Source organism: Vibrio parahaemolyticus (assembly GCF_900460535.1).
GTDB lineage: Bacteria > Pseudomonadota > Gammaproteobacteria > Enterobacterales > Vibrionaceae > Vibrio > Vibrio parahaemolyticus.
On record NZ_UHIL01000001.1, the window covers coordinates 1499456 to 1557126 of the forward strand.

The following is a 57671-nucleotide window of genomic DNA, read 5'->3' on the forward strand; positions in this document are numbered from 1 at the left end:
CCTTTAGAGGGAAGAATGCAAAGTGAATCCGCCAATACGAGGTAAGAAAGAATAAAAAAAGGTGGCCAACTGGCCACCAAGAGGGAAACTGCTGAACACCACTTTAGGGGAAGTTTGGGCTATCAATTCGATCACCGTGAACAGCAGTGTAGTGCTAATCGAGTCAGTGTTTCTTTACCAGAACAACCAAGCGAACAGTGTCAGTGCACCGATACAAGCAATGTTTAATACGAAGCCGATTCTCATCATTTCTTTTTGCTTGATGTGACCCGTACCGAACACAATTGCATTTGGTGGCGTTGCAACTGGCAACATGAAGGCACAAGATGCGGCTACCGCGATAAGCGCTGACAGAATCACTGGTGATAGACCAAGTGCTTCGGCAATGGTCGCGAACACTGGTACCAGTAGCGCAGCACTTGCTGTGTTACTTGCAAACTCAGTCAAGAAGACGACAAAGGCAACCACAGAAAGGATAGTGAGTAATACACCTGCTTGCTCAAGGAAGCCAGTTAGGCTGTGCGCTAGGAAAACGCTGGTGCCTGTCGCTTTTAGAACGTTACTCAAGCAGATACCGCCGCCGAACAGGATCAGAACACCCCAGTCTGTTGTCTTTTCAATGTCCTTCCATTCTACTGCTCGAGATGCGCCTAGCAGCAAGATGGCACCAATCGCGACCAAGGTGTCGAATTTTGCAAATCCGCCAAGCATGGTGTTGATCGGCTTGCTGAAAATCCACAAAGTGACGGTAAGTAAGAAGATTGCCAGTGTGACCATTTTGCCGTTTGTCCACTCAACAGGTTTGTGGTCAAGTTCAAACTTGTGGCTCAAATCTGGCTTGGTCATGGTGTACAGAACCAAAATCGCAATTGGCATCAAAATCAAAGAGATTGGCAGACCTAGCTTCATCCATTCCGTGAAGTTCAAACCTACTTCGGCAGCAGCAATCGCGTTTGGTGGGCTACCAACTAGCGTAGCGATACCGCCGATAGAGGCGCTGTAAGCAATACCGAGAAGAACGAACAAGAAAGTGTTGTGGTTTTTCTTCGCGTCCAGTTTCGTCATGACACCTAATACCAAAGGAAGCATCATTGCGGCTGTTGCTGTGTTGGAAATCCACATTGAAAGACCTGCGCTCACACCGAACAGCATAAATACCGCGACAGACATTCGACCACGAGCAATCAGCAACACTTTGTCAGCGAGTGCTTGGTCAAGTTTCTGCTTGTGCAACGCAGCGGCGAGAGCAAAGCCACCCAAGAACAAGAAGATGATTGAGTTCGAGAAGTTATTCAGTGCTGTTTGGGTGTTAAACACGCCCAAGAAGACGGCAAGCATCGGGATCAGCAAAGCAGTAATGCTGACGTGAATCGCTTCTGTTAACCAAAGAATCGCAACAAACACTAAGATGCTGATGCCGGTTACGACTTGTGGTTCAAAGGGTAGGGTATTAAACAAGATAATGAACAGCAGAATGTTGGCATTCAAAATCATGCTGTTGCGAGTGAAGAACCAATTCTTCAGTGTCACAGCGAGTGCGGTCATGGGTGTGCTCCTTTTGCATTGCCTTTTTGTCGGTTTTTTATGGCAAGGTAACTGACTTGTAGTTATTTATTGATTAAATGTTACTGCGAATGCGAAGGGCAATTTGGCCTGAATCGTAGGCGAAATAAGAAAATGTGAGGTTGAGATTTGGAAATGGGTAGAACTCTACCCATTTGTTTTTAACGAATTGTTATTCATGTGTGACGTGATGCACGAAAATGGTGCCAGCCGATTATTCTATAGGAATGTTGCGCTCAGCATTTGATGCTTCTGTTGGGTCTTCTACCGCAAGAATTGGCTCTTGAGGGCCAAGGAAGCGTGGCTGCGTATTCATTACGTAGAGATCCAAAAATGCTTTCACACGAGCAAGCAGTTCACGAATTCGCATCGAAGTTTTTTGTTTGTTCGCCGTTGGGCCTGCGACTGCAAGGCACTGTGCATCAATGTTATACGCATCGGCAATGAACAACGCGCGCTCACAGTGAAAGCGTTGAGTCACTATCAAAAAACGCTCTGAGGCGAAGATCTTTTTTGCTCGCACGATGGAATCCAAAGTCCGAAATCCAGCGTAATCGAGATGAATGACTTCTTCTGGAACGCCGGCTTTAAGCAGATCTCGTTTCATGGTCCATGGCTCATTGTAAGAGCGATGTGCGTTGTCTCCGCTAAGCAAAAACTGTTTCACTTTGCCTTGTTTATAAAGCTCGATCGCTGCATTGATGCGATGAGTGTAATAGGTGTTGAGTGTCTTTCCGATGTATTTACTCGTACCAAGCACCACCGCGACTTCGTGCTGGGGTATTTGGTCGTAATCGATAAAGATATTGTCTTTGGCCTGCAATGCGACCCAGCGGTCGATGGCAACGACAGACAGGAGGAGTCCAAATAAAGAGATCGACAAAATCAAAGCAATTCGCTTCCACGAACACTTAAGCTTCCACTTTGACCTTATACGAGAAAACAGCAAAACGTCTTATACCCTTTAATAAATGTGTATTCCTCATCATATCTGATAGAAACAAAAAGAGAGAAGCCCATTTATGCCAAAATCTGGTTAGGATGATAAAAAACAGCTTAAAAAACAAAAGCCCCTACAGAGTAGGGGCTAATAATTATACAAGTTGTCTCAAGCTTAGAATGCTGTGCGTTTGTAGCGGCGGTAAACTGGCTGCCAGAACGCTTGGTCAATAGCATCGTTTAGCGCTTCGTCTGTGATTTCCAGTGCCACACCTTGCTCGATTGCTTTCTTCGCAACGGCAAAAGCGATCTTCTTCGATACTAGGTGGATTTCTTCCAAAGGTGGTAGAAGTGCACCACGACCATTAATCGCAAGTGGAGAACATGTAGCCAGCGCTCGGCTTGATTCCATTAGCATTTCGTCAGTCACGCGTTTTGCGTTAACCGCTAAAACGCCAAGACCGATACCTGGGAAGATGTAGCTGTTGTTACATTGTGCGATAGGGTAAGTGCGACCTTCGTGAACCACAGGATCAAACGGACTACCCGTTGCCACTAGCGCTTCACCGTTTGTCCAACGGATGATGTCGTTTGGTGTTGCTTCAACACGGCTGGTTGGGTTTGATAGCGGGAAGACAATCGGACGCTTGCAGTGTTTGTGCATCTCTTCGATTACTTCTTGGCTAAATAGGCCAGGAGCACCTGATACACCAATCAGTACCGTTGGTTTCGCGTTACGCATTACATCCAGTAGTGAGAAGCCATTTTCTTCATTTTCCCACTCTTTTGTGTTGCTGTGTTTTTGGACCAAACGCTGTTGGAAATCAAGCAGGTTAGGCATACCTTCTTGTAACAGACCCCAGCGATCGACCATGTAAACTTGAGAGCGTGCTTTCTCGTCAGAAATCCCTTCCGATACCATTTGCGCAATGATCGCTTCTGCGATACCACAACCCGCAGAACCCGCACCTAAGAAAGTGATGCGCTGTTTAGAAAGTTGAGTACCCGCCGCTTTACATGCTGCCAGTAGAGAGCCTACGGTTACTGCTGCCGTACCTTGGATGTCATCGTTGAAACAACAAATACGGTCTTTGTAGCGCTCTAGTAGAGGCATCGCATTTTTCTGCGCGAAGTCTTCAAACTGGATAAGTGCATCCGGCCAACGGCGTTGTACTGCTTGGATGAATTCTTCTACAAATGCATCGTAGTCAGGGCCCGTAATACGAGGATGACGCCAGCCCATGTACATTGGATCAGCAAGACGTTGAGGGTTGTTTGTACCCACATCCAGAACGATAGGCAATGTGTAAGCAGGGCTGATACCACCACATGCGGTGTACAGAGAAAGCTTACCGATAGGAATACCCATACCGCCGATACCTTGGTCACCCAAACCTAGGATTCGTTCGCCATCAGTCACAACAATCACTTTTACGTTGTGGTTGGCTGCGTTGTTTAGCAGGTCATCGATACGATCACGGTTCGGGTAAGAGATAAATAGACCACGACCACGACGGTAAATGTTCGAGAAGTTCTCACACGCAGCACCAACGGTTGGCGTGTAGATGATCGGCATCATCTCAGAAATATGGTTTTGTACTAAACGGTAGAATAGGGTTTCGTTGGTATCTTGGATATTGCGCAGGTAAATGTGCTTATCCATGTCGCTTTCGAAACTCTTGTATTGTTGGTAGGCACGTTCTACCTGTTCTTGAATTGTTTCTGTTGTCTCTGGAAGCAGACCTTCTAAGTTGAATGAACTACGTTCTTCAGCAGAAAAAGCACTGCCTTTGTTCAATAGAGGGGTTGCCATAAGAGCCGGACCCGCATATGGAATATATAGTGGGCGTTTATCGTTGTTCATTGGGTGCCTTAATGTAGGGTTGAAGGATGCGCACGAAATTTTAACGGGTTCACCATTTAGTTGTAAACATGCGTTGACGCACATCAATGTAATGTCGCAAAAAAACTCGTTTACCGACGAAAATATCGTCAATATTTGTTGTAAGAGATACCTAAAGCAGGATTTTTTCACTTGGGTATAATGCTCAGCATTATCACAACAAAATCCATTCTTTATGTTTCAACTGCCTATCGATAGCTTACAAGCTGAATTTGACCAACACGTGAAGCACCACCACCTCGTTGTGGAAGCCGAAACGGGTTCGGGTAAGTCAACACGCCTTCCTCTTTGGGCGGCAAAGCACGGACGTGTTTTGGTCATCGAGCCACGTCGAATTGCTTGTACCTCATTAGCTGAGTTTCTTGCGGAGCAATCTGGTGAGCCGATAGGTAACAAAATTGGTTACGCGATCAAGCTGCATGCGTATTTCGATGAGAACACGGAAGTTGTGTTTGTGACGCCGGGTGTAGCGTTGCGTTGGTTTGCGGAAGACAAACTTGCAAGCTTCGACATCGTGATAGTGGACGAATTTCACGAACGTCGCTGGGACATTGATCTACTAACCGCAATTTTGAAGCAAGAAAATCAGCATCGATTGATAGTGACATCTGCCACATTAGAGGGCGAAAAACTCGCACATTATCTTAATGCTCATCGTCTTCGCTCAGAAGGGCGCTGTTTTCCTGTCTCGGTGACTCATCGAGTAATAGACAGTCGTCATCTGCCCAATAAAAAAGGGTGTGAAAATGACGTGGTGAAAACAGTAAAAGAAGCCCTTGAAGATGAGGAAGGCGATATCTTGGTGTTCTTACCAGGTCGAAAAGAGATCGCTCAGTGCGCGCAGATGTTACAGCACTTGGATGATGTGCTGTTGGTGAAACTTCATGCCTCGGTCAGTGATGAAGAGCGACATCGAGCTTTAACTGTTCAAGCGCAGCGCAAAGTGGTGCTGGCAACCAATGTCGCGGAAACGTCGCTTACCATTCCTAACATCCGCGTTGTGATTGATAGCGGTTTGGAGCGAAGAACGGTTCAGCGCAACGGACGTACTGCTCTCACATTAACCAACATTTCAAAAGCCAGTGCAGCACAGCGAATGGGGCGTGCAGGGCGTGTAGCAGAAGGCACTTGTATCCGTTTATTTGGCGAACATGCTCCATTAGAGTTGGTCACGCCACCGGAGTTGCATCGTGAAGAGCTGGTAGAGCCCATGCTTGCGGCGGCGTGTTGTGGCTATCGTTTATCTGAGCTGCACTTTCTTGATGCGGTTCCAGAAAAGTCATTGAACGCAGCACTTCTGTGTTTGCAAGCGATGGGTGCATTAGACGATAACGGTGACGTAACTGAGCACGGCAAAAAAGTCTATCCACTGCCAATTGATGCGCTATTCGCCGATCTGGTGACTCGCATTCCGACCAAAGCCGAAAAAGAAGCCATGATCGATTTAGCGGCAGCGCTCTCCGTGCCTGCACAGCTGTATCAACTGCAAGGGGGAGAGGCAACAGAGGCACTAGAGCAAGAAGAACCTTTGGGGTGTGACGCGTCGCTAATGATTCGGTTGGTGCGTGGAGAACAGCTTCCTGTTGTGATTGTTGATACCAGTGTGCTGGAAGAAGCGCAAGGCTTAGCAAAGCAGATGCGGGACGTATTTGAATTGCCTCAATTGGAAGTGGCTTCGCGTTATCGACGAGATCAACTGACTCAAGCGATAGCGGCTTTGCATCCTGAATTGGTGTTTGTGCGCAGAGAGCGTCGCCGAGATGCACTTGGCAATGGTTCGATGGAAATGGTCGTTGGTCGAAACAGTCGTTTTCCGGATAAAAGTGAAGCGGCTTTGGTGCTAGATAGCCACAGCGTACCGGGTAGGGGAGTTAAACAAACGCTCAACCTTGCATCTGTCATGATGCCGATTTCGCTCGACCTCATTAAAACGCTCGAACTGGGAGAATGGCACCAAGGTGATACTCAATACGAAGATGATACTCCGCTAGCAACTATGCACTTAGTGTACGCTGGTCGGACAATATTCACCGAGCATCAAGCGTTACAAGGTGAAGTGGCGATTCAATCTATCGTCGACATGATCGAACAAGAAATGTTGTTGCAAGGATTTGCTCCATTGCGAAAACAACAAATTCAACACTGGAAAATCTACAATTCCCTAGGTCTGAATACTGAACTGGTGGATAAGAAAGTCCTTGATGAACTTTGTTTTTCTGTTTGGCTGACTGAACAACTGGCAACGCTCGGCGTTGAAAGTGTTGATGACATCGAATTGTTCGAGGCTGATGACCTTCCATTTGAAGGCATTCCCGAGTGGGAATACAACGACTTCGCAGAGCAGTACCCTCTGAAGCTCGTGTTAGCTGAGCTCAAGCTTGATGTGGAATATTTTGTGTCTCGCAAGTTGGTTCATGTCATCTACACAGAAGGAAATCGCAAAGGTGACCCTAAACGCTGGGAACTTCCAAGATGGGCTGGGTGGAAAGTTCAGTACAAAAAAGCCAGCCGTGTGGTAGATGTAAAATAAGCTTTTTATCAACGAGCTGATAACAATAGAGCTGTGTATCTGCGGCTTATTGTAAAATCTTCAGCTAATTATAAAATCCGGAATGAAAATTGCTTTAACCGCTTTTCCCTTGCTGTTTATTGTCGAAGTTATCGATGATAAGGAATGATATTGCCGCTTTATGGTTTGGCGGCAAAAGGATAACGATGAAGTATAAAGTAATTCCGCTCTTGTTGTGCCCCGTACTTGCTTACGGAAAAGACATTACCCATATCTCTACCTACGAAGACAACTACGTTCTAGGTACATACACCACAGACATCAACCAAAGCGCCTACAGTGAAATGGGCTCAGAGATGGATTCACTGCAAGATTTTGAAGTGAAGTTTCAGATCTCAGCATCAATTCCATTTTATCGCTTCAGCTCAGGCACTGCTTTGATGGGGGCTTATACTCAAAAGTCCCTATGGCAACTGGCAAACTCTGATATCTCATCGCCATTTAGAGAAACAAACTACAAGCCGCAAGTGTTCTTAGCGCATCAATCGAACATGTTGTTGTTCAATCATGTTGAAGCCGGTTACAAACATGAATCGAACGGTCAATCCAGCAAACTGTCACGCAGTTGGGATCGTCTATATGTCGCTGCCGAGCGTTTTTCTGGCCCAGTCGAGTATGGCGTACATGCATGGTGGGTGATTACCACAGAAAATGACGACATGGAAAATTACTACGCACCTTACGAGTTGTGGGCGAAAGTTTATACCCGTGCGGGCGTGGTCAATACGCGCGGTTTTTACAACTTTGCTGATGATAAAGGTGGGGTTGAACTAGGTTACACATTCTATTTCAATGACATTCTTGGTGTATATCTTCAAGGTTACCATGGCTACGGTGAAACGCTGATCGACTATGACCATTCTCAAACCCGTGTTGGGCTTGGCATTAAGCTGATGAATCTATAAGCTTTTGATATTGACATCATCGCTTAAGCCCTGTTTTTAGTTTGCTGTTTGAAATATTAATCAATTGAATGCTTATATATGGCGAAGCTGTGCATCACTTGTTACAAAGCTGGTTTTAATATTTCCTTTTGAATGTAATTAAGGGCATAAAAGACTATTCTTTTATATCCCATTGCTATATCAAAATAGTTGAACGATATTTGGTATATCTCATTTTCGAGTGTCGGGGGCAGAGAATGGATCAACAAGGAAAGACATGCATTGAGTTCGACTACACCAGCTTTTTAGGAGCTACAGGAAGTAAGAAATGGACCTTCTTAGAGGCGTTCGCGACCATTGCGCCCATTTTTGGTTTGATGTGGAAGCAGAACATTGCAGAGTTGAGCCGACCGGAAGATCGACTCTGGGATGCGGCATTAAAATCGATGTCTTCACGCCAAAGTGACGAATCGAACTTAGTTCGTTTAACTCAGCTCGCAAAGCATGAAGGGATAAATGAATTACGTGTTGTCATGCCATATTCACTCGACTCAAAGCAGATTGAATATATTGAATCTCGCAGTAAGTTAAAGGTCGATGCGTCGGAGCAAGATGTTCTTAATATCAAGTTTTAAGCGTGGCCTTCTAATCTCACTTGTACGCTTAAATAGAATCACCACAAAAGCGACCTCTCTGGGTCGCTTTTTTCGTATCTCAAGCGCCATGCATTCCACCTGCTCTGTCTAGCTCATATTATTGATTGGCTTAGTCCAATGCCACTTTTGTTGGAAGTGTGATGAATATAGAGTATTTACACTTAATTTAACAAAAATGTAACCTTTGGAAATGCAATTGTCATAACTAGCTTCTAACTTAGTGTTTTTAGGACAAATTACCGACCCAAATCATCGGCGCTGTGAGCTCGAATCAATACTCTTTTGTCTGCGGATAGGGAGATTTTTATTCGTTGCGTTATTTGGGCAAAAACAAAAACACAATAAGAAAGGAAGTCAGTATGTCTTTGTCTCGTCGAGACTTTATGAAAGTTGTCTCTTCAACCGCCGTTGCTACCGGTCTAATCGGTTGTGGCAGCGACGATAATGAATCCGTTGCCGTTAGTTTTGAACATGGTGTCGCCAGTGGCGATCCGACTCAAGCACAAGTGATTATTTGGACTCGGGTGACTACAGCCGCGAGTTACGTGGATGTGAGCTGGCAAGTCGCATCCGACATGGAGTTTTCAAATGTCGTGCAAAGTGGCGTATTCACTACCGATACAGGACGTGATTTCACGGTAAAAGTGGACGTACAAAACCTCAACGCCAATTCTCAGTACTACTACCGATTTATGGTCGGCGAGATGATGAGTGAGGTAGGGCAAACTCAAACTCTACCTGAAGATGGTGTCGAAAAAGCATCGATGGCGGTGGTGTCTTGCGCCAACTATCCAGCGGGTTATTTCCACGTTTATCGCGAGATCTTAAATCAACATGAACAATCGCCATTCGACGTTGTGTTACATCTTGGTGACTACATTTATGAATATGGGGCTGGAGGCTATGCCAGTGAAGATGCCGCTGCATTAGGGCGCGAACCGAGCAAAGGCACAGAATGTATCACGCTGGACGATTACCGAAAAAGATACGCCCAATATCGTCAAGATGCCGATCTGCAAGCATTACATGCCAAACTGCCCATGATTGCAGTTTGGGATGATCACGAGTTAGCTAATGACACATGGAAAAATGGCGCAGAGAACCATCAAGACGATGAAGGTAGCTTTATCGACCGTCGAGCCGCCGCTGCGGCTGCATGGACTGAGTGGTTGCCAGTTCGTGAGAATACATTCTCAAACATGTTGATTTATCGTCAGTTCTCATTTGGCAACTTAGTGAATCTCATGATGCTCGATACGCGCCTTGTCGGTCGTGATAAGCCATTGGATTACTTCTCACTCAGTGCACCAACAATGGAAGCTATCGGTGGGTTAGTTGCTCAATCACGCAGTGCAGACAGAGAACTGCTAGGCACTGAACAACTTGCTTGGTTGATGAAAGAGTTCAACACGCACGATGCAAAATGGAACGTTTTAGGCCAACAAGTTTTGATGTCGCGAATGGAGCTACCAAGTTCAGTGATGACGGCGATGTTCCAACTGTTTACGTCTACAGAAGAGAAGAAAACAGAAGCTTTGTTGGCGGTCAATACAGCGATTACCGGTTATCTTGCCGATCCAAGTGCAGATCCCATTTCTCTGCCTTACAACCTCGATGCTTGGGATGGTTACTATGTCGAGCGTGAAAAAGTCTACCAACTGGCCAAAGCAAGTAGTGGCAATTTTGTGTGTTTAGCGGGCGATACTCACAACGCGTGGGCAAGTGAGTTAAAAGATGTGTCAAACAATCCGATAGGGGTCGAGTTTGCGACGAGCTCGGTGAGCTCTCCGGGGTTGGAAGAGTATTTGGCGTTGGACCCGGTGGCGATTGCTCAAATGGAATACACCTTGCCGCATTTAGTCTCCGAGCTGCAATGGGCTGACATTAAACAACGTGGCTTTATGCGAGTGACCTTTACTGCTGATGCCGCTCAATCAACGTGGTACTTGGTGTCGACCATCAAAGATAAAAAGTATCAGGTGACGACGAAGTCGGCGTCTACGACAAATGGCACAACGTTAGACATTATCTAATCTAAACTGGCGAAAAAAGTAAAAGTCCGCTCATCAAGGCGGACTTTTTTGTTGGCAATTTTCAATCAGCTTTCAGATAGCTAGTCGATCAAACCGTACTCTTTGCTGAGAATTTCGATGATTTCAGCTTTTGGATTTTCGCTTAGCGTAATTGGGTTACCTGTAATTTTCTCGGCGATACCAATGTAGGTTCTTGAAATATCCATCAAAGATTCAACAGGAAGATCGTTATCGCGTGCAAGAGCTTCGCGCTCTGGCATACGTTCTTTGTTTAATAAGATATCTGGGTCAGGGAAGTGGTTAAGTAGGAACTGACGGAAACCTTCTTTCGAGTTTTCAACGATGTTACCTGTTTGGTACTCCTTTGCATCCCAAATACGAGAAGAATCTGGCGTGCCAACTTCATCCATGTAGATCAGCTTTTCATTACCTGCGGCGTCATGAACATAACCAAATTCGAATTTGGTATCGACAAAAATTTGATCGATTTCTTCTAACGCTTGGCTGATAACGTTAAAGCCTTCTTTCAACAATTTTTCGTACTGAGCGATATCTTCTGCGCTTGAGAAGTTAAACGCTTCATAGTTGTCCACGATATTTTGGCGAGTGATGTTCACATCGTCTGCTTCTGGTACGCCAGGAATGCCTTTTAGGATGCCTTTGGTTGACGGCGTCATTAGCAAATCCGGTAGCGCTTTATCTTTTTCTAACCCTTCAGGAAGTTGAATACCACAAAACTCGCGCTCACCATTTGCGTATGCACGCCACATGGAACCAGTGATGTATTTACGGCAGATTGCCTCAATTTTTACCGGTTTTGCTTTTTGAACGATCCAAACAAATGGGTGAGGAATATCTAAGATGTGGCTGTCAGCTAAGCCGTTGTCTTTAAAAAGCTTAAACCAATGATTCGAAATGGCATTCAATGCGGCACCTTTACCCGGTACACCTTTAAGCCCACCTTCACCATGCCAAATACAATCGAAAGCAGAAATACGATCGCTGATCACCATGATGGCCAGGGGCGCATCTGGTGCGACATCGTATCCTTTTTCTTTGATCAGTCGGGCACTGTCTTCTTCAGTTAACCAGTAAACTGAACGAACTTTTCCGCTGTGTACGGGTTTGTGGGTGCGAATTGGCAGGTCGTCATTGACGGCAAGTACTTGATTAGCAAGGCTCATTGCGACATTCCTATCATCTTAATCAAACGTCTTAAGGAGAAGATATTCAGCGGAAAATATCAGCTGAATAAATCGAATGAGGGCATCATACCAGAACTATTTTAACTCGCCAGAGAAAAAGCAAACGTTTGCCTCTTTTCTTTAATACAAAAAATGCCCCCTTAAAAGGAGGCGAGATGCAGGATGGATAACGTCGATCTTGTTAGTGATACTGGTTTACTCTGCCTTCGACGAAAAAGACTTCACACTGATAACGCTGAGCGATGTCACGCAACATGGATTGGTTCATAAGAGCAATTTTGTTTGATGCGACAACCGCGCTGGCATTGCCAGACTGAATGGCTTTGATAACGATTTCGACTTCAGAAAGCTGTTGAGACGGCTTCATCTGAATAACGTTTTTGCAGCAAATATTGGAAGCAGTGAGTTGCTCAAAATCAGGACGAGGACACTCAGCGGTAAACAGAATCCATTGTTTTTGCTGTGACAATACTGCCAACTTAGAAAGAAGCTGATCAGACACATCCATTGGTTGAGTGGTTTGTGCCAGTACGTTGTAACGTGAGTATGTACGAGATTGACTTTGTAACTGCATCTTACTGTTCCTTTATACATGCTGTATGTGTATACAGTAGTTTGTTTTGGGTATCTGATCAACCCATTTTTACTGATGAGTACGTGAGATAACGCTCGCTGATAGTTGAGTGATTTTTTAAGATGTTGATTTTTAACGAATTGTTTTTGTTCTTGATATGTTGGGTATGGATTGAAAAGTGTGAAGTTAGCAACATTATCCGAGTGATATATACAGGTGTTTACTACTGTATATACAGTGCTTTTGTTGATGTTATACAGTGGTTTTTGATGGTCGATACAGGTATGAGTCACACAATGAGCGTGTTTACGTCGTGATTATGGGGAAGAGATGTGAATCATAAGCGATCAAAAAAGCGCCCTAAAAGGCGCTTTTGAAAATCAGTTCCATTGATTCTAACCGGATTAGCTCGCTCGTTGTGCCATGCGCTCACGCATTTGCATTTCGCCTTGGTTAAACAGACGAACATCGATCTTCGCCATGTCGTAGCAGGCTTGGCAAGAGTGATGATATTTGCCATCTACATAATCGTGACGAGTAACAAAACTAGGTTTTTTACACCAATCGCAGGTGCCTTCTTCAGTGAACATTGATTTTCTCCCCACCTAGATAAATATGAGTCGTTAGGTGTTATTTTTCGCCGGGCATTATGGCATGAAAAAGAGATTGACGTTAAATGTCTGTTAATTTGTTTGAGAGCGAGATCGATTGCGAACCTTGTTTTACTTAGACTTAAAGCTAGCCATCAAACGCCTTCTAGTTATGCTTTACGATTTTGTAACATTTTGTGAGATGATTTTAAACGCCTGGTTCAAACGTTTCATTTCTTCTTCACTTCCACGAGTATCTGGATGATAGAGTTTTGAAAGTTGTCGATAGCGGAGTTTCACTGCTTGGTTATCAGGAATGGTTTGTGGTGTGTAACCAAACATCGCGCAGGCAACCGCAACTTTATTATGATTGTCGGATTGGCTGCGAGTCTTTTTAAACTCTTTGAATACTTTCTCCAGCTGACGCTTCAATTGTTTATTCGTGAACTCTAACTCTTTTACTTTCGCATCAAGTTGCTGAGTTTGGTTTGCCTCTTGGGAAGACAGTGTGGCCAAGGCTCGTTGTTGTTTTCTTAGAATTGCCCATCCACCGAAGCCTGCTAGAGCGATCACCAATCCACCAATAGCCAACCACATAATCGTGCCATTATCAGACGTTACGGTTGATTGTGGAGCGACAGGCTGCTCTTCTTTTGTCGCTTCTTTATCTAATTCCACAATTTCGGAGACTTGCTTTGCACGCAGTTGATTGAAGCGCTCTTCGAGATAATGATTGTAAGCTTCTTCCGCTTGAGGGTTTGTGTCCGAGGCTAATTGGTACCACGCCTCAACGAGATCGCTGGTGGTGATGTCTTTTTGGTGATGCTGAACAAAGTCCGCTAACAAGAACCCTCGGTCGCGAGGGTCATTCAACGCTACAGAGGTAAACCAATACGTTGCCTGTGAGTAATTAACCGCACCGGTCAATCCTCGGGAATAGTCTTCGGCCAGCTGTTTCTGTGCAGGTAAATAGCCTTGGCTTGCGGATTGCTCTAGCCAATAGCGAACATCCGATGGCGAATCTGATTTTGGAGAAAGAGCCAGTTGCTGCGCCAGTTCAAATTGTTCTGCTGGGGATGTTGGTGCTTGAGAAGCAAATGCAGATACAGAAAGACAGTTGCTTAACGTAAAGGATAGGGCGATGGTTTTGAATGACATTGAATGTGTCAGGCCTAGCGTAAGTTGCTAGGCCTGCTCCGGTAATTTTTGTTATTACCGTTATGGTGCTACCAAATTACTTCAGTGGCAAGATCTGGATTTCAACACGGCGGTTGCAAGCACGACCTTCAGAAGTTTGGTTTGAGCAAATTGGATTGCGCTCACCGTAGCCACGTGCAATTGCACGGCCTGGAGCCACTTTTTGAGACACTAGGAACTGACGAACAGATTCCGCGCGACGCTCAGAAAGCGTTTGGTTGTATGATTCGCTACCAGTGCTGTCTGTGTAGCCATCAATGACTAGGCTTGTATCTGGGTATTCAACCAGAATACGAGCAACACCACGTAGAGTATTGTGGATGCTTGCATCCAGTTGGTATGAGCTTGAAGAGAAGCCAATGCCATTTTCCATGCGAAGTAGAAGTTGGTTTTCACCTACACGCTGTACTTGTACGCCAGAGTTTAGCAACGCACGACGCAGTTCTGCTTCTTGTTGGTCAAAGTAGTAACCGACGCCTGCTCCAGTAGCACCGCCTGCCGCCGCACCAATAAGAGCATGTTTACGACGTTCTTTTGCGTTATCACCAGTTGCCAAACCGATCGCTGCACCAGCAATAGCACCAATTAGCGCGCCTTGCGTGGTAGAGTTCGTTTCGTATTCACCCGTTGTTGCATTTTGGCGTTGAGTAGCTTGACAGCCTGTAAGAGCTAGCACTAGTGCCAGTGCAATAGACATCTTTTTCAAGGGAAAATCTCCGTATAAAACTGAGGCGAAAGAGTGCCTCATAATGGGATGCGAATTATGAATCAGTAGATATTGATATTTGTTATGCGAAAGTAAGATTGATAGAGAGCTGTGTAAGAATTTTCTTATAACGCTCAATATCAACCCACTTTTACGTATCTAGTTGAGTATGTTGCGCTTATTTCGAGGTGTTGCCCAACATTTTTCTGGCTTGTTCTCCACCGACACCACGGTTTACAGAGACTTTTCTGCCTTTCTTTAATCCGACTTCGTAGTCTTCAGTCAGATTCTTCATGGCTTCTCTTAATTGTTTTTTGAACGTTTCACGGTCGATGTTCTGAAACTCTTTATCAATGTAATCATTGATTTTGTTTGCAGACTCTTCATCCGGTGAGATCACTGGCAGCTTTTCAAGTGCGCCTTCTACCCAGCCAGAAACAAAAGAGTTAACACGGCGAGTCACTTCCATTGAAGACGTACCAGAACCTGCAAAGCTATTACGGAACTGGCCGGTGCTTTCATTCAATTCTCGATAGATGATGTCGAAAGCAAAGGCAGCAAAGATAGCGCGATCGGCTTCACCAATAAACTCAACGCGTTTAAGCCCTTTGTGATTCAACAAGACGGCTTCAACACCAAACTTAGTGTTAATGCCACGAATCACGCGCAATAGGGTAGAACTGATGTTGGACGGCAACAAATGGGAAGATTGAGTTTTTCCCATTTTGATAAACTCAATATCGTCTTTGTCCAAACCATATTTGAGCATAAGGCGATGCGCCATCTTGATGGCGTTTGCCGCCTCATTCACGTTGGCGGAGTTACCCAGTTCCAAACACTTGGCGATTTTTTTCAGAGCTTTTTGTTTATCCATCGACAACCAGTAACGAAAGCAGAAAATTTACGAAGTCAGACATATTACCTTTTTTGACATAAAAACGAAATACAAGGCGAGGTGGAAGTGGTTTCTTCCGAGAAAAAATAAGCCCCGCGAGGAGCGAGGCTAGGCGTTTTTAGGTCGTCTTAATCAGGCGAAACGATATTACCTTATCGAGATGACTTCTCTTGGGATGGCGTGTCTGACGGTTACAAACCCAGTTGGCTCAGTAAGTCGTCAGCGTCATCTTTAGAGTTCGAAGATTCCGACTCTTTTTCTGCCATGTTTTTACGCGCGGCTTCTAAGATTTCATCTGGGTTTTCATCTTCTGCAATTTCAAATTCTTCAAGCTGGATGAACTCTGTTTTGTCCATCGCTAGCTCTAAATAGAAAATGTTGTTGTTTGCGGTCGAGAACGTCACACGACGTGCTTGAGGGCGATCCAAATTGGTATCAACTTGCAAAATTACCTGTTTGTTCAACGCCAGCATCTTCGGCTGGTTTTGCGTGATGTTGGTTTGCAGTTCTTTACGGATTTTATTGGTAAAGTCACCGACCAATTGGTTCATGAGTTCACCCAATACGTCTGCAACTTCATCAGAAGTATGGGAGATAGCCAGTTCTTCTTCTGGCATGCCCATGTTACGCATGTAGTTGGTGTAAATCTCTAAAGCGGCTTTTGCAGTAAAGTTAATCACTACAAGTCCGGTAAATCCGCCATCAAATAGGACAAAACAGCCAAAATCTGGTTTGAGGCTGGTCTTGTTGATCTTTTGAACCATTGCGGAGTAATTAACTTGAGAAGAGGTGGCCGAAGTAAGAACGCCAGAAACAGACTGGCAAAGTTTTAGAAGGATATCTTCCGTGGTAACAACTTTATTTTTTTTCATTCTGAAAGCTCATCTAGAAACGCGATTTCTATCCCAATGTAAGGCATCAAGCCTCAAAAAATAAAGCATAAGTTTAATTATTGTATTGAGATTCTGATTTGATCGCCTTTTTAAATGTTGTAAAGTGACGAAATTCAAAGAATATTACTCCTCTCACTTTTTTTGCGGCGTCTTGTTGTGCTGATAGCTGCGCTGTATGAGAAATGAGCAAATAATTAGATAACCCGCAGCTGATGGGATCAGCGTCGTAGGGGCAGGAAGCAAATGTTACCAAGATTACACTCGCAAACTGATGTCGATCCTCTTGTTCTTCGTTTTCTGAAAGAGCTTGAACAAGCCGGATTCACTGGCGACATCGAAAGCCAATATTCAAGTCGTTTAGCTGTCGCTACAGACAACAGCGTTTACCAGCAACTTCCTCAAGCAGTCGTCCATCCTCGAACGACTCAAGATGTTTCTCTCATCGGAAAACTGAGCAATCAAGAAAAGTACGAAAGAATCACGTTCTCCCCTCGTGGTGGCGGTACCGGTACAAATGGCCAGTCGCTGACCAAAGGCATTGTGGTGGATTTGTCTCGCCACATGAACAAAGTATTGGAAGTGAATGAAGATGAAGGGTGGGTTCGCGTTCAAACTGGTGTAGTGAAAGATCAGTTGAACGATGCGGTTCGTCCTTACGGCTACTTTTTCTCTCCAGATTTGTCGACCAGCAACCGCGCAACGATTGGCGGGATGGTGAATACCGACGCCTCTGGTCAAGGCTCTCTTAAATACGGGAAAACGTCTGATCATGTACTGTCGTTGCAAGCGGTGTTTGCTGACGGCTCGATTTTAGAGTCTGATTTGTCTCATGGTTATCCAAAAGAAGGCGAGTTTGCCGCTACGGCGTTACAAGTGACGGAATCAGTTTGTCGAGATAAACGTCAACAGATCTTGGATAAATTTCCTCCTCTTAATCGCTTCCTAACGGGCTACGACTTAAAGAACGCGTTAAATGAAGAAGATGACCGTTTCGATATCACACGAGTGCTGTGTGGAGCAGAAGGCTCATTGGCCTTTATTACGGAAGCGAAGCTAAACCTGACGCCAATTCCGAAAGCGCGTACCTTAGTTAACGTGAAATACAACAGCTTTGACTCTGCACTACGCAATGCGCCATTTATGGTCGAAGCGAAAGCACTTTCTGTTGAAACTGTTGACTCAAAAGTACTTAATCTCGCGAAGCAAGACATTGTCTGGCACACCGTGAGCGATCTGATCACCGACGTGCCAAACAAAGAAATGCTTGGCATCAATATGGTGGAATACGCAGGGCAAGACGAAGAAGAAGTTGCTGCGCAGGTCGCGGCGTTAACCGCCAAACTCGATATCATGTTGGAAACAGAAGAAGCGGGCATTATCGGCTACCAAGTTTGTAACGATGTAGCGAGTATTGGACGTATCTACAACATGCGTAAAAAAGCGGTGGGTTTGTTAGGCGCTGCAAAAGGCCGCGCTAAACCGGTCGCATTCGCTGAAGATACGTGTGTACCACCAGAAAACTTGGCCGATTTCATTGTAGAGTTCCGCGAACTATTAGATAGCAAGTCTCTGAATTACGGTATGTTTGGTCACGTTGATGCAGGGGTGCTGCATGTGCGTCCTGCGTTGGACTTGTGCGACCCGCACCAAGAAGCATTGATGCATGAAGTCTCTGATGAAGTCGTCAAGCTGGTAGCGAAATACGGCGGCCTGATGTGGGGTGAGCACGGTAAAGGTTTCCGCTCGGAATATGGTCCGGAGTTCTTTGGCAAAGAGTTGTTTACTGAGCTTCGACGCGTAAAAGCTGCATTCGACCCACATAATAAAATGAACCCAGGCAAAATCTGTACGCCACTTGATAGCGATGCAGAGTTGGTAAAAGTAACCGACACCAAACGTGGTTACTATGATCGCCAAATTGACGTACAAGTACGTGACAGCTTTAAGCAAGCGATGGAATGTAACGGGAACGGTTTATGCTTTAACTACGATACCAGTTCGCCGATGTGTCCATCGATGAAAGTGACGGCTGATCGTCGTCATTCGCCAAAAGGGCGCGCTGGATTGGTTCGTGAATGGTTGCGTCAGCTTACTGAGCAAGGTATTGATATTCTTGACCTAGAAAAGCAAACGTTAGAAAATAAAACATCGATCAAAACCATGATTGATCGTGTGCGTCATTCCATTAATCGTCGTCACGAATACGATTTCTCTCATGAAGTTTATGAAGCAATGAACGGCTGCTTAGCGTGTAAAGCGTGTGCGAGCCAATGTCCGATCAAAGTGGATGTTCCAAGTTTCCGTTCCCGCTTTTTAAACATTTATCACTCGCGCTATCAGCGTCCGGCAAAAGATTATTTGGTTGCCAACATTGAAACCATGCTACCAATAATGGCAAAAGCACCGGCAGTCGTGAACGGCGTATTGAAACAGTCGTGGGTGAAGAGCTTAACGGCTTCAACTGTAGGGTATGTGGATGCGCCGTTGTTGTCTGTTCCTACGTTGAAACAGCGCGTAGAGTCGCTGACAACGCCGTATGATCTGCAAGTATTGAGTGGTTTGTCTTCGACTGAAAAGAGCAAGCACGTATTAATCGTTCAAGACCCATTTACCAGCTATTACGATGCGGACGTTGTTGAAGACTTCGTCAAGTTGGTTAAAAAGCTAGGTATGCATCCAGTGCTTTTGCCATTTAAGCCAAATGGTAAAGCGCAACACATCAAAGGCTTCCTACGCCAGTTTAAAGAGACCGCGGCTGATACGGCGAAGTTCTTGGCGATGGTGGCGGACTTAGACATTCCGTTGGTCGGCGTTGATCCGGCATTGGTGCTGTGCTATCGAGATGAGTACGCGGAAGTACTCGGTAGCAAGCGAGGCGATTTCGATGTGCTAACGGCACACGAATGGCTGTACCCAAGGTTGGAAGCGTTTGAAGTAGCAAAGCAACGGGAAAATCAGGAACCGTGGTACTTGTTTGCGCACTGCACTGAAAAAACCAAAATGCCGAACGCAGAGAAAGAATGGGGCGCTATTTTTGCTCACTTTGGCGCGGTATTGAACACAGTACCGGTTGGTTGTTGTGGCATGGCGGGTACATTTGGCCACGAGGTTGATAAGCTGTCGATGTCGAAAGACATATACAATTTAAGTTGGAAACCAAACCTAGATAAGTTAGATAACGAAAGATGTTTGATTACTGGTTATTCTTGCCGAAGCCAAGTAAAACGCTTTGAAGGAACAAAGCCTAAGCATCCCGTTCAAGCACTGTTAACTTTGGTATAATGACATCAAGCCCAGTCCAACTGGGCTTTTTGCCCAATGATGAACATTCCATTTCAAAGGATCTGAACCTTGAGAAAACTTGAACTCAAAGTCCCACCTGTTGCGGTGTTTTTGCTGGTCATACTTCTGATGTACGGGCTTAAAGTCTTGACGCCGAGCATGAATATTCGAGTGCCCTTTGTTGAGTTTGTAGTCGGCGCACTAACTTTGTTGTCTGGCTACATGGGGATTGCCGGTGTATATGAATTTCGCAAAGTAAAGACTACCGTGAACCCAGTAAAACCTGATGCAGCATCTTCCGTTGTAAGAACTGGCGTGTTTGCCTTCTCACGTAACCCAATGTACATGGCGTTGTTACTGCTCATCATTGCGGTGGGTTTATGGTGGCAACATTTAAGTGTGGTGCTTTGCGGTGTGTTGTTTGTCAGTTATATGAATCGATTTCAAATCAAACCAGAAGAACATGTATTGGAAAGGTTGTTTGGTGATGAATACTTGGATTATAAAAACCAAGTTCGTCGCTGGATTTGAATACCGAGCTGCCATCGACTCATTTTTTAAGTAAAAAGAAAGCCCAACATCAATCGTTGGGCTTTCTTTTTGGTATCCGATTGTTATCGCTAATTCGGCAGTCTGTTACGCTGCCTTAACGAACTTTGCTAGGAATGCATCCTTACGCTCATTAAAGCGGTGTACAAGGTCCTCAACGGCTTCTTGATCGTATGGCTTCAAACCACTCGCTACCATACGTTTAATGCCTTTACCGACCACTTCACCATCTTCTTTGAATGCGAAGTTCAAAGTCACCACGCCGCGCTTACCATCTACATCAAACGTCGCACCAGTGAAATCCACTTCAGGATGTGTAAGGTCTAAGCGTGAAAATTCCACTTCCATGCTTTCATAAATAACCAGTGGACGCTGACAGTTGATCATCATTTGTTTCTCTTCCATAAGAGGAACCATGATGTGCGGGAAGTTCATGCCAGAAAACTGCACGTAATTTGTTACAACGTGCTCAATAAAAGCTGGGTTGTGGTTGGTTTCGCCTTCACGAGACATGTGCAAGTATTCTTTGCCTGCCTCATCTACGACTGCGCTTTCTTTTTCACACTTATTTTCAATATGCAGCTCAATGCCATCATTTACCATGCCAGAGAAACGAAAGCGCATTTTTTGGCTGATGCCTTCTTTACTTAGTAGAACGGCAAATAGCAGATCGCCAGGCACACAAAAGCGTTTGTTATCTTCATCATGAATAGGGTTGTAATCACCAGCCACACGCTTAGCAAAGTGACTTGCTTGTTCGCGAGTGAATTGAAATTGATGATTATTGTTTGAAAAATAAGGTGTTAGAAACATAATTATTAAGTAGTAACCAAAACTGTAAGGGATTATATGCGAATATCTGAGTAGCAATGGTCCATCCAGTAGAAAGTTCACTGCATTTTGACAATGCGCACCCAAATCAGCAGATAAACGTTTAAAAACACATGCTTGAATGGCTTATCCATTTATGATGCGAATAAGTGCGTCGCGCGACTCTGATATCACTCACGAATTGTTAAGAGTATAGACACAAAAAAGGCTCCACGAAGAGGTGGAGCCTAGACTGAAGTTTGCTTCTACAGATTAATGTACGCTTGGCAGAAGGTTCTCTGGCATCAGTGCGTTATGTAGAGCGAGTTTCAACAATGTGTTTGCTTGCTCGATATCGGGTGCAAAGTAACGGTCTTTATCGTAGAACGACACTTTTTCACGCAGCATCTGTTTTGCAATTTCGATTCGCTCTGACGATTTATTTGGCGCTCTGAAATCCAAACCTTGCGCCGCCGATAGATATTCGACAGCTAGAATGCCGCGAGTGTTTTCACCCATTTCTTTCAGTCTGCGAGCCGCGAATGTCGCCATTGACACGTGGTCTTCTTGGTTTGCTGATGTTGGTAAGCTATCTACTGAGGCTGGGTGAGCAAGGGTCTTGTTTTCACTTGCCAATGCCGCAGAGGTTACTTGAGCAATCATGAAGCCAGAGTTCACGCCACCATTATCGACTAAGAATGGCGGCAGTTTTGATAGCGCGCTGTCGATGAGAAGTGCCATACGACGCTCGGACAAACTGCCGATTTCTGCAATGGCGAGAGCTAAGTTGTCGGCTGCCATCGCAACAGGTTCTGCATGGAAGTTACCGCCAGAGATGATGTCGTTATCTTCTGCAAATACTAATGGGTTATCAGAAACGGAGTTCGCTTCTACTTGCAATACTTCAGCGGAGTTACGGATTTGCTGCAAACACGCGCCCATCACTTGCGGCTGACAACGCAGTGAGTATGGGTCTTGCACTTTTTCACAGTTAGTGTGCGATTCACCAATTTCACTTGATGTATCCAGTAGGTGACGGTATGCGAGTGCTGCATCCATTTGGCTACGATGACCACGTACGCGGTGGATTCGAGGGTCGAACGGACGTCGGCTACCTAGTGCGGCTTCTACAGACATGGCGCCACACACGGTTGCTGACGCAAAAAGGTCTTCAGCAATAAACAGACCTTCTAGCGCGAATGCTGTTGAAGCCTGTGTACCATTGAGTAACGCTAAGCCTTCTTTTGGCGCTAGTGTGATAGGCTCAAGACCAGCAATTTTTAGTGCTTCGTAGCCGGATACGATTTGGCCATTGTGACGTGCTTGACCTTCACCAAGCAGCACCGTACTCATGTGGGCTAGGGGAGCCAAATCGCCTGAAGCTCCGACTGAGCCTTTTTGAGGAACGCATGGATAAACTTGCGCATTGACCAAATCAATCAACATGTTGATGACTTTCAAACGAATGCCAGAAAATCCACGAGCCAAGCTGTTGATTTTTAAAACCATCATGAGGCGAACGGTTTCATCAGACATGAATTTGCCGATACCCGCAGCATGAGATAAAACAATACTTCTTTGCAGCGTTTCTAAATCTTCTGGTGCAATTCGAGTGTTTGCCAAAAGACCGAAACCGGTGTTGATACCATAGACGGTGCGATCTTCTGCGATGACGCGGTCGACGACTTGAGTACTTTCTTCAATGCCCGGAATGGCCTCTGGGTCCAAAGTAAGGTTGACCGGGGAACGGCTCACTTGACGCAGTTCGTTTAAGCTAATATGACCTGGCTTTAGCGTTAAATTTAACATCTCTTTCATCCTTACTTGAGCTTCTTCAGTTCTTCGTTGAGCATTGGTAAATCCAGTCCTTGCTCGGCTGCACATTGTTTGGCGATATCATATCCCGCATCAGCATGACGCATTACACCCGTTGCAGGGTCGTTATGCAGTACGCGAGCAATGCGTTGAGAAGCATCGTCACTACCGTCACAACAAATGACCATACCCGAGTGTTGGGAGAAGCCCATACCTACGCCACCACCGTGATGAAGTGATACCCATGTTGCGCCGCCAGCAGTGTTCAATAATGCGTTTAATAGTGGCCAGTCTGATACTGCGTCAGAGCCGTCCATCATGCCTTCTGTTTCTCGGTTCGGGCTTGCTACAGAGCCTGAATCTAAGTGGTCGCGACCAATAACGATAGGAGCTTTCAGCTCACCATTTTTCACCATTTCGTTGAACGCTTGACCAAGGCGCTCACGATCTTTCAAACCTACCCAACAAATACGAGCCGGAAGACCTTGGAACTGAATACGCTCACGCGCCATATCTAACCAGTTATGCAGATGTGGGTTGTCAGGAATCAACTCTTTTACTTTTTGGTCGGTTTTGTAAATGTCTTCTGGATCACCAGATAGAGCTGCCCAACGGAAAGGCCCAATGCCTTCACAGAATAAAGGACGAATATAAGCAGGAACGAAACCTGGGAAATCAAACGCATTTTCTACGCCTTCTTCCAGTGCCATCTGACGAATGTTGTTACCGTAATCGAGTGTCGCCGAGCCACGGCTTTGCAGATCAAGCATCGCTTGCACTTGTACTGCCATGGATTTCTTTGCTGCTTTTACAACAGCGGCTTCATCTTGCAGACGCATTTCTGCTGCGTGAGACATGCTCCAACCTTGTGGTAGGTAACCATTTAATGGGTCATGCGCAGAGGTTTGGTCAGTAACTACATCTGGTGTGATATTGCGTTCAACAAGCTCTGAGAAAACATCAGCCGCGTTACCTAGAAGGCCAACAGATACTGGCGTGTCTGATTCGGTGATGATTGCGAGTGCTTCGTCTAGAGACGTCGCTTTTTGGTCAACATAACCAGTACGCAGACGGTAATCGATACGTGATTCGTCACACTCAACGGCAATCATTGAAAAACCTGCCATGGTGCCCGCAAGTGGTTGAGCGCCACCCATGCCACCAAGACCACCAGTTAGAACCCAGCGACCTTTTGCATCGCCGTTAAAGTGCTTTTTCGCAACTGACACGAAGGTTTCGTAAGTGCCTTGGACGATGCCTTGTGAACCGATATAAATCCAGCTACCCGCGGTCATTTGGCCGTACATCATCAAACCTTGCTTATCAAGCTCGTTGAAGTGTTCCCAGTTTGCCCAATGCGGAACCAAGTTTGAGTTAGCAATGAGCACACGCGGTGCGTTTTTGTGGGTTGGGAAAACACCCACAGGTTTACCTGATTGCACTAAAAGCGTTTGGTCATCTTCGAGTCTTTCCAGTACTTCTACAATCTTGTCGTAACATTCCCAGTTTCGTGCTGCGCGACCAATGCCGCCGTATACCACTAATGAATGTGGATGTTCTGCCACATCAGGATCTAGGTTGTTCATCAGCATACGAAGTGGGGCTTCTGTAAGCCAAGATTTTGCGCGCAGTTTATTTCCGTGAGGTGCACGAATTGTTCTGCTTGTATCAAGTCGTGGATCTTGTCCCTGGCGCTGTGTCATTTTCAGACTCCTTTAGTTTCTCGTGATGACCAAGTGCTTGCTTGGTCTTTTTATTCAAAATTCACTTAGATTTCAAAGTGATGGTTATTTAATAGGTTGAGGTTTATGTTCTTTCTCCGCCATGGCGTTGGCGATGTCCCAACACAAACGGGCAGCTAAGCGAGCGGTTTGACTATCGACATCGTAATTCGGGTTGTACTCTGCGATATCGGCTAACATAAGCTTGTTTTTGTAGTGAAGAATTCGTTCTAAAAAAGGTGCGATTGTGTCGTAACTTACACCTCTAGCCGCAGGAGCACTTACGCCTGGCGCGGTTGCTGCTGGGAATACATCCAAATCAATGGTGAGATAGAGATAGTCACAATCGTCGATAAAGTGTTGCAGTTGGGTTAGGTGGTAGCTGTGATTCAAGTAATTGAGTTGACTATCTTCTACATACCATACGTTCAGCTCGTCCGCTTTTTGGAATAATGCTTGCGTGTTGCTGCTTCGACTCACCCCCAAACAGGCGTAATGGAAAGCCCAATCGTTACGCTGACAAAAATGATGAATTTGGTTGAATGGTGTACCTGAGCTTGGTTTTACATCCGCTAATGAACTTTCGAACGCGCGCAAATCGAAGTGCGCATCGAAGTTAATGATGCCAATTTTTGGCTTTTTCTCTGGATGATGCGTTTTGAAATATTCCGCTAGACCAGAAAACGATGCCCACGCAATTTCGTGTCCGCCCCCCAAAACGATAGTTGGCGTGTGAGGTAGCGCTTCTGAAATGAGGTTTGCACAGCGTGATTGGCTTTCTTCTAACAAGTCATCATCGCAAACGACAGTCCCAAGATCATAAAGCTGGGCATCTTTATGCCAAGCGAGATTCGCTAGCGCTCTACGAATCAAATCTGGTGCTTTTTTCGCTCCAATTCGGCCTTTGTTTCTCGCAACGCCTGCGTCGGTAGCAAAACCCAGAATGGATACGCCTTGAGAGGCTCTCTCTAGCTCGCTTGTTTTTTGATGTTTAACGACGTGGTGAATGCGTTGACCCAATTTGCCATCTTCAGCATCATGACGGCCTTGCCAGTGAAATTTTTGTTGGTGTAAATCTGACTGAGACATATTAAAAGCCTCCGTGTGAAACATATTCACCATTTACTATACGACCTACGAGACGTTTTGCTCCGACTTGGTAACTTAAATCTGCTGGGTGTTCGATATCCCAGATAGCAAAGTCCGCATCGAAACCTGTTTTTATCACTCCTCGTGAGTTGGTGTAGCCAAGTGCTTGTGCAGCATGTTGCGTTACGCCGCGCAATGCTTCTTGTGGCGTGAGACGAAATAGGGTGCACGCCATATTCATCATCAGAGTCAGGTCTGAAAAGGGTGATGTACCTGGGTTTACATCGGTGGCGATAGCCATTGGCACGTGGTACTTCCTTAGTAGCTCAATCGGTGGTAACTGAGTTTCTCTCAAAAAGTAAAAAGCACCGGGTAGTAGTGTGGCGACGGTATCGGACTTCGAAAGGGCGACCACACCGTCTTCATCGAGATATTCGATATGGTCAGCCGAAAGGCCTCCGTACCGTGCAGTCAATTCAGTGCCACCAAGGTTCGATAGTTGCTCTGTGTGGCCTTTTACGTGTAAGCCATATTGTTTCGCTGTCGCAAATACTTTTTCGGTTTGATCCAAATTAAAACCGATAGACTCACAAAACACATCCACACTGGTAGCCAAGTTTTCCTCTGCGACGATTGGGATGATTTCCTGACAAATATGTTCGATGTAATCGTCTGCGCGACCTTCAAATTCAGGCGGTAAAGCATGAGCGGCAAGAAGGGTAGTTGTGATTTTGACTTTACGCTCTTGTTCTAAGGCTTTTGCAGCACGCAGTATTTTTAGTTCGTCTTTGAGCGTCAAGCCGTAGCCTGATTTTACTTCAACCGACGTAACCCCACTTGCTAACAAGCCATCTAAACGAGGCAACGCGAGCTCAATTAATTGCTCTTCAGTAGCTGCTCGAGTGGCCTTTACGCTGGAAAGGATACCGCCACCTTGCTTCGCTATTTCCTGATAAGGCACGCCGTTTAAGCGCATCTCAAATTCATTCGCGCGATTCCCCGCGTAAATTAAGTGGGTGTGGCAATCAATGAGTCCCGGCGTCAGAAGTTGACCTTGTAGGTCGATAGTTTGCGAATAGTGTTGAGGAGACAGAAGCGCTTCTATTTGAGGGGTGTCTCTTCCAACTGGATGAGCACTGATAGCCGCGATTTTACCAGCTTGAATACCAACACGGGCTGGCGGCGTTGGTAAGTAACCTGCTTCACCACGTTCCATGCTAACTAGTCGGGCATTCTCAATCAGCAAATCCATTCTCTCATTCCTACTTTGATTTGTATCTTTAAATGTATATACAAATAAATAGGTCAAAAAGAATGCGGTGACAAGCGTGATGTTGCTAAAATGTGATCAAAACGTAGTGGGAAAGGCTGTTTATATGCACCTAGAGCAGAACTTTAGAGCTCAGCTTGTACTTATTACCTGGGTGGTAGAGTAGAGCTGTACTGACCAATTTGTCTTGGCTCCATGTTCTACGATTAAGAAGAAGACAAGGTTCATTGGCCTGCATTTTCAAATCCAGTTTGATGCGATTATCGGGAACAATGGCTTCAACCGTGTGTTCAATCGCACTCAACGGACAGTTATTAGATAGGTATTGATTAGGAGTAATTTGGGTGAAGTCTTGGCTAAGATAACTCGGGGCGTATTGGCTGTTTACCCAACGCAGTTCTAACTGAATAGGTGTGCTGTCTTCATAGTGAATGATCTCACTGTAAAACACCGTTGTACCAAGCATTACACCAAGTTTTATTGCGATGCTATCATCCGCTTTTATCGCGACTTGCTGAACTACTTTACTGCTGTATTGGCGTCCTCGGTCACTGACTTCTTCCGCTATATTGCGAATATCTAGTAATGGGGATTCTGATTTCTCACTAGGGTCACAAACGAACGTTCCCAACCTTGGGCGACGTTGTAGTTTCCCTTCATTCACCAGATCTCGTATCGCTTTGTTTACTGTCATTCGGCTTACACCAAACTGTTCAGTCAGCTCGATTTCAGTCGCAATGCGCTGTCCGACCATCCAATCTCCGGAATCAATTTTATCGAGGATAAATTGTTTGATTTGCATGTAGAGTGGCGCAGACATAATGATACCTTTTAAATTGACTATACAAATACTGCTCAATTTAAGTACAAATTGCAAATAGTTATCGACAAATACGACATTTAGAGACAAATAACGGGCATTTGCTTGCTGAATGATTTGGCTGATTTGATATTTTTTGAATCGATAATGGAATCAAGCCGTATTCTTGCGGTCTATTGCTTGCAGCTTATAAGGCAATTGTGTAAACAAAGCACAACTAATAAAAACAGTCGCAAAAAAGGAAAGGCATGTTTAAGAAATTAAAAGCATCGTTGGGTATTGGATCTGCAAAAGTGGATACTATTTTGGATGAAATGAGCGTGTTTCAAGGTGCGACGCTGAAGGGACATGTTCATATCAAAGGTGGGGATGTTGAACAGCAGATCGACGCTATCACCATTAAATTGAACACAGAAATGAAAGTTGAAGTGGACGATAGCGTAAGTTATCAAACCTTCACTATCGACCAGCTCAAGGCGGTTGAACCGTTTGTGATTCAACCGAATGAAGAAAAACAAGTGCCTTTCGAGCTAAAACTGCATGATGAAACACCTATCACTGCGGTTAGCGCATTGAAGAACCAGTGCAATGTTTGGGTAGAAACCACTCTGGATATTGATTTTGCCATCGACCCACGAGATCGCGATTACATTGAAGTGAAACCACTACCAGTGGCATCTCGCGTTATTCGAGCGATTGAACAAGCTGGTTTTACTATGGTGAAAGCAGATGTCGAAAAAGGCTTTTTGCGCGGCGGCTCTTTTGCCTCCCGTTCTGGTATCTATCAAGAGCTTGAGTTTCGCAATAGCGGGTTTGTGTCTTCAAAGGAAATTGAGCTGTCTTTCATTTTGGAAGGGCAGGTGATGCACTGCTTGGCTGAAATTGACCGTTCTTTGAGTTTCTCAGGTGATCAATATCGCTCATTCACATTGCCAATCAATGCCACTGATGCGCAAGTGGCAGCCGCAGTGGCACCAACATTGAGTCTATAAAAACTCGCTTTCCGAGTTAGATGAAAGTAGGTACCGATATCCAATCGTGAATGCGATATCGGTACTGTTATCCATATTTCTCGCATTCTCTATCGCCATGATTTCAAGGGCGGAGTTGCCCATGAGATAGCGATATCCCATCACAATTTCATTTGACGCATCGGCAAATTCTGTTGGCCCCTCAGTGGAACCTTGATACCAGTGGTATTCAACAATAAAGTGGTGGTTTTCCCAAGGTGCATAACGATATCCGCCCGCCATTGCAGCGGTGTTGTGGCGGTAAGGTAAATCGAGAAGAGCACGATCGTCAGAACGAAAAGTCATCCCGAACATTGAATAGAAAGCGTGTGCTCCGTACAGATAAGAGTAATTGAGTTGCACGCCTTGCTCAAAGTTACTGCCTTTAAAGGTACCGTGCGCGACTTTGTTATAATAGAGGCTTCCTCCTAGCGAAAGACCATGACGTTCATTTTGCAATATTTGGTATTGAACGTACGTCGAGAGGTTGTTCGCGATGGTTTGGCCTTCGAAGCCGTCTTCCAACACATCATATTGCGGCATTGAGATGTAAAAGCGGTTTTTATCAACTTTATCTCGCCCGTTTTGTCCAATTCCAAATAGGTCATGAAAGCTTTCTGTTAAGCCATCCAGATGATTATCTGCAGCAAATACCCAGCGATAATTGAGTTCCCATTGCCATTGAGAACTGACTTGCCACTTAGCTCCAATTTCTAATTGGTTGTGGTAATAATCCAAAGCGTATTCGTCGGTATGAGCCCAAACACTCGCTATTGTCGCCGAGCCATAAGCTTCTATGTACTCTGAAGGCAAGCTAAACCCAGAGCGGAGATGGTTGGTATGACTGACCACTTGGATTGGCGATTGAGCGTAAGATCGAAGTGGTCCGTAAAGATCGTTAGAGGCAAAAGTGGAAGCAGGCAACCAAAAAGCAAAAGCCAATATTGTAGGTTGCCATCGATTTTTCTTCATGATGAATACCTAAATATAGATTACTCAATAAATTAACTATAGTGTCACTCATTGTTTCGTGCCGCTAATTATACCAATGGTGTTTTTCGCCGAGTAGCTTATTTAGTAGTGAACTTTCAATGACAAACTGAAATCGCGCTTTGCAATCTAAATGTGAGCTAGGTACAATCGCTCTTCCGATAGCGGTCCGGTATTCGTGTTACTGAGCGACCTCTATCGCTTCTCAACTATTTATCAACAAATAGCTTCTAAATTTGAATAACATGTGTTGCTTGGTATGCAACACCACTGTAAAGGACATAGCATGCCTATTATTACTCTTCCTGACGGCAGTCAGCGTCAATTTGACAACCCAGTATCTACAATGGAAGTTGCGCAATCGATCGGTCCCGGTCTTGCAAAAGCAACGATTGCTGGTCGTGTTAACGGTAACCGCGTTGATGCGTGTGATCTAATTGAAGAAGACGCAAGCCTAGAAATCATCACAGTAAAAGATGAAGTTGACGGTCTAGAAATCGTTCGTCACTCTTGTGCTCACCTTCTTGGTCACGCTCTAAAACAGCTATACCCACAAGCTAAAATGGCGATTGGTCCTACCATCGACAATGGCTTCTACTACGACATCGACCTAGACGAGTCTCTAACGCAAGAAGATCTTGAAAAGATCGAAAAGCGTATGAAAGAACTTGCGAAAACCAAGTACGAAGTTGTTAAGAAAAAAGTAAGCTGGCAGGAAGCACGTGATACATTTGAATCACGTGGTGAACCGTACAAAGTGGAAATCCTAGACGAAAACGTATCTCGCGATGATCGCCCGGGCCTATACCACCATGAAGAATACATTGACATGTGTCGTGGTCCTCACGTTCCTAACATGGGCTTCTGTCAACACTTCACTTTATTGAATGTTGCAGGCGCTTACTGGCGTGGTAACAGCGACAACAAAATGCTTCAACGTATCTACGGTACTGCTTTCCACGATAAGAAAGCACTGAAAGCGCACCTAACTCGTCTAGAAGAAGCGGCGAAGCGTGACCACCGTAAAATCGGTAAGCAATTAGACCTATTCCACATGCAACAAGAAGCACCGGGTATGGTGTTCTGGCATCACAATGGTTGGTCTATCTTCCGTGATCTAGAAGTGTTCGTTCGTGACAAACTAAACGAATACGACTACCAAGAAGTGAAAGGCCCACTAATGATGGACCGCGTTCTTTGGGAACGTTCTGGTCACTGGGATAAATACGCAGACGCGATGTTCACAACTTCTTCTGAAAACCGTGAATACGCAATCAAACCAATGAACTGTCCTGGTCACGTTCAGATCTTTAACCAAGGTCTGAAATCGTACCGTGATCTTCCGCTACGTATGGCTGAGTTCGGCTCATGTCACCGTAACGAACCATCTGGCGCACTACACGGCATCATGCGTGTACGTGGCTTTACTCAGGATGACGCTCACATCTTCTGTACTGAGAGTCAAATCCAAGAGGAAGTAACAAGCTGTATTAAGATGGTTTACGATACGTACCAAACATTTGGTTTTGACAACATCGTAGTGAAACTGTCTACTCGTCCAGAAAAACGTGTAGGTTCAGACGAAATCTGGGATCAATCTGAAGAAGCATTGAAACAGTCTCTAGAATCAATGGAAATTCCATACGAGATTCAAGAAGGCGAGGGTGCATTCTACGGTCCTAAGATCGAGTTTACGCTATATGACTGTCTAGACCGTGCATGGCAATGTGGTACAGTTCAGCTAGACTTCAACCTACCAGGTCGCCTAGGTGCAACTTACGTAGGTGAAAACAACGAACGTCTTGTTCCGGTAATGATTCACCGTGCAATTCTAGGTTCTCTAGAACGTTTCATCGGTATCCTTATCGAAGAATATGCTGGTTTCTTCCCAACTTGGTTGGCGCCAGAACAAGCAGTTCTTATGAACATTACTGATAAACAGTCAGGTTATGTTCAAGAAATCGTACAAAAACTACAAAAAAGTGGAATTAGAGCTAAAGCGGACTTGAGAAATGAGAAGATTGGCTTTAAAATCCGCGAACATACTTTGAAGCGTGTACCGTATATGCTTGTTGTTGGTGACCAAGAAATGGAAGCTGGCGAAATTGCAGTACGTACTCGTAAAGGCAAAGATCTTGGTAAATTTAAAGTGGATGACTTCATCGCATACATCCAAGACGAGATCTCTAGCCGTAAGCTCAATCTGGAGGAATAAGCTATTAAAGGCGGAAGACGTGGCCAACAGCCGGTAAAACAAAACCCGCACCGTATCAACGGTGAAATTCGTGGTATTCGTGAAGTTCGACTAACAGGCGCTGACGGTGAATCAGTTGGTGTTGTATCGATTCAAGAAGCCATTGCAGCTGCTGAAGAAGCTGGTATGGATCTCGTTGAGATCAGCCCTAACGCCGAGCCACCAGTTTGTCGTGTGATGGACTATGGTAAGTTCCTCTTCGAGAAGAGCAAATCTGCTAAAGAGCAGAAGAAGAAGCAAAAGCAGGTCCAGATCAAGGAAGTAAAATTCCGTCCTGGAACTGATATTGGAGACTATCAGGTAAAACTACGCAACCTGACGCGTTTCCTTGAAGAAGGCAACAAAGTGAAGGTAACAATTCGCTTCCGTGGCCGAGAGATGGCACACCAAGACATCGGTGTCGACGTTCTAAACCGCTTGAAAGAAGACACTGCAGAAATTGCTGTAGTAGAAGCTTTCCCTAGCCGTATTGAAGGTCGTCAGATGATCATGGTGCTAGCCCCTAAAAAGAAGTAATTAACGGCTCATAAAGTAATTGAAACCCAGTCGTTTCCCTTTGAATAAAAGGTAACGGATGGGTTTTGTTCGCCCTAATTACATTGTTTATTAAACTACTCAATGCGGAGTTATTCATCATGCCTAAGATGAAAACCAACAAAGGTGCTGCTAAGCGTTTTAAGAAAACTGCTGGTGGTATTAAGTACAAGCACGCTACTAAACGTCACATCCTGACTAAGCGTACTACTAAGAACAAGCGTCAACTACGTCCAAATGCAATCCTTCCACGTTGTGAAGTGGCTGCAGTAATCCGTATGTTGCCATACGCTTAATTCTTTTTAGTTATCAATCGTTTAGTTTAGGAGAAGCATAATGCCTCGCGTAAAACGTGGTGTACAAGCTCGTGCACGTCATAAGAAAGTTCTAAAACAAGCTAAAGGTTACTACGGTGCACGTTCACGTGTTTACCGCGTAGCTTTCCAAGCAGTTACTAAAGCTGGTCAATACGCTTACCGTGACCGTCGCGCTAAGAAACGTCAATTCCGTCAACTATGGATTGCACGTATCAACGCGGCATCTCGTCAAAATGGTCTATCTTACAGCCGTTTCATCAATGGTCTTAAGAAAGCATCTATCGAGATCGACCGTAAGATCCTTGCGGACATCGCAGTATTCGACAAAGCTGCATTTGCAGTTCTAGTTGAAAAAGCGAAAGCTGCTCTTTAATTAGCAGTTTAGGTTTAAGGAAAGGAGAGCATTCGCTCTCCTTTTTTATTATCTGTAATTTCTCTTCTATGTGTTTTCTTACTTGTTTGCATCACTTCTGGTTACACTCCTCTCACATTGAATACTTTCAATAAAGGTACTCACGCACAGCCACTTCTATATAACTTACTAACACTATCCTGATTTCATATTTAAAGGCTTGGTGGTAACGTACTGTACTTACTTCATAGCATTAAGGGCACGACATGATTTACACAACAACAGATACGATTCCAGGCAAGGAAATAGCAGAAGTTAGAGGAGTGGTGACGGGCAACGTTGTTCAATCTAAGCATATCGGCAGAGACCTAATGGCTGGTCTAAAAAGCATTGTTGGTGGAGAGATCCGCGGATACACCGAAATGATGACCGAAGCACGTGACATTGCTATTCAACGTATGGTCGAGCAAGCGAACCAGAAAGGCGCCGATGCGATTGTAGGAATTCGCTTTACTACAAGCTCAATTGTCGATGGTTCATCTGAAATCCTTGCTTTTGGTACCGCTGTAAAGCTCGTGGAATAGAATTGCTTTTGATTGGCGAGGCAACATCGGTTCTTCGCCTTCTTTAGACTCTCCCTTAAGTGGTTTGAGTAAGCCATGGCTTCACTCCAAAATGTTAAAAAACTCAAATTCTAATCCTAGGGTTTTATTGGTATATTTTTTATTAATGTGAGTTTTTATTCATTTTATTGACTGGCTTTAAGTAGGGTAAATGTTCTAAAACTAGTTATGTGATCTGGTGTTATCTTCTTGTTTTAATTATCTAAGCCATACAAATTGCGATCAGGTAAACTGATTTTATTTCTTTTATTATTAAATGACTTAGATATATATAACTAAGTCCAATGTCTTTTGAGTTATGTCATTTGCGTGTTGAATGGTGTTGTTGGTATATTAATTCAAGAATTTATTATAAAAATATGAACTTATAGCTTGCTAATAAGCTCTAAATTGTTACAAATACTATAAAGCTGTAACATTGCCAAAAGGAATAGTAGATGAGAGATCTGACTCCCGAATATTTGCTAGCCGCTCTACGACAAGCGATTAAAACAAAGGGGCTAACATATCGAGAGCTATCTGAAAAAATGGGCATGCCACTGTCCACTTTTAAGAGACATTTAACCAGTACCAACCTCGCGTTAGATAAACTGCTTGAATACTGTCGTGCGATTGACTGTACATTGGATGAATTGCAAAAGTTAGCCAATCAGTTGCAAGGTGAAGATGAAGATTATTTTAGTCGAACACAAGATGAAGTGTTTTTTCAGTTCCCACATCTTTACGATTTTTATCGTGAACTGAGGATGTTGCGCGGAAAAGATGGATACACAATTTTAAAGAAGAAATACGACTTATCAGAGCAAAGCATGTCTGATTATCTGGGTGCACTAGAGTTGCTAGACCTTGTTTACGTAGATGAAAACAAAAGTATTACGTTGCACGGCCCGCTGTACTACAGCTACGCAGAAAACTCGAAGTTAAACGATAAGTACACCGAGATAATCAAAGAGCAAACAACGACACATGATAAATGCGTTCGTGTTGCTTTGGCGCGAATGAAAATTACGGAAGAACAGTTGCTGGAGCTTGAAGATCAAGTAGCGAAAACGGTGATTGATTTTCACTCGAAGAATGTTGTCGCTGAAAACTTTAATGTTTCCGACTTCACAAACGTCGTTCTACTTGCTGGGCCACATCAACCAGTGACATTCTCTGATGGAATTGTAGAAACAGAATCTCGTTTTATTGACGATATTCGCTACGCAATTGCAGCAGCAGGGGATAAACCAAGCCTTTCAATTTAATCCATTCACTTATCTCTCAGAGCCAATGGCTTGCATCTTAGGTATTGGGAAATATCGAGTTTGTAAGCTCTTGGCTTAACGTCTATCTCTCGCCTAAATCTTCAGCACATCAGTTTGTCTAGCCTTTGTTTTTGCATTTTAATGATAAAACTATAGATTTTTGTAATTTTTCGTTATGGATAAATTCATACTTGTAATGTTTGTTTTTTGATCTATTATGACGAAGTGTCAATTATGACGGTTCGTCAAAAATGGTGACGTTCCTGTTTTACATAATCGTGTTACAATTATCAGGAGTGTGTGGGTATACGGATCAAAGGATTATGTTTAACTTTCGCTGTAAAAAGGATGGTAAGCGAGACGGGTGTCGTGTCTCGTCCGGGCTAACCAAAAAGCAACAAGCGATTGCGGATAGAGAAGTTGAGCTTATTCAACTGGCTAAGTCACTCGTCCAAGAGCAGGGGTTTGCGAACCTCACTATGGATAAGCTGACCTCGGCTAGCTCTTATTCTAAGGGCACCATCTACAATCATTTTTGCAGCAAAGAAGACGTAATACTTGCGCTTTGTATCCATTCGTTAAAAAGCGAAGCGATATTTTTCGAGCGCACGGCAAACTTCGATGGCAATACTCGAGAGAAAATTATTGCGATGCATGTAGGCTATCGTATTTACGCTCGAATGGAGCCAGTGCTGTCGACTTGCGCGATTGTAGCTAAAACGCCTTGGGTGTTGGAAAAAGCATCACCTGAACGTTTGAATGAGCTGAATCGGCTAGAAGAAGAAGTGATTTCCGGTGCAGATGCGTTGGTCAATAATGCCGTAGAGTGCGGAGATCTAAAGTTTTCTCCTGCTATAGGTGCGGATGCTATTGTGTTTGCTAACTGGTCTATCGCATTTGGTTCTAACGCGCTTGCGCAAAACGCATCGAATAGTCGCTGTATACAACGAATCCAAGACCCATTTTCTGTGTTGCACAATGCGAATATGTTATTAGACGGCTTAGGTTGGGCGCCACTTTCTACAGAGTGGGACTATCGGAAAACCTGGCGTCGAGTAGAACAGGAACTCTTTAGCGAAGAGATTGCTTACTTAGAAACAGTGAACCGCTAAATCGGTTACAGAAGCCAATCCAAACGATGATTGGCTTTTTTATCACACTAAAGTGACGAATCGTCAATATTTGACTTAAAAGATGATGCTTAAGGTGAAGAACCTAGAGAGGCATTTGAAAAGTTACGTAAAAACTAGAAAACAGCGCTGGCTGATTTTTTAGTTTTTAAATTTGACGAAACGTCACAAAGGAGAGTGTGATGCCACACCATAAAGCTCAGCAACACCAAGGAATTGGTTTGGGGAAGATACCCACCAAATATAGTTTGCTCGTTCTACTAGCAACTATTTTCTTGATTATTGTCGCTACAATAGGAGGTAAAAACCTGTATTTCAGAGGAGATTACGACATTTTCTTTGATGGTACTAACAAGCAACTGCTTGCGTTTGATGAAATCCAAACCACGTTCGCAAAAACGGACAACCTTGCCATCGTCATCGCGCCTGAAGATGGCGACATTTTTACCCCGCAGACCTTATCTCTTATCCAGAAAATAACAGTCGACGCTTGGCAAGTCCCATACTCGAGCCGTGTTGATTCTATCGCTAACTATCAACACACAGAAGCCTTTGACGATGAGCTGTTGGTTGAAGATCTTCTATACAGTGAATACGAACTGACCCCAGAACGAATTTCCAAGGTCAAAAGCATTGCACTCAGTGAACCTGTTTTAAAAAGCGCATTGGTGTCAGAGAAAGGCGATGTCACCGTGGTGAATATTACCGTCCAGTTGCCCGAGATGGATAAGACCGCAGAGGTGGAGGAGGTGGTGTCGAGTATCAATGCCATGATTGACCGCTACCAACGCGCGTATCCTGACGTGACTTTTCATAAAGCGGGCATTATTGCTATGAACCACGCTTTTATGACTGCCGCGCAAGATGACAGCTCGACATTAGTGCCAACCATGCTCGTTGTGATTTTGGTCTTTTTGACTATCATGCTGCGTTCCATTCTAAGTGTGATAGCGACGCTGATTGTCATCATTGGTTCTGTGATGGCGACCATGGGCATTTCCGGTTGGGCTGGAATGTTCTTAAGCACTGCGACGGTAAACGTTCCAACGTTGATCATGACGCTTGCGGTTGCTGACTGTGTTCATGTGATTGCGACCATGCTTCAATCAATGAAAAACGGGTTCACGAAAGCGCAGTCAATCGAGCGCAGTATCGCTTTGAATTTCGTGCCTATTCTGATTACATCCGTAACAACCGCGATTGGCTTCTTGATGATGAACATGTCCGATTCTCCTGTCCTGCGAGACTTCGGTAACTTGTCTGCTTTAGGTGTTATGGTCGCCTGTTTTCTTTCCGTTACCTTGTTGCCGGCGTTGCTCAAGTTGCTGCCTATCCACGTAAAAATGGAAATGTCACAAGACCAAAAACATGTCATGGATCGCTTAGGTGACTTTGTGGTTTCGCAACGAAGAGCCTTGTTGCCACTTTCGGTTGCTGTCATTGTCGTGTGCGCGAGTCTTATCCCACTTAACAAGGTGAATGACGAATCGGTAGAGTACTTTGGTCAACGTAACGAGTTTCGTCAGGCTGCTGATTTTATGGAAGAGCGAATCAGCGGTATGACCAACATCAGCATTGCGATTAAAACTAACGAGTCTCAAGGTATTGCCGCTCCTGATTTTCTTAACACGATAGGTGAGTTTTCTAGTTGGCTACGAGACCAACCTGAAACAGACCATGTGGCGACATTGGCAGATGTTTATAAGCGTCTCAACAAGAACATGCATGGTGATGATGAGGCGTATTACTCGCTCCCTCAAGCGCGAGAGCTCGCAGCGCAATATCTACTGCTTTACGAAATGTCTTTGCCGTACGGCCTTGACCTCAATAATCAAATCAATGTCGATAAATCCTCGATCAAAATGGTGTTGACCGTGGCAAACCTCGGCAGTGTGGAACTGGTCGATTTAGAAAACAGAATCTATCAATGGTTTGCAGAGCATGCCCCTCAGTATCAAGTGGTTGCATCAAGCCCGTCATTAATGTTCGCCCATATTGGAGAGACGAATATGGCGAGCATGCTGTCCACTTTACCGATCACGCTTGTTTTAATTTCTGCCTTGCTGATTTTTGCACTTCGCTCCGTGAGACTAGGGCTAATTAGTTTGATGCCCAATATTGCGCCAGCGGTCATTGGCTTTGGTTTGTGGGCACTGATATCGGGTGAAATCAACCTCGGCTTATCCGTTGTTGTGACATTGACGCTTGGGATTGTGGTCGATGATGCCGTTCACTTCCTTTCCAAATATCAAAGAGCGCGCCGTGAGGGGCAAACTGCAGAGCAAGCCGTTCGTTACGCGTTTCATACCGTTGGACGCGCACTGTGGATCACTACGGTGGTTTTAGTGGCAGGTTTTTCTGTATTGGCAATGTCTAGCTTCAGGCTGAATGCGGATATGGGGCAGCTCAGCGCCATTGTTATCTTCATCGCTTTGGTTGTGGACTTCTTATTCCTCCCAACCTTACTAATGCTATTCGATAAAAAAGCGTACTTACAAGAAAGTCCGTCTGATAACGCGCGCTTGAAAGCGTCGTCCACCATCTCTGCAACTCAGTCATAACTCAGAATTAAAAGGAATTGAACCATGAAAAAAATGAACCACGTATTGCAAGTTTTGATGTTGTCGGCTTCGCTAGTTGCATCGCCATTCACTTATGCGAATGAAGAAAAAGGGCTGGAAATTGCCCAGGAGCGAAAAGCAAGAGATGAAGGTTGGGGCGACTCTATCGCAACCATGGAGATGATTTTAAAGAACGCACAAGGTGAAAGCAGTACGCGTCTTATGCGATTGAAATCTCTCGAAGTTGAAGGGGATGGCGACAAAGGGCTGACCATTTTTGACCAGCCTCGGGATGTCACGGGCACGGCTTTTCTCAACCATTCTCATACCATTGGTGCGGATGACCAATGGTTGTATTTACCTGCTTTAAAGCGAGTAAAGCGAATTTCGTCACGTAATAAGTCGGGGCCGTTTATGGGAAGCGAGTTTGCGTATGAAGACTTGAGTTCATTTGAAATCGAAAAATACCGCTTTAACTACCTCAAGGATGAGAAGTTTAACGGGCAAGACGTATTCGTTCTAGAACAAATCCCAACGGACAAGAACTCCGGTTATACCAAGCAGGTAGTATGGCTTGACAAGGCGCATTATCGCCCTCTCAAAGTCGAGTTTTACGACCGAAAAGGCGCGTTATTGAAAACTCTAACTTTCGCTAATTATAAGCAGTACCTCGATAAATATTGGCGTGCACATACCATGGCAATGACGAATCACCAAACTGGCAAAAGTACAGAATTGAACACTAGCGATTTGCGCTTTCAAACAGGGTTGGAAGAGAACGACTTCAACAAAAACGTGCTCAAGCGAGTTAAATAAGGGAGTGGTATGAATATGGGCAAAGGAGTAAACCAACTTGGCGGAATACTCGCGATGTTGGTAACGCCCTCGCTGTTCGCATTTGAGCTTGCGGGGCAATTGAATGTTGAGCATCGACAATTTCTCTCTCACGGGCTGCAAGGGCAGAGTAAAGGCCAAAGCTCTGTTGTAGTTCAGCCTGAATTTTACTGGGACTTCCAAAGCGGAGATAGTAGCTTCACCTTCACACCGTTTTTTCGAGTCGATAGCCTCGATGATGAAAGAACCCACGGTGACATTAGAGAAGCGCTTTTTCTCACGTATTGGGCTGATTACGAGCTTAGAGTTGGGATCAGTAAAGTGTTTTGGGGCGTCACCGAGTCCGCACATCTGGTTGATGTTGTGAACCAAACAGATGCTGTGGAAGCGGTTGATGGCGAAGATAAACTGGGTCAGCCAATGGTACACTTTACGGCGATTAAAGATTGGGGCGCTTTTCATGCCATGGTACTTCCTTATTTTCGGGAGCGTACTTTTGCTGGTCAAGACGGACGTTTACGTACGGAGCCTGTTGTTTCTGACAACGCTATTTATGAATCGAGTAGGGAAGAGAAATACATTGATGTGGCATTTCGATATTCCAAAATGCTGGGTGATTGGGATATTGGTTTGAGCTATTTGTACGGGACCAATCGAGATCCCTATTTTCGATTCGAGCAAGGTGAACTCAAACCATATTATGCGCTGATGAGTCATGTCGGTATTGATGTTCAAGGCATTGTCGGAGATTGGTTATGGAAGCTTGAAAGTGTATATCGAGATAGTTATGACCATCATGTCGGCGCGGTGACTGGTTTCGAATATACCATCGTCGGCGCTTTTGATACGGTTTGGGATGTCGGCCTTATTGGAGAGTACCTCTATGATAGTCGGGGAAATAACGCACAGAACATCGGTCAAAATGATGTGTTTGCAGGTGTCCGCTTTGCCTTAAATGATGAGGATGGAACTGAAATTCTCACTGGGATTACGCAAGATTTGGATAACTCAGATGTTTATAACGCAAAGTTAGAAGCCTCTAGCAGAATATCGAACCATCTGAAGTGGCAAGTTGATGCGTGGTTATTTAAAAATGATACGCCGACAGACTTACTTTATTTTGCTCGAGACGACGATTTTATTGAGCTCTCTATACAGTATTATTTTTAGATTTGCTGAATTGCTTAGCGAAAATAATCCATCATGGAGATCTTTGTCATTATTTTGACTACTCAGTGAGGCGTTAGAAAACTTTTATCGTTACTATTCCCTGCATTTATTGTGGTATTTCAGGTTGCGGCATGGTGACTTGATATAGACTCGTCGATATTGGGAGTAGTAACGTTGAATTCATTTCGTTGGGACATCTATTTTGAAACAGGAATCGAAGATGTTGACGATCAACACCAGTATCTCGTTGAGTTTATTAATAAGTACGGCAAACTTTTGACGCGAAACACGATTTCGATAGCGGATATTCAGAGCGCGTTATTTGAACTCTCTCGTTACGCCGAATTTCACTTCAAAGAAGAGGAAAATTTAATGAGAGAAGTGGGGATTCATCACGAGCATCTCCAAAAGCATATTCAAGTACATCGCACTTTTATGGGTGATATTGTCAGCATGCAAAGTTTTATTAACGAAGATAATCGGCAATCAGCGGAGCAGTTGTTGGATTTTCTCATTCATTGGTTGGCGTACCACATTCTTGGCATCGGTCAAAATATGGCGAAACAGATCAAAGCCATCGAACGAGGCGTTTCTCCTTTAGAAGCTTATCGCGAACAAGAGCAGCAAGCTAACGCGTCTACCGAGCCATTACTAGAAGCACTCAATGCGCTGTTTTCTCAAGTGTCCGAACGTAATCGTGATCTCTTAAAACTCAATTTGGAATTAGAAGAAAAAGTAGAAGCAAGAACGAACCAGTTGTTAACGGCAAATAAGCAGCTGGAAGCGCTGTCATTAACGGACTCATTAACTCAACTTCCTAATCGACGCAGTGCAATCAAAACATTGAAAAAGCTTTGGGATGGCACGGAGCACAAAACACTGCCTTTGGTTTGTATCATGATTGATGCGGATTATTTTAAACAAGTCAATGATACGTGTGGGCATGAGGCCGGAGACTTGGTGTTAATCGAGCTTGCACAGGCACTTAAATATCATTTTCGTAGCGATGATATTGTGTGCAGATTGGGAGGTGATGAGTTCTTTGTTATTTGTCCAGACACAGGACTGGACGGCGGGTTACATGTTGCGGAAATGGTAAGAAAACAGGTGTCTCAAATGCTCGTTCCAACGTGTTATGAACCGTGGAGAGGTAGCATCAGTGTTGGCGTTGCAGAGCGAACAGAAAACATGAGTACGTACACCGATTTGATTCGCGCAGCCGATGAATCCGTTTATTTAGCGAAGCAAGAAGGTAAAAATAGAGTTCGGGCTGTTCAAAAGTACGTAACGCTAGAGCCGGTTTCTGTCCGACAAAACTAATCAGTTCAGAATGATTTGAATGGTGAGATTCTGCTACCAAGTTAATGCATTTTCCCCTTCTATGTTTGTAAGCTTATTTATGAAACTGGTGCTTGTTACACAGGCGCTTGCACACTGTTAAGTTCGATAACAGTGCTTTTTTTACGTTTTTGTGTTCTTTTTATTCAATAACCTCTTCTTTTCATAATTCAATTTGGCATTGGTGTCTGGTTTGGCTACTATGTACAGCTATCAAAAAACCAATCACTCCCTTATGGACACTACCAGCAGGTAGATGAGGAAACGATGCAACATCTAGAAGAGATCATTGCTAGCGCGAGCACTGCAATTGAAGCTGCCGAATCGCTAGTCGCACTTGATGAAGTGCGTGTTCAGTATCTGGGTAAAAAAGGTGAGCTAACTGCTCAACTTCAAAGCCTAGGTAAACTACCACCAGAAGAGCGCCGTGAAGCTGGTCAAGAGATCAACAAAGCGAAAGGCGTAGTTCAGCAAGCTATCGCAGCTCGTAAAGACGCACTACAACGTGCAGAGCTTGAAGCGAAACTAGCAGCAGAAACAATCGACGTAACACTACCAGGTCGTCGTATTGAAAACGGTGGTTTACACCCAGTAACTCGTACTGTAGAGCGTATCGAGAAGTTCTTTGGCGAACTTGGTTTTAACACCGAAGCAGGCCCAGAGATCGAAGATGCATTCCACAACTTCGATGCGCTAAACATCGCCGCTGATCACCCAGCGCGTACTGACCACGATACTTTCTTCTTCAATCCAGATTTGATGCTTCGTACTCATACGTCAGGCGTACAGATCCGTACGATGGAAAATGGTAAACCACCATTCCGTTTCATCGCACCGGGCCGTGTATACCGTAACGACTACGACCAAACTCATACCCCAATGTTCCACCAAGTGGAAGGTATGCTGGTTGATGAGAACGTAAACTTCGCACAGCTGAAAGGCATTCTGCACGATTTCCTATGTAACTTCTTCGAAGAAGAAGTAGAAGTACGTTTCCGTCCATCTTACTTCCCATTCACTGAGCCTTCAGCAGAAGTAGACGTGAAAGGCAAAAACGGTAAATGGTTAGAAGTACTAGGCTGCGGTATGGTTCACCCGAACGTACTACGTAGCGTAGGCATCGATCCTGAAAAATACTCTGGTTTCGCATTCGGTATGGGTGTTGAGCGTCTAACAATGCTTCGTTACGGCGTGAACGACCTACGTGCGTTCTTCGAGAACGACCTTCGTTTCCTAAAACAGTTCAAGTAATCCAGAGGGTTCATCAACATGAAATTCAGCGAATCATGGCTTCGTGAGTGGGTAAACCCTGCGGTTACTACTGACGAGCTAACTCACCAAATTACAATGGCCGGCCTAGAGGTAGACGACGTTCTTCCTGTTGCTGGTTCTTTTACTGGCGTTAAAGTCGGCCACGTTGTTGAATGTGGTCAACACCCAGATGCAGACAAACTGCGCGTAACTAAAGTTGATGTTGGCGAAGAAGAGCTTCTAGACATCGTTTGTGGCGCGCACAACTGTCGCCAAGGTCTGAAAGTAGCAGTAGCAACAGTTGGTGCTGTTCTTCCTGGTGATTTCAAAATCAAAAAAGCGAAACTACGTGGCCAACCATCTCACGGCATGCTTTGTTCATTCACGGAACTAGGCATCGACGTTGAGTCAGACGGCATCATGGAGCTAGCAGAAGACGCAGTAATCGGTACCGATTTCCGTGAATTCCTAGGTCTAGACGACGTAACTGTAGACGTTGACCTAACAGCAAACCGCGCTGACTGTTTCAGCATTCGTGGCCTAGCTCGTGAAGTCGGCGTACTTAACCGCGCTGACGTGACTGAGCCATCAGTAGAAGCAGTAGCGACTTCAATCGAAGACAAAGTGTCTATCGAAGTGAAAGCACCTACTGCATGTCCACGTTACCTAGGTCGTGTGGTTAAGAACGTAAACGTTCAAGCTGAAACGCCACTATGGATGCAAGAGAAATTGCGTCGCTGTGGTATCCGCTCTATCGATCCTGTAGTAGACATCACTAACTATGTTCTTCTAGAGCAAGGCCAACCAATGCACGCGTTCGATCTAGCGAAGATCGAAGGTGGCATCGTAGTTCGTATGGCTGAGCAAGGTGAGAAGCTAACACTTCTTGATGGCAGCGAAGCAGAACTAAACGCAGATACACTAGTAGTAGCAGACAACAACAAAGCACTTGCAATCGCAGGTATCTTTGGTGGTGAAGAGTCTGGTGTAACAACTGAGACTAAAGACGTTCTACTTGAGTGTGCATTCTTCGCGCCTGACCACATCCGTGGTCGTGCACGTAGCTACGGTCTGCACACTGATTCTTCAATGCGTTTCGAGCGTGGTGTGGATTACGCACTACAAGCGAGCGCAATGGAGCGCGCAACTCAGCTTCTAGTTGAAATTTGTGGTGGTGAAGTTGCACCTGTTGTTGCTGTAGAATCTGAAGCAGACCTACCTAAGCCAAACAAAGTTGCACTACGTCGCACGAAACTAGACAACCTACTAGGTCACCACATCGCTGATGCTGATGTAGTAGAAATCCTAGAGCGCCTAGGTTTGACTGTTGAAGCTTCAGAAGAAGGTTGGGCGGCAGTAGCGCCAACATGGCGTTTCGATATCGCTATCGAGCAAGATCTGATTGAAGAAGTTGGCCGTATCTACGGTTACGACAACATTCCTAACCAAAACCCAGCAGCAGCACTTAAGATGCACAACCACGTTGAAGCGGATCTTCCACTGAAACGCGTTCGTGATCTTCTTGTTGACCGTGGTTACCACGAAGCAATCACATACAGCTTCGTTGAGCCTGAGCAGCAAAAGCTAGTTGTACCTGGTGTTGAGCCTCTAGTACTTCCAAACCCAATTTCTGCAGACATGTCAGCAATGCGTCTTGGTCTTATCCAAGGTCTGCTGAACACGGTTGTTCACAACCAGAAGCGTCAACAGCCACGCGTTCGTCTATTCGAATACGGCCTACGTTTCATCCCATGTGAATCTGCAGAAAACGGCATGCGCCAAGAGCCTATGCTTGCAGGTGTTATTGCTGGTACTCGCGGTGAAGAGCACTGGGATATCGAAACTAACACTGTTGATTTCTTCGACCTTAAAGGCGACCTAGAAGCAATTCTAGAACTGTCTGCTAACGAAAAAGCGTACTCTTTCGCTGCACTGTCACCTGAAAGCAAAAAAGCTAACCCAGCTCTTCACCCAGGTCAATCTGCGGCAATCATCGTAGATGGCAAAGAAGTGGGCGTGATCGGTACTGTTCACCCTGAGCTTGAGCGTAAGTTCGGTCTAAACGGTCGCACAATCGTATTCGAAATCGAATGGTCTGCAATCAACAGCAAAGTGATCCCAGAAGCGGTAGCGCTTTCTAAGTTCCCTTCAAACCGTCGTGATATCGCAGTAGTCGTGGACGAAGCTGTTGCATCTGGTGACATCGTTAACGCTTGTCTAGAGCAAGGTGGCGAGTTCCTTAAAGATGCGAAGCTGTTCGACGTTTACGTAGGTAAAGGCGTTGAAGAAGGTAAGAAGAGCCTAGCTATCGCTCTGACTCTACAGTCACTCGAGCGTACGCTTGAAGATGCAGACATCGCTGGTGCGGTTGATGCTATCGTTACTCACGTATCTGAGAAGTTTGGTGCAGCTCTACGCGACTAATTAACGCAGCGTAACAAACTTTTTAAGAGACTGAAAACCCTGCCAAATTGGCAGGGTTTTTTTATGCCTATTCCACTCATGCAACCATAGATTGTGAAACAAGATTACATAGAAAGATAGTGTCGAAAATCCGAACCTTCAGGTTTGCCTACCAACAGCAACGATGGACTCTCAAGGTTCACTTACGCCAACGACAGCGTGTAACTTAGGAGCAATGGCAACGTCAATACGCTAAAGAAGTTCCCAAACAACACCATGGATGCCACTGTCATCGGTTCGATATTCAGTCGCTCTGCAAATAGATAATTCATGACCGCTGGAGGTAGCATGGTGAACAGCACCATCATTTGTAGTTGCATGGTTGGTAAAGGAATAAACCAATAAATGATTGCAAACGCGATTGCGCCAGTCGTTAACGATTGAACGGTACACAAAACTCCAACTTTTAATCCATCCAGTCTTAGATGGCACATTTGTGAGCCAAGAGAAAGCAGCATTACCGGAACAGCGGCTTGCCCTAGTAGTGCTGTTGCTTCATACAACGGTGTCCACGCGCCAATACCTGATAAGTTCAAACATAATGCGAGTGACGCTGATAAGAAAATTGGCATCTTTATGATTTGTTTCAATGGATTACCGTTACTTAACAACATCACACCTACGCTGATATGTAAGCAAGTTGATACTACAAACAGCAGTACAGCAGAAGAAAGGGCAACTTCGCCAAATGTATAAGTGAACAACGGTATCGCAAGGTTCCCGCTATTTCGAAACATATGAGGTGGAGCCCAAGCTTTAAATGCTAGCCCAGTGATTTTACAAATCGGAATCATGAGTAACCCCGGAATTAAAACCGCAATGATGGCGGCTAAGAGCAGGGGACCTTGTTCAGAGTCGAGCGGCATGCTCACTAATGAGGAAAACACCAGAGCTGGCGTGAATACATCGATATTAATTCGATTTATAGGGCGAAAATCAGGTTTGATATAGCGCCCGACAAGATAGCCCACACCGACAAGAGCGAACACAGGAAAAAGAATATTAATGATCTGATTAATCATGGTCGCCTTAGTGTATATGAGGTAGATGTGCGCTTAGTTGGTTAATCAACTAAGTGGTAATCACAGTATCAAACCTTCATGCATTGCGTCATGGTGAAACAATGAGAACCGTGGATTAAATCAAGCTTTCTCAAAGCACATTAGCTATATGGAGTGGTCGTACCTTTGAACTAATTGTTACGTATCAAGTTACATACAAATCACTGAAATACCGACAAGTTTTATGTCATGTGTCTGTAAAATAGCCAATCTCTGATATTTTTATTAAATAGTGATTAATGTTGTTTTGTTATTGTTGTTTAGTCATATTGACTGGATATTTTTTGTAATTAAGCATTCACTAAACAAAAAATATTGAAATGTCGCTATTTAACAATAATTTATACATCGGCATTCCTTTTATTCGCAAAGAAAAAAGTTGGCGAAAATCATAAGCTTGTCATACACTTCCTGATGTAACCCCGATATGTTGTTGAATTGGTAGGGTAAAACTGCTCTGGCGCTACACTAGGTAGCATTGTTTAACATAGCTTTGAGGAAAGTTTTATGGCGCTCACAAAAGCCGAATTGGCAGAAAACCTGTTTGATAAATTAGGATTTAGTAAACGGGACGCCAAGGAAACGGTGGAAGTGTTCTTTGAAGAGATTCGTAAGGCACTGGAAAGTGGCGAACAGGTAAAACTGTCAGGTTTTGGTAACTTTGATCTTCGTGACAAGAATGAACGACCTGGTCGTAACCCGAAAACCGGTGAAGATATTCCAATTACTGCTCGACGTGTAGTGACGTTTCGCCCGGGCCAGAAGTTAAAAGCTCGTGTAGAAAATCTAAAAAAAGAACAGTAAAACCAATCAAATAGATCACGCTTAGTCGTGGTCTTTTGTTATGTATGAAATTTGATGTTTTCATACAAACGAAAACCACCGCATTGCGGTGGTTTTGTTGTTTCTCAGGCTGCGTTTTTGTTTATGCCGCTTCTAAATGCGTCGTTAAGTAAGGCTGCCATGCTTGTTGGTATAAGTTTTTCGCTTGGCTACGCATATTCTTAATGGAAGCCATTTCAATCTCGCTTAGATTTCGCTTTTCCATTGATGCTTGACGTTCAAGCTTTTGAATTTGCTCATACAGGTCGTGTTCAGGACCATTTTTTACATCCGCAATCGCTTTTAAGTGCAGCTGTACTTCTGCAATCAAATTCGTTTTTGGCAAACGGACTAACAAGTTCAGATCACGGTAGCCAGAAGGGCCAGGTTTCTTAAAGCGGTTTTTGACTTTAACGATAGTTGTTTCGCGCTCTAGCGTTTCGTAAATAGAGACCAAACTTGCCACATCTTCCGCCACAATAGTCGCACGAGCTAAGTCAGTAATGCGTTCTACTTGGCCATCCAGTTCATGTGTGATTTTTTCTTCGGCGCGATGTTTAGATTTTACGCCAGCGAAATATGGCTTAGCATCGTTGAGTAGAGCGGTACTTTTACAAATGGTTTCAAGCTCGAATTGGGCTTGATGCGCTTTGCTGTAAAGAATATCGAAATCTGAATAAGGCTGGGTTGGACGAGAATCGATGGATTGGATTCCATACAAGCCGCTAAGGCTGTGTTTAAATAGTTTAGAACAAACCTCGTTTTGACTAGGGGAACGATTTTGTTCATTACTTGGGGCATTAGGAAGTGCGGCGAATGCTGGCGCACGGCTTAGTACCAAAAGCATCAATGCTGTAGTACGTAGAAATAAGCTCATTCACTCTCCTTAACTTGCTTGCACTTAGAAAATGGGAACGTAAAAGTCGCTAAGACTGGGCAAATTAGGTACTAACTTATTTATGGGGACTTTCCGAAAGATCCCAAGGCTAAAAATTAACCTTTTGGAGGAATCGTGCGTTAGATCACCATTTCTCTTTTCTTTATTCTGCTTAGAGAATAAAGAGTTTGTTCTCCAAGGAACGATGACATCCTATCATCGCCGTATTAACCAAAGATGAACGGCATAGACAAATTTAAAAAAATCATTAGTCTTACCCCACAAAACGAAAATCAGCCAACAAGTAGAAAGTAAGAATGAGAGATCAAGAATTTTGGCACAGTAAGTGGGCCAGTAATCAAATCGGTTTTCATTTGGAAGATGTGAACCCTCTATTGCCAGCGTGCTGGCACCATGCGAATCCGAAACGTGAAGACAAAGTCTTGGTTCCTTTGTGTGGTAAGTCTGAAGATCTCGTTTGGTTAGCAACGAAACATGATTCTGTGGAAGGGGTTGAGCTGAGCCAAATAGCGGTGCGTTCTTTCTTTGCTGAACACTTTTATACACCAACTGTGACCCCAATTAGTGGTATGCATGAGTTGTATCAGTTTGATGAACTGTCGATTTATACTGGTGATTTCTTTACGGCTCCGGTTTCTCAAGCCGATATCGTTTATGATCGCGCTGCGTTGGTGGCTTTGCCGCAAGATATGCGAGAAGAGTACGTAGCGCGCTTGAAGCTGCTTTTGAATCCGGGCGGTCGTATTTTGCTTGTGACATTGAACTATCCGCAAGAGGAAATGGCTGGTCCTCCATTTAGTGTGCCATTGGAAGAAATTCAACAGTTGTTTGCAGGCTACAAGGTAACATGCTTAAACGTCGATCAAGCTGATGAACATCATCCAAAGATCGCGAAGAAGGGTTTAAGCCGCTTCTCTGAAGAAGTGTACTTAATTGAAGCTCAGTAAGACGATTTCCGTACTAGTGAGTTTATGAATAGAACTCGCAAATAAAAGAAAAGCGCAGCGATATAAAGCTGCGCTTTTTTTGATTGTTGAGAACTCAAAGATTAGTAAACGATTTTTACTTTCTTTGCGTTTTCGACCGCGTCTTGAACAGACTCTTCAATAGTTTTACGGCGAGTTAACACGACACCCAAACGACGACGACCATCGATTTCTGGTTTGCCAAATAAGCGCACTTGAGTTTGAGGTTGCGCTAAAGCCTTCGCAAGGTTGTCGAAACGAATGTCCGTTGATGTGCCTTGACCTAGGATCACCGCTGATGCAGAAGGGCCATACTGAACGATTTTGTTAATCGGCATTCCAGTAAATGCGCGAACATGAAGAGCAAACTCGGACATCTCTTGAGAGATCATCGTAACCATGCCAGTGTCATGCGGACGAGGAGACACTTCATTGAAAATAACCTTGTCACCTTTAACAAAGAGCTCTACGCCGAAAATACCGTACCCACCTAAAGCGTTTACGACTTTCTCTGCCGTGTACTCTGCTGCTTTGATTGCATTTTCCGACATTGCTTGTGGCTGCCATGATTCACGGTAATCACCATCTTCTTGACGGTGGCCAATTGGCGCACAGAAGTGAACACCGTCCACTGCTCTAATGGTCAACAAAGTAATCTCGTAATCAAAATCGATAAAGCCTTCAACGATGACTCGACCTGCGCCAGTTCGGCCGCCTTCTTGTGCGTAGTCCCATGCTTTTTCAATATCGTCTTCCGTTTTGATGACACTCTGTCCCTTGCCAGATGAACTCATGACAGGTTTGACCACACATGGGATACCTACGTGCTCTACTGCGGCTTTAAAGTCATCGTAGTTGTCTGCAAATCGGTAAGGGGAGGTGGATAGGTCTAGTTCTTCTGCGGCTAAGCGACGAATACCTTCACGGTTCATTGTGAGCTTGGTCGCTTTCGCAGTTGGCACAACATTCAGGCCTTTCTCTTCAAGGTCGACAAGTTTATCGGTCGCGATAGCTTCTATTTCTGGAACAACGTAAGCTGGCTGCTCTTTGTTTATGATCTCTTCTAGAGCTTTACCATCCAACATATCAAGCACGTAGCTACGATGAGAGACTTGCATCGCAGGTGCGTCTGCATAACGGTCACAAGCAATCACTTCTAGACCTAGTCGTTGGCATTCAATTGCCACTTCTTTACCAAGCTCACCAGAGCCTAATAGTAATACACGGGTAGCATTTGCGCTGGTTGCAGTACCGAACATAGTGTTCCCTTACAAAATAAAGTGATGAGACAGAAATTGCAGGGGATCATACTGATTTTTCATTGTGAAGCAAACGTTTGCTTGTGGTTTTTTGTCAATAAAAAAGCTCTACATGTTGTAGAGCTTTTAATGACATATTAGTGAATTTTATACGTTAACAAAACTGACTGGAATATCTGGGTTTAGCGCTTCTAACGTAGACTGTGTGTCTGCTAGGTGACTGATTTTACCCTCAGAGTTTTCCACTAGAGCGGCAGCCTTAATGCTGTCGAAGGTTTCGCCTGCCAACAACACTTGAATCAGTGCTACTTGTAGCGGTGGAAGGCTTGGGTTAAATGCGGCGTTTTCTGCATAAGCACCTTTAAACACACGACCGTTCGCGAGCTCTAATGCTAAACCACTGAGGTTACTGGTGTACGGCGCATGGCTCATGTTCATCGCTTCGACGGCTTGTTGAATCAATGCGTCTTCATCATCACACACAAATTGGTGTTTTACTTCGGCCATCAAACCAGATTCAATACCAAGGTCTGCTGGACCAAAAGCTTCTGGTAAGTATTCATGTAATGACTTTTCGTCGCGCTCAGGTAGCTGAACTTTCAACTCTTTAGCAGTCGACAGTTCGTTCATGAACTGGCGGCAGTGACCACAAGGGCTAAAGTTGATGGTGATGTCTTTGACACCATGTTCGCCTTTCATCCAAGCGTGGCTAATTGCAGATTGTTCTGCGTGAACAGTTTGGCCTAACTGAACACCAAAGAACTCCATGTTTGCACCAAAGTACAGACGGCCAGACAAGCCGCGAACAATTGCACCAACATAGAACTCAGAAATAGGAGCGTAAGAATATGCAGCGGCAAAAGGAAGTAGAGCAACACGCAGCTCTTTATCTGATAGGCTGGTAGCTGAAAGCAATTGCTCAAACTGCTGCGCTGAAAGAGTAGCATCAAAATCGTCGGCGAGGACGATAGGAGCAAGTTGTTTTGAAAGTGCTTCAGGAGCGCTTGCTAGCGCCTGTTCAATGCGACTTTTCATGTTGAATCCTTGTTATTGCATGGACAGTTATTCTATGCAAAGGAGAGAAATGTTCCGTGCTTTGGATCACGTTAAATAATGCAATTGATATTTCTGTTACATAATTAGAGTGAGCTCACACATGTATTCGATTGCAATCGTGTTGAGCGTTAACTTCGTCTCATAAATAACTATATCAATGGATATTCATATACCCAAGTAATGAAAATATGCTAGCAGCGAAAGATAGTGTTTAGTATGAATCTTGTTAGAGCACGTTAGATGGGAAGTGTGCTTTGTAGCGAAAAGCGTTTTCAACGGCGCACTACGATGAGAAAAGGAAAGTGACGGCCTGTCGGAAGGAGGACAGACCGTCACAATGACTTATTGATATAGCCAGACTGCTAAACCAAAAAAGCTCGGAGCGAGAATGGAGGTGATGATGCCGCATAGCACCAACGCTAACGATGAAAATGCAGCGTCGCCAGGTTGTTTCTCTGCGCAAGTCGCAGTACCAAGCGCGTGCGATACTGTGCCCATCGTCAAACCACGAGCAATTGGATGCTTAATGCCGATTAGGTTGTAGATTGGGTACGCCAAAATAGCGCCAAGAAGACCTACGATCAGTACTAAGATTGCAGCGACTGCCGCTTCGCCACCAAGGTGGCTTGAGATTTCCATTGCAATCGGAGTGGTCACTGACTTACCTACTAGGCTCGCGATTAAACTGATGTCAGCTTTAAATGCAACGGCGATGAGGGTTGTGGTTGCCATTGACATAATACTACCGAGCGTACAAGCAAACGTTATGATTCGCCAGTTGGCTTTGATTTGAGGGAGTTGCTCGTACAAAGGGTAAGCCAACGCTACAACAGCTGGTTGTAGTAAAAAGCTGATGCCTTCGTTGTCGGCGTAGTATGTCTCAAACGGTACATTGAGGTACGTTAATAAAGGAATCAGTACTGCAATACTTATCAACAAAGGGTTTGCAAGTGGGCTGTTGATCTTAATTGCGATTTGGCGAGCAATCAGGAAAACGACAATAGTGACAATTAACCACATATTAATGTTTCTCCTTTAGCAAGTAGTCCAGTAGCCAAGCAAGGCTGACCAAGACAATGAGTGAACCACCGACTGCACTAGCTATGATTGGCAATGCATTCGCAAGTAGCATATCGAAGTGCTGCATGAGTCCCACACTGATTGGGACAAATAGTAAGATCATGTAGCGAATGAATAGCGTTGCGCCCGGTTTGACCCAATCCACTTTGACAAGGCCAAGTGTCATGGAGAAAAACAGTACAAGCATACCGATGACACTTCCGGGAACAGAAACGCCAGTGAATTTTTGAATAGTAATTCCGATTCCAAGTGCTCCCATGATGAGGAAGAGGGAGATGAGCAGTTGGATCAGTTGTAAGAATCGATCTTTTATCATTTTGACAGCATATAAACGACAAGCACACCATAAGGTGCGCTTGGATAAGTAGAAATTAGGAGGCTAGGCTCTCTACATAACGGTAAACGGATTTTAATATTGCAATCTTCTTTTCGTCACTTTCATGTTCGTGAACTAAGTTTTCTAAATTCAGCATATACTCTTCGATTTGGCTTTCAAATACCTCTCGGCAATGAAGTGCCCAGCGTCGTTGCTCTTGCTCATCGAGAGTGCTTGGGAAGTTACGAGCACGGTATCTGAATAGCAGCGGTTTGATGCGTTTATCGTCAAACTCGATATCTAAGGCAGCAAGATTGTTTGGATCGGTTTCGCGGATAATATCCATCGCTGCACGGTCAGCTGGAGAGAAGAACCCATCGTAAAGTTGAGTGTCCACATCATCGCTTTTTTCAAATTGACGTTCGATAGAGAACAAGCCGATTAGTTTTTCTCGAATCTCAGGGTGCTGGCGAAGTAGTGCCAAATTATCGAGACACTTCTGACGATCAATACCGATGTTTTCTGCGTTTTCCGCCGTCAACGTTTTCGCTGGTGCTAAAATAGGGCACTTATTGAGGTGAACCAGTTTCACCGGTACGGGTAGTAGGTCGCCGAGGTCTTCACGCTTGGTGTAGAGACGTTCGTGCAACTCTTCGGTTGAAAGTTCAAGAATTGGCTGCGGATCTTTGGCTAAATCAATCGTAATAACCGCGTTGTTATTCGTTGGATGCCACGCGACAGGCACAATCCAGCTGGTGTATTGGCATTCGCGACCTAACATGCCTGAGACATGCATCAGCGGTGTCATGTTTACAATATCAACCAGTTCATTCAGCTTACGTTTGTGGCGCATAGAGAAGAAGTAATCGAACAGTTTTGGCTGTGCGGCTTTGACTTTCTTTGCCATCTCAATCGTTGCGACAACGTCAGCCATCGCGTCGTGCGCATTACTGTGCTCAATGCCATTTTTAACCGATAAATGTTCTAACTTGAAACTGGTGAAGCCGTCTTCATTCTCGGGCCATTCTACGCCTTCAGGACGCAACGCATGGCATGCACGCAATACATCGAGCAAGTCCCAACGCGAGTTGCCGTTTTGCCAGCTCCACGCGTATGGATCGATAAAGTTGCGGTAACAGGTGTAACGCGTCACTTCGTCATCAAAACGAATGCTGTTGTAGCCTAGGCTGGTGGTTTTGGGTTTCGATAACTCGGCGTGAATCTTAGCAATAAACTCAGGCTCAGATAGGCCTTCTTGCATCGCCTTTTGCGGCGTAATACCCGTAATTAATGCAGCTTCCGGAGAAGGTAGATAATCAGCAGGAAGCTGGCAGTACATCACCAGAGGTTCGCCGATGATATTGAAGTTTTCATCTGTGCGAACACCAGCAAATTGGCTTGGACGATCTTTCGCGGGATTTGTACCCCAAGTCTCGTAGTCAAAGAAGAAAAAAGTGGGCTGATTATCTTGGTGCATTCTGCTTACCGTTTACGGAACCGATAAGAGTATTAGACCATTCAACGCCTTGACTAGCAACGAAAGATGCAAGGTGAAGTTGTGAAAATGAAAAAGCCGATGGCGAACCATCGGCTTGAAGTTTTGCATTTGTCTGCTTAGGCAGCAAATAAGGGTTAGGCTTTCGTTTCTTCAAGAGCCGTTTCAGCTTCTGAGGACTTCAACACTCGGCTTGCAATGGTGCCTGCCGTCATTGAGCCAGAAACGTTCAGCGCAGTACGAGCCATATCAATCAGAGGTTCAATTGAGATCAAAAGTGCAGCGATCGTTACAGGCAAGCCCATTGCTGGAAGAACAATCAATGCCGCAAATGTTGCACCGCCACCAACGCCCGCAATACCAAACGAGCTGATAGTAATGATCGCAATCAGAGAAAGAATGAAGTTTACGTCTAGTGGGTTAATACCCATTGTTGGGGCTACCATCACAGCTAGCATCGCAGGGTAGATACCCGCACAACCATTCTGACCAATTGTTGCACCGAAAGAAGCAGATAGGTTCGCGATCGCTGGTGGCACATTGAGCTTGGTCACTTGCGCCTCAATATTCAATGGGATGGTTGCCGCCGAACTGCGAGATGTGAACGCAAACGTCAATACAGGCCAAATTTTCTTGAAGTATTCAACAGGGCTAACGCCAACGAATGAAACCAAAATGCCGTGCACAACAAACATCAAACCAATAGCGACGTATGACGCGACGATAAAACCAAGTAGGTTTAGGATGTCGGATGCATTTGAGGTTGCAACCACTTTCGCCATCAATGCAGCAATACCGTAAGGTGTAAGCGCCATGATCATTTTTACTAAGCGCATAACGATAGATTGAGCCGCTTCAACAAACGTGCGAATTGGTGATTCCAATTCCTCTTTTTCTATCATTACTTTGCGAGCTGCAATACCAGTTAGTACACCAAAAATGACAACAGCAATGATTGAGGTTGAGCGTGCTCCCGTTAAGTCTGCAAATGGGTTTGTCGGAATAAAGCTTACTAGCATTTGTGGAATGGTTAGATCGCTTACTGTACCCGCTCGGCTTTCAAGAACCGCAATTCGAGCCGTTTCACGAGCGCCTTCAGTTAGCCCTTCCGCTGACAGACCAAACGCAGAAGTAACAAGAATACCGATCAAAGCCGAAATTGCTGTGGTGACTAGCAACACAGAAATCGTCAGACCAGAGATTTTGCCAAGTGAGCCACCTTTCTCCAGTTTTACTACCGCAGAAATCATCGAAACCAACACAAGTGGCATGATCACCATTTTTAGCAAGCCGACATAGCCGCTACCAACAATACCAACCCATTCTAGTGTTTTCGAAATGACGTCGCTGCCTTCACCGTGAATAAGCTGAAGAGCCAAGCCAAAAAGAGAGCCAGTAACAAGACCAATTAAAACGAGACGAGAAAGGGTGTTCTGTTTTTGTTGCTGGGTAAAAAGAAAGAATAATATGCCTATAAACACGGCAAGAGAGGCTATCACTGCAAAATCCATAATCTGACCTTATCAATCTGGCGTGAAACGCCGACTGTTTTTTATACGGGGTTATATACTGATGCCGTAAGATAACGCTCAGGATATAACTTTAAAAATGACAAACAGGTATTAGATAGATCTAAAATGAATATAAAAATGAGAGATAAATCTCGTGAACTTACTGTTTAGCGTGATTTTTAAGCAAAATGACTAGTCATAATGATGCAGTAGGTCGAGCATTTCTTTTCTTTGTAGATAAACAACCGAATTTTCCTGATAACTGTAAACTTGATAAATCATCGCTTTGGCCACTTCTTCGGCTTTAATCGGCAGAAAGTTAGACAATTTCCCTATCATAAGTGGGCGAATGACTTTGAATAAAGCTTGAACAAGCTTTTCATCACTTCGCGGGTGATCGCGTTCACCAACTAAAGGGCCTGGACGCACAAACACCACTTCATCAAATCCCATTTTTTCAATGTTCTGCTCCATTTGTCCTTTGCAAGCAAGATAGTGAGAAGGAGAGGAACGGTTGGCACCTAAACTAGACACCACCGCAAGGCGTTTTACGCCGACCATTTTCATTTGCTGTGCGACCGAAGTGACCAGTTCGACATCGACTTTACGTAGGTTTTCTTTACTGCCTGCTTGCTTGAGAGTCGTGCCCAAACAAATGAAACCTATATCGGGCGTTGTTTGATTTTCATTCCATTGATGAATAGTGAGCTCTGCATCAATGATTGGAATGATCTTGTTTGTTGGGTCATAAATGTCTTTAAGTGGGCGTCTGGAGAGGGAGTACAAATGAGAAATACCTGACTGAGCAATGAGGTTTTCGACCACTTTGCTGCCGACTAACCCAGTTGCGCCAGCGATGATTACGCAAGTGTTAACATCGTTTGTCATTGTATGCTTCCTCTTTAGAGAACAAGTGCTTAGGCATTAGTAGCTTATGCCAACACGCTGAAAGAGCAAGAATAAGCCGCAACTAACCATCAAATTTGTGCAGTGGCGAGCTCGATATCGCATGTTAAAAAAAGACCCGTTATTTACGGGTCTTAGGCTCAGGAGAGTGATAAGGGAATTGAGCGCCGGGTTTTGCGCTGCGGTTTGGGCTTGCTTCTCTTAGCAGGGCGACGACTTTGATTGGCAAACATAATTCTCTCTCCATTTTATTGGGACAAGTTAA

48 protein-coding genes are annotated in these 57671 nt (G+C 44.6%); 22 read left to right on the top strand and 26 right to left on the bottom strand.

Features of this window, described 5'->3' with window-relative positions; translation table 11 throughout:
- Window positions 1-174: 174 nt before the first annotated feature.
- The 3 genes from DYB02_RS07545 to DYB02_RS07555 all read right to left on the bottom strand — a co-directional run bounded on the left by DYB02_RS07545 (window position 175) and on the right by DYB02_RS07555 (window position 4366).
- Window positions 175-1545 carry an SLC13 family permease gene (locus DYB02_RS07545; protein ID WP_005495550.1) on the bottom strand — a complete coding sequence of 457 codons (1371 nt, stop codon included), beginning with the start codon at window positions 1543-1545 and terminating at the stop codon, window positions 175-177.
- A gap of 232 nt (window positions 1546-1777) precedes the next feature.
- Window positions 1778-2512 (bottom strand): SanA/YdcF family protein, encoded by a 735-nt coding sequence (locus DYB02_RS07550; RefSeq protein WP_005462605.1) that lies wholly within the window; start codon window positions 2510-2512, stop codon window positions 1778-1780.
- A 165-nt stretch (window positions 2513-2677) separates the two neighbouring features.
- Window positions 2678-4366 carry an NAD-dependent malic enzyme gene (locus DYB02_RS07555; protein ID WP_029805673.1) on the bottom strand — a complete coding sequence of 563 codons (1689 nt, stop codon included), beginning with the start codon at window positions 4364-4366 and terminating at the stop codon, window positions 2678-2680.
- Between the two features lie 214 nt (window positions 4367-4580).
- Here DYB02_RS07555 and DYB02_RS07560 point away from each other — a divergent pair, with 214 nt between their 5' ends.
- The 4 genes from DYB02_RS07560 to DYB02_RS07575 all read left to right on the top strand — a co-directional run bounded on the left by DYB02_RS07560 (window position 4581) and on the right by DYB02_RS07575 (window position 10547).
- A complete protein-coding gene (locus tag DYB02_RS07560) occupies window positions 4581-6935 on the top strand; it encodes a helicase-related protein (RefSeq protein WP_029805675.1) in 2355 nt (784 codons plus the stop codon).
- A gap of 185 nt (window positions 6936-7120) precedes the next feature.
- Window positions 7121-7879 carry a phospholipase A gene (locus tag DYB02_RS07565; RefSeq protein WP_005462596.1) on the top strand — a complete coding sequence of 253 codons (759 nt, stop codon included), beginning with the start codon at window positions 7121-7123 and terminating at the stop codon, window positions 7877-7879.
- Between the two features lie 236 nt (window positions 7880-8115).
- Window positions 8116-8493 carry a hypothetical protein gene (locus DYB02_RS07570; RefSeq protein WP_005462601.1) on the top strand — a complete coding sequence of 126 codons (378 nt, stop codon included), beginning with the start codon at window positions 8116-8118 and terminating at the stop codon, window positions 8491-8493.
- Window positions 8494-8873: 380 nt separating this feature from the next.
- The gene (locus DYB02_RS07575; RefSeq protein ID WP_031849003.1) at window positions 8874-10547 is read left to right on the top strand and encodes an alkaline phosphatase D family protein; all 1674 of its coding nucleotides are present in this window, start codon (window positions 8874-8876) and stop codon (window positions 10545-10547) included.
- 80 nt (window positions 10548-10627) lie between these two features.
- On the opposite strand, the gene DYB02_RS07580 is transcribed toward DYB02_RS07575, so the two are convergent.
- The 7 genes from DYB02_RS07580 to DYB02_RS07610 form a co-directional block, all read right to left on the bottom strand.
- Window positions 10628-11731, bottom strand: a complete 1104-nt coding sequence (locus DYB02_RS07580) for a phosphoribosylaminoimidazolesuccinocarboxamide synthase (protein WP_025506004.1) — start codon at window positions 11729-11731, stop codon at window positions 10628-10630.
- Window positions 11732-11933: 202 nt separating this feature from the next.
- On the bottom strand, window positions 11934-12326 hold the full coding sequence (locus DYB02_RS07585) for a cell division inhibitor SulA (protein ID WP_005462595.1): 393 nt from the start codon (window positions 12324-12326) through the stop codon (window positions 11934-11936).
- Between the two features lie 404 nt (window positions 12327-12730).
- Window positions 12731-12916, bottom strand: a complete 186-nt coding sequence (locus DYB02_RS07590) for a hypothetical protein (protein ID WP_005462602.1) — start codon at window positions 12914-12916, stop codon at window positions 12731-12733.
- 177 nt (window positions 12917-13093) lie between these two features.
- Window positions 13094-14074, bottom strand: a complete 981-nt coding sequence (locus tag DYB02_RS07595) for a J domain-containing protein (protein WP_029805352.1) — start codon at window positions 14072-14074, stop codon at window positions 13094-13096.
- A gap of 76 nt (window positions 14075-14150) precedes the next feature.
- A complete protein-coding gene (locus tag DYB02_RS07600) occupies window positions 14151-14819 on the bottom strand; it encodes a YiaD family glycine zipper/OmpA-like lipoprotein (protein WP_005483532.1) in 669 nt (222 codons plus the stop codon).
- 178 nt (window positions 14820-14997) lie between these two features.
- Window positions 14998-15693, bottom strand: a complete 696-nt coding sequence (locus DYB02_RS07605; protein WP_005462644.1) for a DUF2786 domain-containing protein — start codon at window positions 15691-15693, stop codon at window positions 14998-15000.
- Window positions 15694-15905: 212 nt separating this feature from the next.
- The gene (locus tag DYB02_RS07610) at window positions 15906-16586 is read right to left on the bottom strand and encodes a DUF3334 family protein (RefSeq protein ID WP_029805350.1); all 681 of its coding nucleotides are present in this window, start codon (window positions 16584-16586) and stop codon (window positions 15906-15908) included.
- 264 nt (window positions 16587-16850) lie between these two features.
- Here DYB02_RS07610 and ydiJ point away from each other — a divergent pair, with 264 nt between their 5' ends.
- Both ydiJ and DYB02_RS07620 read left to right on the top strand, forming a co-directional pair.
- A complete protein-coding gene (gene ydiJ / locus DYB02_RS07615; protein WP_029805349.1) occupies window positions 16851-19889 on the top strand; it encodes a D-2-hydroxyglutarate dehydrogenase YdiJ in 3039 nt (1012 codons plus the stop codon).
- 69 nt (window positions 19890-19958) lie between these two features.
- On the top strand, window positions 19959-20420 hold the full coding sequence (locus tag DYB02_RS07620) for a methyltransferase family protein (RefSeq protein WP_024702686.1): 462 nt from the start codon (window positions 19959-19961) through the stop codon (window positions 20418-20420).
- 105 nt (window positions 20421-20525) lie between these two features.
- Here DYB02_RS07620 and DYB02_RS07625 read toward each other — a convergent pair whose 3' ends face one another.
- The 6 genes from DYB02_RS07625 to hutC all read right to left on the bottom strand — a co-directional run bounded on the left by DYB02_RS07625 (window position 20526) and on the right by hutC (window position 27963).
- Window positions 20526-21251, bottom strand: coding sequence for a DUF3581 domain-containing protein (locus DYB02_RS07625; RefSeq protein WP_029805348.1), 726 nt, complete (start codon window positions 21249-21251; stop codon window positions 20526-20528).
- Between the two features lie 270 nt (window positions 21252-21521).
- Window positions 21522-23057 (bottom strand): histidine ammonia-lyase, encoded by a 1536-nt coding sequence (hutH, locus tag DYB02_RS07630; protein WP_025526582.1) that lies wholly within the window; start codon window positions 23055-23057, stop codon window positions 21522-21524.
- An 11-nt stretch (window positions 23058-23068) separates the two neighbouring features.
- Window positions 23069-24766 (bottom strand): urocanate hydratase, encoded by a 1698-nt coding sequence (gene hutU / locus DYB02_RS07635; protein WP_025576179.1) that lies wholly within the window; start codon window positions 24764-24766, stop codon window positions 23069-23071.
- Between the two features lie 84 nt (window positions 24767-24850).
- A complete protein-coding gene (hutG, locus tag DYB02_RS07640) occupies window positions 24851-25873 on the bottom strand; it encodes a formimidoylglutamase (protein ID WP_025442010.1) in 1023 nt (340 codons plus the stop codon).
- 1 nt (window position 25874) lies between these two features.
- Window positions 25875-27125 carry an imidazolonepropionase gene (gene hutI / locus DYB02_RS07645; RefSeq protein WP_025576180.1) on the bottom strand — a complete coding sequence of 417 codons (1251 nt, stop codon included), beginning with the start codon at window positions 27123-27125 and terminating at the stop codon, window positions 25875-25877.
- Window positions 27126-27255: 130 nt separating this feature from the next.
- A complete protein-coding gene (hutC, locus tag DYB02_RS07650; protein WP_005483583.1) occupies window positions 27256-27963 on the bottom strand; it encodes a histidine utilization transcriptional repressor HutC in 708 nt (235 codons plus the stop codon).
- A gap of 248 nt (window positions 27964-28211) precedes the next feature.
- On the opposite strand from hutC, the gene DYB02_RS07655 reads away from it, so the two are divergent.
- Window positions 28212-28955, top strand: a complete 744-nt coding sequence (locus DYB02_RS07655) for a sporulation protein (protein WP_005495518.1) — start codon at window positions 28212-28214, stop codon at window positions 28953-28955.
- On the opposite strand, the gene DYB02_RS07660 is transcribed toward DYB02_RS07655, so the two are convergent.
- Window positions 28950-29945 (bottom strand): DUF3187 family protein, encoded by a 996-nt coding sequence (locus DYB02_RS07660; protein WP_041953713.1) that lies wholly within the window; start codon window positions 29943-29945, stop codon window positions 28950-28952. The genes DYB02_RS07655 and DYB02_RS07660 overlap by 6 nt on opposite strands.
- Window positions 29946-30249: 304 nt before the next feature.
- Here DYB02_RS07660 and thrS point away from each other — a divergent pair, with 304 nt between their 5' ends.
- From thrS to pheT, 13 genes are all read left to right on the top strand, one after another.
- Entirely contained in the window at window positions 30250-32178 is a 1929-nt protein-coding gene (gene thrS / locus DYB02_RS07665; RefSeq protein WP_005490070.1) for a threonine--tRNA ligase, read from the top strand.
- Between the two features lie 3 nt (window positions 32179-32181).
- Entirely contained in the window at window positions 32182-32733 is a 552-nt protein-coding gene (gene infC, locus DYB02_RS07670) for a translation initiation factor IF-3 (RefSeq protein ID WP_071651979.1), read from the top strand.
- Window positions 32734-32852: 119 nt separating this feature from the next.
- Window positions 32853-33047: a 50S ribosomal protein L35 gene (rpmI, locus tag DYB02_RS07675; protein ID WP_005462620.1), complete on the top strand. Its 195-nt coding sequence runs from the start codon at window positions 32853-32855 to the stop codon at window positions 33045-33047.
- Between the two features lie 40 nt (window positions 33048-33087).
- Window positions 33088-33441 (top strand): 50S ribosomal protein L20, encoded by a 354-nt coding sequence (gene rplT / locus DYB02_RS07680; protein WP_004727974.1) that lies wholly within the window; start codon window positions 33088-33090, stop codon window positions 33439-33441.
- Window positions 33442-33686: 245 nt separating this feature from the next.
- The gene (locus DYB02_RS07685; protein WP_005462608.1) at window positions 33687-34004 is read left to right on the top strand and encodes a heavy metal-binding domain-containing protein; all 318 of its coding nucleotides are present in this window, start codon (window positions 33687-33689) and stop codon (window positions 34002-34004) included.
- A gap of 476 nt (window positions 34005-34480) precedes the next feature.
- Window positions 34481-35290 carry a helix-turn-helix domain-containing protein gene (locus DYB02_RS07690; protein ID WP_005462617.1) on the top strand — a complete coding sequence of 270 codons (810 nt, stop codon included), beginning with the start codon at window positions 34481-34483 and terminating at the stop codon, window positions 35288-35290.
- Between the two features lie 323 nt (window positions 35291-35613).
- Window positions 35614-36402, top strand: coding sequence for a TetR/AcrR family transcriptional regulator (locus DYB02_RS07695; protein WP_005462636.1), 789 nt, complete (start codon window positions 35614-35616; stop codon window positions 36400-36402).
- A gap of 200 nt (window positions 36403-36602) precedes the next feature.
- On the top strand, window positions 36603-38981 hold the full coding sequence (locus tag DYB02_RS07700) for an efflux RND transporter permease subunit (protein WP_029804776.1): 2379 nt from the start codon (window positions 36603-36605) through the stop codon (window positions 38979-38981).
- A 24-nt stretch (window positions 38982-39005) separates the two neighbouring features.
- On the top strand, window positions 39006-39797 hold the full coding sequence (locus DYB02_RS07705; protein ID WP_029804777.1) for an outer membrane lipoprotein-sorting protein: 792 nt from the start codon (window positions 39006-39008) through the stop codon (window positions 39795-39797).
- A 15-nt stretch (window positions 39798-39812) separates the two neighbouring features.
- Entirely contained in the window at window positions 39813-40985 is a 1173-nt protein-coding gene (locus tag DYB02_RS07710) for a hypothetical protein (protein ID WP_031822854.1), read from the top strand.
- Window positions 40986-41159: 174 nt separating this feature from the next.
- Window positions 41160-42305, top strand: coding sequence for a GGDEF domain-containing protein (locus tag DYB02_RS07715; protein ID WP_029804779.1), 1146 nt, complete (start codon window positions 41160-41162; stop codon window positions 42303-42305).
- 285 nt (window positions 42306-42590) lie between these two features.
- The gene (pheS, locus tag DYB02_RS07720; RefSeq protein WP_005385470.1) at window positions 42591-43574 is read left to right on the top strand and encodes a phenylalanine--tRNA ligase subunit alpha; all 984 of its coding nucleotides are present in this window, start codon (window positions 42591-42593) and stop codon (window positions 43572-43574) included.
- 18 nt (window positions 43575-43592) lie between these two features.
- A complete protein-coding gene (gene pheT / locus DYB02_RS07725) occupies window positions 43593-45998 on the top strand; it encodes a phenylalanine--tRNA ligase subunit beta (RefSeq protein ID WP_029804780.1) in 2406 nt (801 codons plus the stop codon).
- 182 nt (window positions 45999-46180) lie between these two features.
- Here pheT and DYB02_RS07735 read toward each other — a convergent pair whose 3' ends face one another.
- Complete coding sequence (locus DYB02_RS07735; RefSeq protein ID WP_029804698.1) at window positions 46181-47059, bottom strand: AEC family transporter; 879 nt, start codon at window positions 47057-47059, stop codon at window positions 46181-46183.
- A gap of 546 nt (window positions 47060-47605) precedes the next feature.
- Between DYB02_RS07735 and ihfA the strand changes: the two genes are divergently transcribed.
- Complete coding sequence (ihfA, locus tag DYB02_RS07740) at window positions 47606-47902, top strand: integration host factor subunit alpha (RefSeq protein WP_005462650.1); 297 nt, start codon at window positions 47606-47608, stop codon at window positions 47900-47902.
- A gap of 121 nt (window positions 47903-48023) precedes the next feature.
- Here the strand turns inward: ihfA and DYB02_RS07745 are convergent, their stop codons facing one another.
- Window positions 48024-48797, bottom strand: coding sequence for a nucleotidyltransferase family protein (locus tag DYB02_RS07745; protein WP_025508862.1), 774 nt, complete (start codon window positions 48795-48797; stop codon window positions 48024-48026).
- 317 nt (window positions 48798-49114) lie between these two features.
- Between DYB02_RS07745 and DYB02_RS07750 the strand changes: the two genes are divergently transcribed.
- Window positions 49115-49765, top strand: a complete 651-nt coding sequence (locus DYB02_RS07750) for a thiopurine S-methyltransferase (RefSeq protein ID WP_029804699.1) — start codon at window positions 49115-49117, stop codon at window positions 49763-49765.
- A 101-nt stretch (window positions 49766-49866) separates the two neighbouring features.
- Here the strand turns inward: DYB02_RS07750 and purT are convergent, their stop codons facing one another.
- From purT to DYB02_RS07785, 7 genes are all read right to left on the bottom strand, one after another.
- Complete coding sequence (gene purT, locus DYB02_RS07755) at window positions 49867-51042, bottom strand: formate-dependent phosphoribosylglycinamide formyltransferase (protein WP_029804700.1); 1176 nt, start codon at window positions 51040-51042, stop codon at window positions 49867-49869.
- Window positions 51043-51189: 147 nt separating this feature from the next.
- Window positions 51190-52077 carry a cytidine deaminase gene (gene cdd / locus DYB02_RS07760; protein WP_021822781.1) on the bottom strand — a complete coding sequence of 296 codons (888 nt, stop codon included), beginning with the start codon at window positions 52075-52077 and terminating at the stop codon, window positions 51190-51192.
- Between the two features lie 363 nt (window positions 52078-52440).
- Entirely contained in the window at window positions 52441-53118 is a 678-nt protein-coding gene (locus DYB02_RS07765; protein WP_005454891.1) for an LrgB family protein, read from the bottom strand.
- A gap of 1 nt (window position 53119) precedes the next feature.
- A complete protein-coding gene (locus tag DYB02_RS07770) occupies window positions 53120-53494 on the bottom strand; it encodes a CidA/LrgA family protein (RefSeq protein WP_005455074.1) in 375 nt (124 codons plus the stop codon).
- Window positions 53495-53549: 55 nt separating this feature from the next.
- On the bottom strand, window positions 53550-54971 hold the full coding sequence (sbcB, locus tag DYB02_RS07775) for an exodeoxyribonuclease I (RefSeq protein WP_025605651.1): 1422 nt from the start codon (window positions 54969-54971) through the stop codon (window positions 53550-53552).
- Window positions 54972-55126: 155 nt separating this feature from the next.
- Entirely contained in the window at window positions 55127-56500 is a 1374-nt protein-coding gene (locus tag DYB02_RS07780) for an L-cystine transporter (RefSeq protein WP_024701129.1), read from the bottom strand.
- A 192-nt stretch (window positions 56501-56692) separates the two neighbouring features.
- Window positions 56693-57388 carry an NAD(P)H-binding protein gene (locus DYB02_RS07785; RefSeq protein WP_017448627.1) on the bottom strand — a complete coding sequence of 232 codons (696 nt, stop codon included), beginning with the start codon at window positions 57386-57388 and terminating at the stop codon, window positions 56693-56695.
- Window positions 57389-57671: the final 283 nt, after the last annotated feature.

Bases quoted from the DNA above. Each gene is read 5' to 3' on its own strand.
- DYB02_RS07745 (WP_025508862.1), bottom strand. From the start codon at position 48,797: ATGAGCTTATTTCTACGTACTACAGCATTGATGCTTTTGGTACTAAGC.
- DYB02_RS07785 (WP_017448627.1), bottom strand. From the start codon at position 57,388: ATGACAAACGATGTTAACACTTGCGTAATCATCGCTGGCGCAACTGGG.
- hutG (WP_025442010.1), bottom strand. From the start codon at position 25,873: ATGTCTCAGTCAGATTTACACCAACAAAAATTTCACTGGCAAGGCCGT.
- pheS (WP_005385470.1), top strand. From the start codon at position 42,591: ATGCAACATCTAGAAGAGATCATTGCTAGCGCGAGCACTGCAATTGAA.
- thrS (WP_005490070.1), top strand. From the start codon at position 30,250: ATGCCTATTATTACTCTTCCTGACGGCAGTCAGCGTCAATTTGACAAC.
- hutC (WP_005483583.1), bottom strand. From the start codon at position 27,963: ATGTCTGCGCCACTCTACATGCAAATCAAACAATTTATCCTCGATAAA.
- DYB02_RS07660 (WP_041953713.1), bottom strand. From the start codon at position 29,945: ATGAAGAAAAATCGATGGCAACCTACAATATTGGCTTTTGCTTTTTGG.
- DYB02_RS07750 (WP_029804699.1), top strand. From the start codon at position 49,115: ATGAGAGATCAAGAATTTTGGCACAGTAAGTGGGCCAGTAATCAAATC.
- DYB02_RS07565 (WP_005462596.1), top strand. From the start codon at position 7,121: ATGAAGTATAAAGTAATTCCGCTCTTGTTGTGCCCCGTACTTGCTTAC.
- DYB02_RS07595 (WP_029805352.1), bottom strand. From the start codon at position 14,074: ATGTCATTCAAAACCATCGCCCTATCCTTTACGTTAAGCAACTGTCTT.
- DYB02_RS07685 (WP_005462608.1), top strand. From the start codon at position 33,687: ATGATTTACACAACAACAGATACGATTCCAGGCAAGGAAATAGCAGAA.
- DYB02_RS07770 (WP_005455074.1), bottom strand. From the start codon at position 53,494: ATGATAAAAGATCGATTCTTACAACTGATCCAACTGCTCATCTCCCTC.
- DYB02_RS07560 (WP_029805675.1), top strand. From the start codon at position 4,581: ATGTTTCAACTGCCTATCGATAGCTTACAAGCTGAATTTGACCAACAC.
- DYB02_RS07555 (WP_029805673.1), bottom strand. From the start codon at position 4,366: ATGAACAACGATAAACGCCCACTATATATTCCATATGCGGGTCCGGCT.
- rpmI (WP_005462620.1), top strand. From the start codon at position 32,853: ATGCCTAAGATGAAAACCAACAAAGGTGCTGCTAAGCGTTTTAAGAAA.
- DYB02_RS07625 (WP_029805348.1), bottom strand. From the start codon at position 21,251: ATGTTTCTAACACCTTATTTTTCAAACAATAATCATCAATTTCAATTC.
- DYB02_RS07575 (WP_031849003.1), top strand. From the start codon at position 8,874: ATGTCTTTGTCTCGTCGAGACTTTATGAAAGTTGTCTCTTCAACCGCC.
- DYB02_RS07545 (WP_005495550.1), bottom strand. From the start codon at position 1,545: ATGACCGCACTCGCTGTGACACTGAAGAATTGGTTCTTCACTCGCAAC.
- DYB02_RS07610 (WP_029805350.1), bottom strand. From the start codon at position 16,586: ATGAAAAAAAATAAAGTTGTTACCACGGAAGATATCCTTCTAAAACTT.
- DYB02_RS07580 (WP_025506004.1), bottom strand. From the start codon at position 11,731: ATGAGCCTTGCTAATCAAGTACTTGCCGTCAATGACGACCTGCCAATT.
- hutU (WP_025576179.1), bottom strand. From the start codon at position 24,766: ATGACACAGCGCCAGGGACAAGATCCACGACTTGATACAAGCAGAACA.
- DYB02_RS07700 (WP_029804776.1), top strand. From the start codon at position 36,603: ATGCCACACCATAAAGCTCAGCAACACCAAGGAATTGGTTTGGGGAAG.
- DYB02_RS07570 (WP_005462601.1), top strand. From the start codon at position 8,116: ATGGATCAACAAGGAAAGACATGCATTGAGTTCGACTACACCAGCTTT.
- DYB02_RS07695 (WP_005462636.1), top strand. From the start codon at position 35,614: ATGTTTAACTTTCGCTGTAAAAAGGATGGTAAGCGAGACGGGTGTCGT.
- hutI (WP_025576180.1), bottom strand. From the start codon at position 27,125: ATGGATTTGCTGATTGAGAATGCCCGACTAGTTAGCATGGAACGTGGT.
- ydiJ (WP_029805349.1), top strand. From the start codon at position 16,851: ATGTTACCAAGATTACACTCGCAAACTGATGTCGATCCTCTTGTTCTT.
- hutH (WP_025526582.1), bottom strand. From the start codon at position 23,057: ATGTTAAATTTAACGCTAAAGCCAGGTCATATTAGCTTAAACGAACTG.
- DYB02_RS07605 (WP_005462644.1), bottom strand. From the start codon at position 15,693: ATGGATAAACAAAAAGCTCTGAAAAAAATCGCCAAGTGTTTGGAACTG.
- sbcB (WP_025605651.1), bottom strand. From the start codon at position 54,971: ATGCACCAAGATAATCAGCCCACTTTTTTCTTCTTTGACTACGAGACT.
- DYB02_RS07655 (WP_005495518.1), top strand. From the start codon at position 28,212: ATGTTTAAGAAATTAAAAGCATCGTTGGGTATTGGATCTGCAAAAGTG.
- DYB02_RS07735 (WP_029804698.1), bottom strand. From the start codon at position 47,059: ATGATTAATCAGATCATTAATATTCTTTTTCCTGTGTTCGCTCTTGTC.
- DYB02_RS07590 (WP_005462602.1), bottom strand. From the start codon at position 12,916: ATGTTCACTGAAGAAGGCACCTGCGATTGGTGTAAAAAACCTAGTTTT.
- DYB02_RS07585 (WP_005462595.1), bottom strand. From the start codon at position 12,326: ATGCAGTTACAAAGTCAATCTCGTACATACTCACGTTACAACGTACTG.
- pheT (WP_029804780.1), top strand. From the start codon at position 43,593: ATGAAATTCAGCGAATCATGGCTTCGTGAGTGGGTAAACCCTGCGGTT.
- DYB02_RS07780 (WP_024701129.1), bottom strand. From the start codon at position 56,500: ATGGATTTTGCAGTGATAGCCTCTCTTGCCGTGTTTATAGGCATATTA.
- rplT (WP_004727974.1), top strand. From the start codon at position 33,088: ATGCCTCGCGTAAAACGTGGTGTACAAGCTCGTGCACGTCATAAGAAA.
- cdd (WP_021822781.1), bottom strand. From the start codon at position 52,077: ATGAAAAGTCGCATTGAACAGGCGCTAGCAAGCGCTCCTGAAGCACTT.
- ihfA (WP_005462650.1), top strand. From the start codon at position 47,606: ATGGCGCTCACAAAAGCCGAATTGGCAGAAAACCTGTTTGATAAATTA.
- DYB02_RS07765 (WP_005454891.1), bottom strand. From the start codon at position 53,118: ATGTGGTTAATTGTCACTATTGTCGTTTTCCTGATTGCTCGCCAAATC.
- purT (WP_029804700.1), bottom strand. From the start codon at position 51,042: ATGTTCGGTACTGCAACCAGCGCAAATGCTACCCGTGTATTACTATTA.
- DYB02_RS07710 (WP_031822854.1), top strand. From the start codon at position 39,813: ATGGGCAAAGGAGTAAACCAACTTGGCGGAATACTCGCGATGTTGGTA.
- DYB02_RS07690 (WP_005462617.1), top strand. From the start codon at position 34,481: ATGAGAGATCTGACTCCCGAATATTTGCTAGCCGCTCTACGACAAGCG.
- DYB02_RS07705 (WP_029804777.1), top strand. From the start codon at position 39,006: ATGAAAAAAATGAACCACGTATTGCAAGTTTTGATGTTGTCGGCTTCG.